This window comes from Acetobacter estunensis (genome assembly GCF_011516945.1).
Lineage (GTDB): Bacteria > Pseudomonadota > Alphaproteobacteria > Acetobacterales > Acetobacteraceae > Acetobacter > Acetobacter estunensis.
The window spans coordinates 1-57,315 of sequence record NZ_WOTH01000002.1 but is presented as its reverse complement, the minus strand read 5'-3'; the positions used below and the strand labels follow the sequence as shown (position 1 = coordinate 57,315).

Annotated in this window: 55 protein-coding genes and 2 tRNA genes (1 of these 57 only partly in view); 22 read left to right on the top strand and 35 right to left on the bottom strand. The window is 60.3% G+C overall.

What is annotated here, in order from left to right:
- From GOB87_RS01420 to GOB87_RS01380, 9 genes are all read right to left on the bottom strand, one after another.
- On the bottom strand, positions 1–452 hold the 5' portion of the coding sequence (locus GOB87_RS01420) for a YoaK family protein (RefSeq protein WP_166312763.1). It extends 259 nt beyond the left edge of the window; only the first 452 of its 711 coding nucleotides appear in the window; the start codon lies at positions 450–452; its stop codon lies beyond the left edge, outside the window.
- Between the two features lie 121 nt (positions 453–573).
- Complete coding sequence (locus GOB87_RS01415; RefSeq protein ID WP_242006092.1) at positions 574–1,929, bottom strand: AtzE family amidohydrolase; 1,356 nt, start codon at positions 1,927–1,929, stop codon at positions 574–576.
- Positions 1,929–2,117 carry a DUF4089 domain-containing protein gene (locus GOB87_RS01410; RefSeq protein ID WP_166312761.1) on the bottom strand — a complete coding sequence of 63 codons (189 nt, stop codon included), beginning with the start codon at positions 2,115–2,117 and terminating at the stop codon, positions 1,929–1,931. The genes GOB87_RS01415 and GOB87_RS01410 overlap by 1 nt, the downstream gene beginning before the upstream one ends.
- Before the next feature lie 28 nt (positions 2,118–2,145).
- Positions 2,146–2,931, bottom strand: coding sequence for a nucleotidyltransferase domain-containing protein (locus tag GOB87_RS01405; RefSeq protein WP_166312760.1), 786 nt, complete (start codon positions 2,929–2,931; stop codon positions 2,146–2,148).
- A gap of 139 nt (positions 2,932–3,070) precedes the next feature.
- Positions 3,071–4,084, bottom strand: a complete 1,014-nt coding sequence (gene moaA / locus GOB87_RS01400; RefSeq protein ID WP_166312759.1) for a GTP 3',8-cyclase MoaA — start codon at positions 4,082–4,084, stop codon at positions 3,071–3,073.
- Positions 4,085–4,130: 46 nt separating this feature from the next.
- Positions 4,131–4,310 (bottom strand): DUF3553 domain-containing protein, encoded by a 180-nt coding sequence (locus GOB87_RS01395; protein ID WP_166312758.1) that lies wholly within the window; start codon positions 4,308–4,310, stop codon positions 4,131–4,133.
- Positions 4,311–4,342: 32 nt separating this feature from the next.
- The gene (gene pgmG / locus GOB87_RS01390) at positions 4,343–5,752 is read right to left on the bottom strand and encodes a phosphoglucomutase/phosphomannomutase PgmG (RefSeq protein WP_166312757.1); all 1,410 of its coding nucleotides are present in this window, start codon (positions 5,750–5,752) and stop codon (positions 4,343–4,345) included.
- Positions 5,752–6,630, bottom strand: a complete 879-nt coding sequence (gene galU, locus GOB87_RS01385) for a UTP--glucose-1-phosphate uridylyltransferase GalU (protein ID WP_166312756.1) — start codon at positions 6,628–6,630, stop codon at positions 5,752–5,754. Before galU ends, pgmG begins: the two co-directional genes overlap by 1 nt.
- Before the next feature lie 252 nt (positions 6,631–6,882).
- Positions 6,883–6,968 (bottom strand) — tRNA-Leu (locus GOB87_RS01380).
- A gap of 75 nt (positions 6,969–7,043) precedes the next feature.
- On the opposite strand from GOB87_RS01380, the gene lipB reads away from it, so the two are divergent.
- Positions 7,044–7,763 carry a lipoyl(octanoyl) transferase LipB gene (lipB, locus tag GOB87_RS01375; protein WP_166312755.1) on the top strand — a complete coding sequence of 240 codons (720 nt, stop codon included), beginning with the start codon at positions 7,044–7,046 and terminating at the stop codon, positions 7,761–7,763.
- A gap of 9 nt (positions 7,764–7,772) precedes the next feature.
- Here the strand turns inward: lipB and GOB87_RS01370 are convergent, their stop codons facing one another.
- Entirely contained in the window at positions 7,773–9,041 is a 1,269-nt protein-coding gene (locus GOB87_RS01370) for an MFS transporter (RefSeq protein WP_166312754.1), read from the bottom strand.
- Positions 9,042–9,087: 46 nt separating this feature from the next.
- A complete protein-coding gene (locus GOB87_RS01365) occupies positions 9,088–9,780 on the bottom strand; it encodes a PRC-barrel domain-containing protein (protein WP_166312753.1) in 693 nt (230 codons plus the stop codon).
- Between the two features lie 153 nt (positions 9,781–9,933).
- Between GOB87_RS01365 and GOB87_RS01360 the strand changes: the two genes are divergently transcribed.
- Entirely contained in the window at positions 9,934–10,650 is a 717-nt protein-coding gene (locus GOB87_RS01360; protein ID WP_166312752.1) for a response regulator, read from the top strand.
- 87 nt (positions 10,651–10,737) lie between these two features.
- Positions 10,738–12,396: an ATP-binding protein gene (locus GOB87_RS01355; RefSeq protein ID WP_242006091.1), complete on the top strand. Its 1,659-nt coding sequence runs from the start codon at positions 10,738–10,740 to the stop codon at positions 12,394–12,396.
- A 3-nt stretch (positions 12,397–12,399) separates the two neighbouring features.
- Here the strand turns inward: GOB87_RS01355 and dnaQ are convergent, their stop codons facing one another.
- From dnaQ to GOB87_RS01335, 4 genes are read right to left on the bottom strand one after another with little or no spacing between them, the layout of a single operon-like run.
- Positions 12,400–13,095, bottom strand: coding sequence for a DNA polymerase III subunit epsilon (dnaQ, locus tag GOB87_RS01350; RefSeq protein ID WP_166312751.1), 696 nt, complete (start codon positions 13,093–13,095; stop codon positions 12,400–12,402).
- A complete protein-coding gene (gene coaE, locus GOB87_RS01345) occupies positions 13,092–13,691 on the bottom strand; it encodes a dephospho-CoA kinase (RefSeq protein WP_166312750.1) in 600 nt (199 codons plus the stop codon). Before coaE ends, dnaQ begins: the two co-directional genes overlap by 4 nt.
- A 5-nt stretch (positions 13,692–13,696) precedes the next feature.
- The gene (locus GOB87_RS01340; protein ID WP_166312749.1) at positions 13,697–14,596 is read right to left on the bottom strand and encodes a shikimate dehydrogenase; all 900 of its coding nucleotides are present in this window, start codon (positions 14,594–14,596) and stop codon (positions 13,697–13,699) included.
- Entirely contained in the window at positions 14,593–15,399 is an 807-nt protein-coding gene (locus tag GOB87_RS01335; protein ID WP_194303167.1) for an N-formylglutamate amidohydrolase, read from the bottom strand. The genes GOB87_RS01340 and GOB87_RS01335 overlap by 4 nt, the downstream gene beginning before the upstream one ends.
- 395 nt (positions 15,400–15,794) lie before the next feature.
- Between GOB87_RS01335 and GOB87_RS01330 the strand changes: the two genes are divergently transcribed.
- Complete coding sequence (locus GOB87_RS01330) at positions 15,795–16,127, top strand: hypothetical protein (RefSeq protein ID WP_166312747.1); 333 nt, start codon at positions 15,795–15,797, stop codon at positions 16,125–16,127.
- A gap of 4 nt (positions 16,128–16,131) precedes the next feature.
- Positions 16,132–17,586: a Hint domain-containing protein gene (locus GOB87_RS01325; RefSeq protein WP_166312746.1), complete on the top strand. Its 1,455-nt coding sequence runs from the start codon at positions 16,132–16,134 to the stop codon at positions 17,584–17,586.
- A 103-nt stretch (positions 17,587–17,689) separates the two neighbouring features.
- Here GOB87_RS01325 and GOB87_RS01320 read toward each other — a convergent pair whose 3' ends face one another.
- From GOB87_RS01320 to GOB87_RS16695, 12 genes are all read right to left on the bottom strand, one after another.
- A complete protein-coding gene (locus GOB87_RS01320) occupies positions 17,690–19,222 on the bottom strand; it encodes a SpoVR family protein (RefSeq protein ID WP_166312745.1) in 1,533 nt (510 codons plus the stop codon).
- Positions 19,219–20,589, bottom strand: a complete 1,371-nt coding sequence (locus tag GOB87_RS01315) for a YeaH/YhbH family protein (protein ID WP_456304275.1) — start codon at positions 20,587–20,589, stop codon at positions 19,219–19,221. Before GOB87_RS01315 ends, GOB87_RS01320 begins: the two co-directional genes overlap by 4 nt.
- Entirely contained in the window at positions 20,559–22,505 is a 1,947-nt protein-coding gene (locus GOB87_RS01310) for a PrkA family serine protein kinase (RefSeq protein ID WP_166312744.1), read from the bottom strand. Before GOB87_RS01310 ends, GOB87_RS01315 begins: the two co-directional genes overlap by 31 nt.
- A gap of 474 nt (positions 22,506–22,979) precedes the next feature.
- Complete coding sequence (locus tag GOB87_RS01305) at positions 22,980–23,798, bottom strand: MBL fold metallo-hydrolase (RefSeq protein ID WP_166312743.1); 819 nt, start codon at positions 23,796–23,798, stop codon at positions 22,980–22,982.
- 24 nt (positions 23,799–23,822) lie between these two features.
- Complete coding sequence (locus GOB87_RS01300) at positions 23,823–24,614, bottom strand: TatD family hydrolase (RefSeq protein WP_166312742.1); 792 nt, start codon at positions 24,612–24,614, stop codon at positions 23,823–23,825.
- Entirely contained in the window at positions 24,611–26,158 is a 1,548-nt protein-coding gene (gene metG, locus GOB87_RS01295) for a methionine--tRNA ligase (protein WP_166312741.1), read from the bottom strand. The genes GOB87_RS01300 and metG overlap by 4 nt, the downstream gene beginning before the upstream one ends.
- Positions 26,159–26,323: 165 nt before the next feature.
- The gene (locus GOB87_RS01290; protein ID WP_194303165.1) at positions 26,324–27,271 is read right to left on the bottom strand and encodes a DNA polymerase III subunit delta'; all 948 of its coding nucleotides are present in this window, start codon (positions 27,269–27,271) and stop codon (positions 26,324–26,326) included.
- Between the two features lie 63 nt (positions 27,272–27,334).
- Positions 27,335–28,012 (bottom strand): dTMP kinase, encoded by a 678-nt coding sequence (gene tmk / locus GOB87_RS01285; protein WP_166312739.1) that lies wholly within the window; start codon positions 28,010–28,012, stop codon positions 27,335–27,337.
- Between the two features lie 4 nt (positions 28,013–28,016).
- A complete protein-coding gene (locus GOB87_RS01280) occupies positions 28,017–29,330 on the bottom strand; it encodes a D-alanyl-D-alanine carboxypeptidase family protein (protein WP_264805543.1) in 1,314 nt (437 codons plus the stop codon).
- Between the two features lie 6 nt (positions 29,331–29,336).
- Positions 29,337–30,233 carry a septal ring lytic transglycosylase RlpA family protein gene (locus tag GOB87_RS01275; RefSeq protein WP_166312737.1) on the bottom strand — a complete coding sequence of 299 codons (897 nt, stop codon included), beginning with the start codon at positions 30,231–30,233 and terminating at the stop codon, positions 29,337–29,339.
- A complete protein-coding gene (locus GOB87_RS01270; RefSeq protein WP_166312874.1) occupies positions 30,230–31,240 on the bottom strand; it encodes a lytic murein transglycosylase in 1,011 nt (336 codons plus the stop codon). The genes GOB87_RS01275 and GOB87_RS01270 overlap by 4 nt, the downstream gene beginning before the upstream one ends.
- A gap of 145 nt (positions 31,241–31,385) precedes the next feature.
- Positions 31,386–31,868 (bottom strand): hypothetical protein, encoded by a 483-nt coding sequence (locus GOB87_RS16695; RefSeq protein WP_242006090.1) that lies wholly within the window; start codon positions 31,866–31,868, stop codon positions 31,386–31,388.
- A 164-nt stretch (positions 31,869–32,032) separates the two neighbouring features.
- On the opposite strand from GOB87_RS16695, the gene GOB87_RS01260 reads away from it, so the two are divergent.
- Together GOB87_RS01260 and GOB87_RS01255 are read left to right on the top strand one after the other, a co-directional pair.
- On the top strand, positions 32,033–32,647 hold the full coding sequence (locus tag GOB87_RS01260; RefSeq protein WP_166312736.1) for a DedA family protein: 615 nt from the start codon (positions 32,033–32,035) through the stop codon (positions 32,645–32,647).
- 183 nt (positions 32,648–32,830) lie between these two features.
- Entirely contained in the window at positions 32,831–33,895 is a 1,065-nt protein-coding gene (locus GOB87_RS01255; protein WP_166312872.1) for a D-alanine--D-alanine ligase, read from the top strand.
- Between the two features lie 4 nt (positions 33,896–33,899).
- Here the strand turns inward: GOB87_RS01255 and GOB87_RS01250 are convergent, their stop codons facing one another.
- Entirely contained in the window at positions 33,900–34,361 is a 462-nt protein-coding gene (locus GOB87_RS01250) for an MlaD family protein (protein ID WP_166312735.1), read from the bottom strand.
- Positions 34,362–34,569: 208 nt separating this feature from the next.
- Here GOB87_RS01250 and GOB87_RS01245 point away from each other — a divergent pair, with 208 nt between their 5' ends.
- From GOB87_RS01245 to GOB87_RS01235, 3 genes are all read left to right on the top strand, one after another.
- Positions 34,570–35,439, top strand: coding sequence for an undecaprenyl-diphosphate phosphatase (locus GOB87_RS01245; RefSeq protein WP_166312734.1), 870 nt, complete (start codon positions 34,570–34,572; stop codon positions 35,437–35,439).
- A gap of 164 nt (positions 35,440–35,603) precedes the next feature.
- Complete coding sequence (locus GOB87_RS01240; RefSeq protein ID WP_166312733.1) at positions 35,604–37,031, top strand: APC family permease; 1,428 nt, start codon at positions 35,604–35,606, stop codon at positions 37,029–37,031.
- 92 nt (positions 37,032–37,123) lie between these two features.
- Positions 37,124–37,198: transfer RNA gene (locus GOB87_RS01235), tRNA-Met, on the top strand.
- A gap of 20 nt (positions 37,199–37,218) precedes the next feature.
- Here GOB87_RS01235 and GOB87_RS01230 read toward each other — a convergent pair.
- From GOB87_RS01230 to fabI, 3 genes are all read right to left on the bottom strand, one after another.
- Complete coding sequence (locus tag GOB87_RS01230) at positions 37,219–38,451, bottom strand: acyl-CoA dehydrogenase family protein (RefSeq protein WP_166312732.1); 1,233 nt, start codon at positions 38,449–38,451, stop codon at positions 37,219–37,221.
- Positions 38,452–38,549: 98 nt separating this feature from the next.
- Positions 38,550–39,626, bottom strand: a complete 1,077-nt coding sequence (aroC, locus tag GOB87_RS01225) for a chorismate synthase (protein WP_166312731.1) — start codon at positions 39,624–39,626, stop codon at positions 38,550–38,552.
- A gap of 20 nt (positions 39,627–39,646) precedes the next feature.
- Complete coding sequence (fabI, locus tag GOB87_RS01220; protein WP_166312730.1) at positions 39,647–40,483, bottom strand: enoyl-ACP reductase FabI; 837 nt, start codon at positions 40,481–40,483, stop codon at positions 39,647–39,649.
- Positions 40,484–40,605: 122 nt separating this feature from the next.
- Here fabI and pdxH point away from each other — a divergent pair, with 122 nt between their 5' ends.
- A complete protein-coding gene (gene pdxH / locus GOB87_RS01215; protein ID WP_166312871.1) occupies positions 40,606–41,232 on the top strand; it encodes a pyridoxamine 5'-phosphate oxidase in 627 nt (208 codons plus the stop codon).
- Here the strand turns inward: pdxH and GOB87_RS01210 are convergent.
- On the bottom strand, positions 41,223–41,642 hold the full coding sequence (locus tag GOB87_RS01210) for an NUDIX hydrolase (protein ID WP_166312729.1): 420 nt from the start codon (positions 41,640–41,642) through the stop codon (positions 41,223–41,225). The two genes, pdxH and GOB87_RS01210, sit on opposite strands and share 10 nt — an antisense overlap.
- Positions 41,643–41,820: 178 nt before the next feature.
- Here GOB87_RS01210 and GOB87_RS01205 point away from each other — a divergent pair, with 178 nt between their 5' ends.
- Positions 41,821–42,699, top strand: a complete 879-nt coding sequence (locus tag GOB87_RS01205) for a universal stress protein (protein WP_166312728.1) — start codon at positions 41,821–41,823, stop codon at positions 42,697–42,699.
- A 10-nt stretch (positions 42,700–42,709) separates the two neighbouring features.
- Here GOB87_RS01205 and radC read toward each other — a convergent pair whose 3' ends face one another.
- A complete protein-coding gene (gene radC / locus GOB87_RS01200) occupies positions 42,710–43,324 on the bottom strand; it encodes a RadC family protein (RefSeq protein WP_166312727.1) in 615 nt (204 codons plus the stop codon).
- A 357-nt stretch (positions 43,325–43,681) separates the two neighbouring features.
- On the opposite strand from radC, the gene GOB87_RS01195 reads away from it, so the two are divergent.
- From GOB87_RS01195 to GOB87_RS01180, 4 genes are all read left to right on the top strand, one after another.
- A complete protein-coding gene (locus tag GOB87_RS01195) occupies positions 43,682–44,395 on the top strand; it encodes an HAD hydrolase-like protein (RefSeq protein ID WP_166312726.1) in 714 nt (237 codons plus the stop codon).
- A 129-nt stretch (positions 44,396–44,524) separates the two neighbouring features.
- On the top strand, positions 44,525–45,613 hold the full coding sequence (locus tag GOB87_RS01190; protein ID WP_166312725.1) for a branched-chain amino acid aminotransferase: 1,089 nt from the start codon (positions 44,525–44,527) through the stop codon (positions 45,611–45,613).
- Between the two features lie 100 nt (positions 45,614–45,713).
- On the top strand, positions 45,714–46,727 hold the full coding sequence (locus GOB87_RS01185) for an NAD(P)H-quinone oxidoreductase (RefSeq protein ID WP_242006089.1): 1,014 nt from the start codon (positions 45,714–45,716) through the stop codon (positions 46,725–46,727).
- A 27-nt stretch (positions 46,728–46,754) separates the two neighbouring features.
- Positions 46,755–47,546: an alpha/beta fold hydrolase gene (locus GOB87_RS01180; RefSeq protein WP_166312724.1), complete on the top strand. Its 792-nt coding sequence runs from the start codon at positions 46,755–46,757 to the stop codon at positions 47,544–47,546.
- 42 nt (positions 47,547–47,588) lie between these two features.
- Here GOB87_RS01180 and GOB87_RS01175 read toward each other — a convergent pair whose 3' ends face one another.
- Complete coding sequence (locus tag GOB87_RS01175) at positions 47,589–48,353, bottom strand: glucose 1-dehydrogenase (protein WP_166312723.1); 765 nt, start codon at positions 48,351–48,353, stop codon at positions 47,589–47,591.
- Positions 48,354–48,492: 139 nt separating this feature from the next.
- Positions 48,493–49,446, bottom strand: coding sequence for an SPFH domain-containing protein (locus GOB87_RS01170; protein WP_166312722.1), 954 nt, complete (start codon positions 49,444–49,446; stop codon positions 48,493–48,495).
- A gap of 71 nt (positions 49,447–49,517) precedes the next feature.
- Between GOB87_RS01170 and GOB87_RS01165 the strand changes: the two genes are divergently transcribed.
- The 6 genes from GOB87_RS01165 to GOB87_RS01140 all read left to right on the top strand — a co-directional run.
- Positions 49,518–50,768, top strand: a complete 1,251-nt coding sequence (locus GOB87_RS01165; protein WP_242006088.1) for a multidrug effflux MFS transporter — start codon at positions 49,518–49,520, stop codon at positions 50,766–50,768.
- Between the two features lie 104 nt (positions 50,769–50,872).
- Positions 50,873–52,114, top strand: coding sequence for an LL-diaminopimelate aminotransferase (locus GOB87_RS01160; protein ID WP_166312868.1), 1,242 nt, complete (start codon positions 50,873–50,875; stop codon positions 52,112–52,114).
- Complete coding sequence (locus tag GOB87_RS01155) at positions 52,111–53,433, top strand: homoserine dehydrogenase (protein ID WP_166312721.1); 1,323 nt, start codon at positions 52,111–52,113, stop codon at positions 53,431–53,433. Before GOB87_RS01160 ends, GOB87_RS01155 begins: the two co-directional genes overlap by 4 nt.
- Before the next feature lie 102 nt (positions 53,434–53,535).
- Entirely contained in the window at positions 53,536–54,534 is a 999-nt protein-coding gene (glpX, locus tag GOB87_RS01150) for a class II fructose-bisphosphatase (RefSeq protein ID WP_166312720.1), read from the top strand.
- A gap of 19 nt (positions 54,535–54,553) precedes the next feature.
- Positions 54,554–56,374: a single-stranded-DNA-specific exonuclease RecJ gene (recJ, locus tag GOB87_RS01145; RefSeq protein WP_166312719.1), complete on the top strand. Its 1,821-nt coding sequence runs from the start codon at positions 54,554–54,556 to the stop codon at positions 56,372–56,374.
- A 115-nt stretch (positions 56,375–56,489) separates the two neighbouring features.
- On the top strand, positions 56,490–57,315 hold an 826-nt coding region (locus GOB87_RS01140; RefSeq protein WP_242006087.1), incomplete at its 3' end, for a cation:proton antiporter domain-containing protein.

Sequence of the window (57,315 nt, the reverse complement as noted above, 5' to 3'; positions counted from 1 at the left end):
GTGGTCCGAACACGTGCATTGGATATTCGGGTGACCGTCGCATTCTGCAACCCCATAAGAAAGCTGAACCCATAAACCATGACCGGTTGAGTATTTTCTTGAGGATGGATGATGACGAAAACACCCAAAGCCGCAAGTAAGCCGGCTTCCAGCATGATGCTCCACGCATGGATGGAACGCAGCTCACGGCGGCGACCGGCATTCATCAGTACAGTGGCCAGAAAAGCTCCTAAGACAAACGTGCCAATGAGAGCCGCAACCAAGAGAACGTCTTCTATCTTTCCCTGCTCAAGCGCAGAAGCAATGATCGAGACATTCCCCGTCATGTTGGCAGAATAAAATCCTACTGCCAGAAAACCTGCGACATTGATGCTGCCAGCAACGGCCGACAAAGAGCAACCGAGCTTTAGATCGGCTGTCGAATCTCTTTCGTCTCCCTCATGCCAGAGCATTGGGCGCCCTTCTTTCCTCAATCAGAAGCGGCAAGGAGACCACCTCAACGCTGACTGATTCGTCATGACATGCCGAGCATCTAATTCCTGCGCTTAGAAACAGAACGACAAAAATCCGAAATCAGCTTGTCGCAAGCGTGAGATAGCCCAAAATACCAGCCTGTTCGAGTGCACGTGCTGCCGCGAAAAGCACATCTTCCCGGCCGGGAGCGGCAATAAGCTGCACGCCCACCGGAAGTCTGGGTTCTGCGTCATTGGGATGAGGCGCCAGCGGAGCCGCCAGAACCGGCATCCCTCCAAGACTGAGAGGCTGGGTCAGAATGCCCAGATTGGCGCGAGCCGGAACAGATTTGCCATCCACAAGAATGGTGGAGGCGTTGATACGTGGAGCAACACCCGCAACAGTCGGAGCGATGAGAATATCCGTTGTTTTGAAAAGCTCACGCAAACAGTTGCGAAAAGCATTGCGTAATCGCTGGGCCTGAATGAACGCTGCTGCGGGTAGAAGCGCTCCCGCCATCAGGCGATCACGGGTCGCGGGATCATAATCCATCGGACATTTACGCAGTCGCGGGAGATGAAGATTACCGCCTTCGGATGCAGAAATGACGAATGCCGCTGAACGGGCCCGCTCCACCCCGGACAGCTCGATCTCGTGGGAACTGCCGAAAAAAGCCATGATCCTGTCGAGCCCTTCCAGCAACGCAGGCGGCAAATCATGGGCGAACCATCCTCCCAGACGCGCGACGCGAAAGGACATGACATCGTCGATATCGGCGACGGGGGTTCCACTCATCGCCTCGAATACACAGCGGAGGTCCTCCGCGCGCGCAGCCAGCGGCCCTACGGTGTCAAGGCTAGAGGCAAAAGGATACACGCCTTCCAGCGGCAATACGCCCTGTGTCGGGCGAAGACCCCACACGCCGCACAGAGCCGCTGGCACACGGATCGAGCCATTGGTGTCAGAACCAAGTGCAAAAGGCAGAATCCCGGTTGCCACGACCGCCGCCGAACCACCGGAAGATCCACCCGCAAGCCGGGTTGGGTCATGAGGATTGAGCGTTGTGCCGTAATGCGCGTTTTCCGTCACGAATCCGTATGCGAACTCATCCATGTTGAGTGTGGCAACGGGAATGGCCCCGGCCGCGATCAGACGCTGGATAACTGCGGCGTCCCGACGGGCCGGGGGATTTCCCTTCAGCACAACGGAACCCGCCGTGGTCGTAATCCCCTCCAGATCGAAGAGAGCCTTTACCCCGAATGGCACGCCCGCAAGCGGTCCCACCTGATCGCCATCCTTGATGCGGGCATCCACCGTGTCCGCCATGCGAAGGGCACGCTCGGATAACAGCCGCGTCGTGCAATGCCACGCATGATCGCGCGTTTCCAGTTCATGCAGCGCTGTTTCAACGATCTCATGTGCTGACTGGATGCCGAACCGCACACGATTGGCTGTCGCCGTAAGCCCCCCGCCCATCATGGCGTAAACACATAAGCGGGCGTGCAATCATCGGGAAGAGATACACTCTCCACCAGATCCACATGCGTTCTCAAAAAGGCCAGATTGGCCTGAACACCCGGTAGACAGGCCACGGGAATCGGAAGATTGACCTGACGGGCGAGAAGCCGCACTTCGGTGATCTGGTCCTGTTCGGTCTCGCTCATCTTATTGTCCTTCCTATCCGCAATCCTATCAGCCGAAGCGACGAACCGTATCGGCAAACAGCCGGTCGAATGGTTTTGCGGATGTTGCAACACCAGATGGCAACACCAGATCTTTCAACCGTTTCTGCTCGGCCTCCATGAACACCTCGGAATGACGCGAAGGCGGCAATGGAATGCTCAACGGACTCTCAGCCTTCTTTTGCACAAGCTTCATAATCTCTTCGTGTAAGTCGGCATCCATATCGTAACAGAGTTCCTGGAAATCCCCTGGCAGTGGGCCACGTCCATCAGCAATCCAACGGGCGGACAGGGTCGCGCGCAGGGCGGTAAAATACTGATCCAGAAGAATGGTGTGACCAAACGGCCATCCCTTGACGGTACTCACACCTTCATCCAGTTGGCGTCGGAACTCCTGCCCCGGCTGCCAGCTCCGACGCTGCAAGGCTTCGAGACGGGAAAGAAGATCCTCGTCCGCGCGCCACGCAATGGCGCTACGCAACCACGCTGTTGCACCGGGATTTTCATTTTTCATGGCGCGAACAAGACGCCCGATATCCCAACCCGTGAGCGTAAAATCATCCGATACTGGCAGATCGACGCTGTCCGCGCCGGGAGTGAGGCGCAGATACCAGTCGAGCGAATGAACGAACACGAAATGAATGCGCCACGGGCTGTCCTGTGAAGGCGTGCCAGCGCCCCGCGCCCCTGACTCAAAGGCCAACACGATCCGTGCCTCAAGCGAGTCTTCGATTTCCTCCAGCGACCGCTCGACGATATCGCGGATGACTGGCGTAACTTTGGTGTTCCCGTTCATTCCTGCCTCTTGTCCCGAGTCTCCATCATTCAACACGGGACTCGTTTCCAAAAACCCAACATTCAGTGCCGAATGTGCTTCCACGCCAGTTTCCGGGGCGGAATGGATACCGTCAACCGCATGACCGACACATGCCGGATCAGCCTCCCGTCACATTCATCAAACGGGTGGGCCCGCGCACATCCTGCCCCTCTTGGGGAATGAAAAAATCATGACGGGCCGGCTTGAAAGCAAGCGCAAGATTGATGGCCGTCAGCAGATCGTCGTCCGTCCCGCCTTCTCGCAGGATCCGACGAAGATCGACCGCGCCATCGGACCCGAGGCATGTGTAAAGCTGTCCGGTGCAGGACACCCTTACCCGATTGCAGGTCGCACAGAAGTCGTGACTTAGCGGGGTTATAAACCCCAGACGACGACCGGTTTCTTCCACCCGCATATAACGCGCAGGTCCCGCACTCCGATCCGTCAGCGGAACAAGATGCCACTTCTGGGCAAGATCGCGGCGAACCTCTCCCAACGGAAGATAATGTTCGGTGCGATCATCTCCCGTCTCGCCCATGGGCATGGTCTCGATGAGACACAGATCTGCACCGACTTCCCCACACCATGCGATGAGGCGGTCCAGTTCATCGTCGTTCACACCGCGCATGACCACCGTGTTCACGCGCACTTCCAGCCCCGCTTCACGCGCAGCATGGATGCCCGCTATCGTTCTTTCCAGCGTGCCTCTTCGCGTAATGCTGGCGAAGCGCGCCGGATCGAGTGAATCCATGCTCACATTGATGCGGCGCACACCCGCCGCTCTCAATGCGGTGGCATGCACCGGAAGCTGCGTACCATTGGTAGTGAGAGTGAGTTCATCCAGCTTTGCCGGAGCGCTGCCTGTTGTCCAGCGCCCAAGTTCCCGCACAAACCCGTCGATCCCCCGCCGGACCAGAGGCTCACCTCCCGTCAGACGGATACGCCGCACGCCCCGGTGGATGAACACCGTGCAGATGCGATCAAGCTCAGCGAATGTAAGGACATCGTCGCGGGGAAGAAATTCCATCTCCTCCGCCATGCAATAAAGGCAGCGCATATCGCATCGGTCCGTAACCGAGACGCGGAGATAGGACACGTGTCTGCCCTGGGAGTCGATCAGACCGGACTGCATTGGTACTATATATGCCCGCAACCGACCCACGGCAAAGCCGGAAGTGTCAGATCACCTGCAACGTCACAACACGGGCATCGAGCACCACCTTGCCCATGTGCTCGAAATTGACGGTCACGCGGGATCCGATGGCGGACTGAACCTGCCCGTCACCCCATTGAGGGTGATCGGGATGCCGGACCCATTGGCCCGGCTCCAGAAAGGAGCGAAACGTATCATCACTCATGAAACGCCACTCCTTTTCTGGGAAAGCAGACCTCAATGGCCGGCGTTCTCACCTGAGAAGTCGGGCTTTTCCAGACCGGACAGTTCAAGCTGCCGTGCAAGCGCTGCCTTGAGATTGTCCAGCCCCTGCTCGCTCTTGCCCTCGCAGCGTGCAACGAGCACGGCCTGCGTGTTGGACGCACGAAGCAGCCACCAGCCATCCGGCGTGTTCACACGAACACCGTCGATCTCGGACACATCCGCGCCATCCTTGCGCAGGCGTTCCGCCACTTCCTCGATCACCTTGAACTTGCGCACGTCGTCGCAGTCAAAGCGGATCTCTGGCGTGGTGACGGTCTGCGGCAGGCTCTCGCGGAACGCCGACAGCGGCTCCTTCATGCGGGCAACGATGCCCAGCACACGGATGGCAGCGTAGATCGCGTCATCGAAACCATACCATTTGTCGGCAAAGAAGATGTGCCCCGACATCTCGCCAGCCAGCGGTGACTTTGTCTCAGCCATTTTCGTCTTGATGAGCGAATGCCCCGTGCGCCACATCAGCGGCTCGCCACCGGCTTTCTTCACTTCGTCGAAGAGAACCTGAGACGCCTTCACATCCGCGATGATCGTGCCGCCCGGATGGTTCTTCAGCACGTCACGCGCCAGCAGGACAAGGATCTGGTCACCCCAAAGGATGCCCCCCTTGTCGTCCACCACGCCCACGCGATCCGCGTCACCGTCGAAGGCGATGCCAAGATCGGCCTTCTGCGCCTTCACAGCCTCGATAAGCTGCTCAAGGTTCTTGGCCACGGTCGGGTCGGGATGATGGGCCGGGAACGTGCCATCCACCTCACCATTGAGGAGCGTGTGCTCGCCCGGCAGTTTGGCAAGCAGCGCGGGCAGAACATCGCCTGCAGCACTGTTGCCGCTGTCCCAGACAACCTTCAGTTTGCGATCACCGCCATCATAATCCTGAAGCAGACGCGCCACATACTCAGGCTTGATGTCGATGGTCTTCACCGTGCCCTTGGTCTCGGGCACGACGTCGCCCTTGTGGGACAGATGACCGAGATGACGGATCTGCTCGCCGAAAAACGGCTTGCCGGCCATCATCATCTTGAAGCCGTTGTAATTGGCCGGATTGTGACTGCCGGTGACCATGATCGCGCCGTCCGCCTTGAGCGTGACGGAAGCGAAATAGAGCATCGGCGTGGGACCGCGGCCGATGCGCGTCACATCCGCGCCAGAAGCCACCGCGCCGTTGACCAGCGCTTCTTCCAGCGACGGCGAGGAAACGCGGCCATCATAGCCGATCACCACGGTCTTGCCGCCGTTGCGGATCACCATGCTGGCGAAGGTACGTCCGATCGCGAACGCATCCTCAACACTCAGCGTCTTACCCACGATTCCGCGAATATCATACTCGCGGAGGCTCGTGGCTTCGAACGTATGCCGAAAGCTCATCAGAGTGACGCCGTATAGTTTTTCAGGAAGCCTTTGACGTCGTTTGCCAGATCGGGGCGCTCCAGCGCGAACGCGATCTGTGCCTCAAGGAAGCCGATCTTGTTGCCGCAATCGAAGCGCTTGCCCTCATAACGCAGGCCGTGGAACGGCGTCTTGCCGATCGTCTTGGCCATGGCGTCGGTAAGCTGCACTTCACCGCCCGCACCTTTCTCAAGAAGAGCAAGGAACGGCATGATTTCGGGCGTCAGGATGTAACGGCCGATGATGGACAGGTTGGACGGCGCATCTTCCGGCTTGGGCTTTTCGACCAGCCCTTCGATCTCCACCAGCTTGCCGTCATCCTTGCCCGGCTTGAGAATGCCGTACTGATTGGTGCGCTCACGAGGAACCTCTTCCACGGCCACAACGCTGCCGCCGGTCGCGTAATACGCATCGGCAAGCTGCTTGAGGCACGGCACACCGGACTGCACGATGTCGTCAGGCAACAGGATGGCGAACGGATCGTCACCGATGAAGCTGCGGGCGCACCAGATGGCGTGACCAAGCCCGAGCGGCTCCTGCTGACGGACGGCAACAAGCGAACCGGCTTCGATGCTGCTGGGTTCCAGCGCCTTGAGAGCTTCGACCTTGTTGCGCTCGCGCAGGGTGTACTCAAGCTCGAACGCGACATCGAAATAATCAATGAGGGAATCCTTGCCGCGACCGGTGATCAGGCAGATCTCCTTGATGCCGGCCGCGCGGGCTTCATCGACCGCGTACTGGATCAGCGGCCGGTCAACGACGGGCAGCATTTCCTTGGGCATGGCTTTGGTGGCCGGAAGAAAGCGGGTTCCAAGTCCGGCAACGGGGAGAACGGCTTTACGCAAAGGTTTTGTCACGAAGCGGCACCTTCTATGCTCATGTGCAGACACCAAGCATTACGCGCCGCACACTCCGAAGGATGCGCGGCGCGTAATGCTGCTGTAGCGCGACTGTAGATCGCACAGGCCGCATCGTTCTAGTGGTTAAGATTGTTAAAAACGTGACAAATGCGAGGAGATCGCAATTCCTGCGATCCAGCCCTGCCCGGAGGGCAGAACTCTTTGATCCAAATCAACTCACATTATGGGTATCCGGATGTCCGGAAACTTTGGTGCGGCCGAGAAGACTCGAACTTCCACAGGGTTTCCCCCACAAGCACCTCAAGCTTGCGCGTCTACCATTCCGCCACGGCCGCCCGTGACAACCGGCATCGTTTGAGTGATACCGGCTGAAGTTGGAGGGCGTATAACCGATGCTTGAGGATGCCGCAATGTCCGAATCTGCGATTCGGGTGAAAGATTCATCTCCCCCGCACTCCTGTGGAACCGTTCCCGGCGGCGAGCATGATATCCTGTGGGAGCGCTCGGATGAACTTGTCCCCTACCCGCTGGCATTGGCGCGTATGGAAGAGACGGCACGCGCCATTCGTGCGGACGGCGCACAGGAACGGATCTGGCTGCTCGAACACCCTTCGGTCTTCACGGCGGGCACGTCTGCAAAAGAAGCCGACCTGTTCAATCCGCGAGGGTATCCTACCTATCCTGCCGGTCGTGGAGGGCAATGGACCTATCATGGTCCCGGCCAGCGGGTGGCCTATCCCATGCTCGATCTCACCCGACAGCATGGCCCTCTGCCGCCCCGCGATCTGCGGGCCTATGTCGGGTTTCTGGAAAGTTGGGTGATCGCCACTCTTGCCCGGTGCGGTGTGACGGGGGAACGCCGGGAAGGCCGTGTGGGCGTGTGGGTGGTAGACGCGGCGACCGGCGCGGAATCCAAGATTGCCGCCCTCGGTGTGCGCGTGACCCGCTGGGTGAGCTGGCACGGCATTTCCATCAACGTGGACCCGGACCTGTCCGCGTTCGAAGGCATCGTTCCCTGCGGCATCCGTGAACACGGCGTGACAAGTCTACGCAATCTGGGACTGGATATAACGATCGCGCAGTTGGACACCATCCTGCGTGAGGAATGGTGTCGTCTCATTACGGGCTGAACGACGGTCTCATGTTTTCACATCGGGCCGTTTGCTGGAATCAGGGCCCGTCTCCTTCATCATGAAGGCGACCACCAGAACACATACGAAACCGCAAACCGCCAGCAGTCCGAAGGCTTCCGGCAGCGAATGATCGGCCACGGAACCCGCCAGCGTAGTGCTGAAACTCGCCCCCAGCCCCATCGCCAGTCCCAGCATCCCCATACAGAGATTGAAGTGCCCGGTCTGGCGGGTCAGATCCGCTGTCACCAGCGGCAGCATGACCCCAAATGCCGCTGAACTGACGCCATCGAGCATCTGTACGGCCACGATCGGTATGGGATCGGAGACGTAACCGAGAAGCGCGCCTCGCAAGGGAAGCGTAAGAAAAGCGCCGAGCATCACCGGACGACGTCCGATTCTCTCGGCCCATCGGCCAAAAAACGGAGACAGCAAAGCACCGAGAAGCTGCGGCCCTAAAATACAGGCTGCAATAACGATTTCCGCCGACCGACCGGCTTCTTTCGTGATCTGTCCGGCAGCAAGCGGCAGCATGGCGGCATTGGAGAGATGAAAGAACACGATACATAGAGCAAACGAAAACAGTCCCCGCTCCCGTAGCAACGCTAAAACCGAACGCACCCGTGCGCGCTCGGGTCGCTCACCCTCCGCAAGACCTGCTGCACTTTCGTCTAATGGCGTGCCCGCCGGCTCAATCATCCGCAGAGCAAGCAGTCCCGGCACAGCCATGAGCGCACCCAGAACAAAGGTTGCCCGAGCGGACACCAGATAACCTGCGGCTCCCATCAGTCCGGCCGACAGAGCGTTGCCGATCGCGGCCAGACTGGCGTTGCGCCCGAAGCGTACTCCCAGCGCCCCTCCTGCCCCCACAGGATCACGCGCGAGACGTGCTGCCACGACACCCAGCGTCAGGGCGCTGATAGCGGGATTGAGGGTGCAGCTTGCCAGACCATGCAGGATTTCGGCCAAGGCAACAGGCAGGCGCTGCGGCATGATGGCCATGAGAAGACAGGATAGGATGATCGCGATGATCGAAACTTCCGCCACTCGCCGCTTGTTGACCAATGCGTCCACCAGCGCTCCCGCTGGCACCTGACTGACCATGGCCGTAACCGAACCGATACTCAGCGCAATGCCGATCTCGCCCTGAGTCCAATGCTCCTCGGTCAGATAGACGGAAATGAAAGGTCCGAAAGCCGCCTGAAGATTGGCCACAAAGAAACTGACACCATCCAGCCCCAGTCCGCTATTGTGTGGCAGTCCTTTCAGCACGGTCATTCTCCGCCTTATCTCTCCTGCAAACGCGTGAAAAAGCTTTGTGAAGTCATGGAGAGGGCCGATCACTTTGCTGAGAAGCGCCCGAAGGCGTGATTTCCTTCGCGGGATATGCTGACGCTGGCGCAACCCGTGGCCCTGTCAGGACAGAAACATCCTGAGCATCCGGGTCATATTGAGGAGCGGAACGGATCGCCTGATCGGGAACATACAGAGTGATTGTGCGATTCTTGCCGCTATCGCGATTAATCGTCAGAAGGACGCTCGATACGGCAACACGGCGGCTGCCAACGCCAAGAAACCCGCCGATATCGAGCACTACGGCCCGCATTTCCCCATCCGATCCGATCAGAACATTCACGACATGACCGAGGACGTGACCGTCTGCGCCCAGAACCTCCCGGTCAATCAACCCGTCAAGCCGTTCGTGACCGATCTCTCCCTCAATGGAAGACGCATCTTTCTGTGTGGGAGCGATGGGTCCGACAGGCAACGTGATACGCAGGTCGGGGTTATCGCCGCTCGTCCCGTCTGGCGTCGGAGATGGAGACACCGCTTCGCGGGACGTATCTGTTGGAACGGGATTGAAAAGGGGAAAGCCGGGCGGATCGGCAGATGTGCCCGTGCCCTGCGAAGAAGGTGCAATGTCCTGAGCAAATGCACATCCGCATGACGCGATGATCCAGCCCGTCAGGAAAGACGAGATGAACCATCCATGAAAACGCGCATTGGCTGAACGCATTTTTACTTCCCGCTTCGGTATTCAGGCTATCATCATGATCCAGCTTTTCGCATCCTCAAAGGCTCATCGGGCTATGTCGCATTTTCGTGCTCAAGTGCAACGGAGTGCAACATGGCCTGCACAGGCCCCTTCATCTGTCCTATAAGGTCTGACATGGACCCAATACCGCATATTCTGGTCATTGATGACGACCGGGAAATTCGCGATCTGCTTTCGTGCTTTCTTGAGCGCAACCAGATGCGTGTCACCAGTGCTCGCGACGGGCGGGAAGCCCGCAAACTGTGGGCGCAGGGGCATTATCATCTGGTCGTGGTGGATCTGATGCTGCCGGGTGAAACCGGGCTGGACATCGCGCGCTGGCTGCGCTCGCAGGCCAATGTCCCGATTATCATGCTCACCGCTATGGGAGATGAGACAGACCGCATCATCGGTCTGGAGCTCGGAGCGGATGACTACGTCTCCAAGCCTTTCAATCCACGCGAACTTCTGGCCCGCATACGTGCCGTCATGCGCCGCGCCGACAGTTCATCCGACGCTGGATCGGGTGATGTGCGCGAAATCGTATTTTCAGGCTGGACGCTGGAACTCGCCCGTCGGCGGCTTCTTAATCCCCAAGGGACAGAAGTGGCGCTGACAGGTGGTGAATACGATCTGCTGCTGGCTCTCCTGGAGCGTGCCAACCGTGTGTTGACCCGTGACATGCTGCTTGACCTCCTCCGGGGGCGTCAGGCTGGGCCGTTTGACCGCGCCATTGACGTTGCTGTCAGCCGCCTGCGGCGAAAGCTTGAGGATGATGGCCGTAACGCCCAGCTCATCAAGACTGTTCGCGGAGGTGGATACGTGCTGGCTGCCGATGTCGAGCGGCGCTGAAAGCGGTTCTCTCGGAGCTATTTTCATTCCTGAAAACTCCTGAGACTCTGGATGCTTCGCAGCACATCGACCAGATTCGCACGCTTCATGCCGCGCACACTGGCGGCACGGATGAGCCTTCTTCTGATCGTCGGCTTCGCCGTTCTTGAAGTGCTCGGACTGACCATCGAGACTCTCGACCGCATGAGCTTCGATGAACGGCTTGCCGCGCATCGCGCGACGGTTCGTGCCATGATGATCTATCGGAGTGTGGCGGAAAACCCACCCTCCGAACGGACCGATGAAGTCGAACATCTTTCGCTTCCCGATGATTTCACGGTTCATCTGGCATCGAAACCCGATGAAGACCTGACAGTTGAGGTTCCTCGGCACCTTGTAAGAACCATGCTCTTTCTGCCGCCCGCAGGACCGGGTGGCGGGCCGGGCGGAGGTGGCGGCCCCGAGGGCGGGGGTGGACCCGGCGGAGGTGGTGGGCCGGGTGGCTTCGATGGAATGCCACCATTTGCTGAAAGAGAAGGACATTTTCCATTCCCTCCAAGGGACAATGGAGGGCCGCGACCGGAAGACGATCATCTCGGTATGCCTCTCATCCCGCCTTTCTCAGCCCCCGAATGTCACGATCCCGCCGATATCCCCCCTTTTCTTCGGAACCAGCACCCATCCGCCGAAGCCTGTTCCGCGATGCCTCCGCCGGATATTTTCGGCTTTCCTTCCGGTCCCTCACAGTTCCGTTTCCGGCGGATGGGGCCGCCATGGTTCCCCCGGAAGGTGATGATGCTGCCCGAAGGCTCAGGACGTGGACGCGGCATTGCGTTGCAACTTCCAGACGAAGATCGCTGGCTCGTCATCCGGTACTGGCTGCCCGTTCCCAATCCTTTTGACTCGCCCACTTTTCCCATAGCCCTTGGCCTCATGACAGCCGGCGGCGGGTTTCTGATCGTATGGGGCGTGAGACGCCTGCTCGTTCCCGTGCGTACTCTGGCTGCAGCGGCCGAAAACTTCGTGCCCGATGATACCGCGCCACCGCTCTCTGAGGACGGCCCCGTGGAAGTTGCCCGCGCTGCGGCGGCTTTCAATACGATGGCGCGACGCATTCGGCGTTTTGTTGCCGAACGCACACAAATTCTCTCGGCCATCGGCCACGATCTGCGTACGCCCATAACGCGCCTGAAACTGCGCACGGAATTCATCGACGACGATGTCATGCGCGGAAAATTCCTCAACGATCTCAATGAACTTTCGGCCATGGTGGAGTCCACTCTGGCGTTTGGACGAGACAGTTCATCCCGTGAGGCAATCTCTGCCCTCGATCTGACAGCGCTCCTTCAGACAGTCGTGGACGATGTGGCCGAAAGTCATCCCGATCACACAGACAACATCGAACTTGTGGGAAATCCACCGCAAATCGTTATTCGCGGACGTCCCCTCAGTCTGAAACGCGCTTTCACCAATCTGGTCAACAATGCGGTTCTCTATGGTGGTGAAGCACGGGTAACGGTCGCCCCCCCTGAAGACGGACGCGTCATTGTGACGATTGAAGATGATGGTCCCGGTCTGGATGAGGCCGATCTGGAACGAATGTTCGAGCCGTTCGTCCGGGGTGAGGAAAGCCGTAATCGTGAAACGGGAGGCACAGGTTTGGGACTGGCCATCGTCCGAACCATCATCCGTGGTCTGGGGGGAAATGTCGTACTCCGCAACCGCTCTCCGCAGGGGCTGGCCGCTATTGTCACACTTGTGGCGTGAGGATCAGTCCGCGGCAGTCGGCTCATCCCTGAGCCACATCGGGTCCGGCATGGCTTCCACAAATAGTCGATGTGCCGCGAGAGTTTTTTCATCGGGACGGATCAAAACGGGCGTACGCCCCATCGGGCCGCTATAGCGAACGGCGGGAGAATCGCCCTCTTCCACGCCCAGTCCAAGACCGTGCTGACGGCCGCCCATGAGTTCGAGATAGACCTCGGCCAGCAGCTTGCAGTCGAGCAACGCGTTATGGGTCGTACGTTCGGAGAGATCGATCCCATACCGGCGACACAAGGCGTCGAGGCTGTTGGGCATGCCCGGAAATCGTTCCCGCGCAAGTTCCAGCGTGTCCACTTTCCGCGCCGGATCGAGAGGCGCTTTTCCAACACGTGCCAGTTCGGCGTTGATGAAGCCGAAATCGAAGGTCGCGTTGTGGGCAATCAGATCGTCTTCACCGATGAAATCGAGAAACCCCTGTGCCACCTCGACGAATTTCGGCTTTCCTTCGAGATCCGCAAGTGTGAACCCATGAACGCGTGAGGCTTCCTCAGGAATGTCACGTTCAGGGTCGATCAGAACATGAAAAGTCTTTCCCGTTGGAAGATCTCCCATCATTTCGAGAGCCGCAATCTCGATGATCCGGTCGCCGCCCGTAGCTTCCAGTCCTGTGGTTTCGGTATCGAACAGCACCGCACGTTTCATGACCGCAACTCCCGGATCAATGCTTTCACTTGTTTGCGCGTGTCGGCAAACGAAAGCCCTGTACGGATGACCACATCCGCACGCCGACGTTTCTCCCGATCGGACATCTGCCGGGCAATCAGACGCTGGGTTTCCACAGCGTTCAGACTACGCCGACGGGCTATCCGTTTTATCTGTGTGCGACGCGGCGCCGACACAACGACCACCTTATCGCAGCGTTTATCTCCTCCTGTCTCGAACAGAAGGGGCACATCCAGCACGACCCAATCACATCCACGACGTCGGCAACGCTTGAGGAAACGGTCGCGTGCCGCAAACACGAGAGGATGAACGATCTTTTCCAGTTCCCGCATCAAAGCCGGGTCCGCCACAACGGCCTTCCTCAATGCCCCACGATCCAACGTGCTCTGCCCTCCAGAGAGATGCAGCGCATCGGGCACCAGCTTTCCTATCGATTCAACCGCAGCCCCGCCCGGACCTTGAAGACGATGCACGGTTGCGTCGGAATCAAACACCGGCAAACCGGCCTCACGGAACATCCGCGCGACCGTGCTTTTGCCCATGCCCATTCCACCTGTCAGTCCCAGAATCTTCATAAGACTCAGCGATGCAAAGCGGCCAGCACGTGCCTGACTGTCGCCTCATCCACTTCGACATCCGCCCCGAACCACGCACGAAAGCCCGGTCGCGCCTGATGCAGCAACATGCCAAGGCCGCCCACAGTCCTGAGACCATGCGCCGCAGCGCTTCGCAGTAGCGGCGTCTCACGTGGGACATAGACTATGTCCGACACGACAAGATCGGAACCGGCGCGTGACAAATCTGGCTTCCACGCAGGATTGGGGCCGCCCTCCATGCCGAGGGAGGTCGTGTTTACAAGGAGCGAGATGCCTCCAAGCTCTTCCTCCCAACTGTCCCACGAGCAAACGGTCACGTCAGCGCCCGACTGCCCGGCATGTTTTGTCCACGCAGCGGTGATGCTCGCGGCAAGCTCCGCTGCCCGCGCGGCTGTTCGATTTGCAAGGCGAACCGCAATCCCCTGCTCCAGAAGACTGACCGCGATGGACCGCGCGGCCCCGCCCGCCCCGAGAAGGAGCGCGGGCCCCCGCGCTGCCAGAGCTGGAGGCGCAACACCTTCGACTTGCAAGCTTGCGATATAACCGAACCCGTCGGTGGACGCCCCATGGATCGTTCCGTCCTCACGAAACACGAGCGTGTTCACAGAACCTGCGATGCGGGCCATGGGATCGACCTCATCCGCAATGGCAAAAGCAGCTTCCTTGTGAGGGATAGTGACATTCGCGCCACGAAACCCAGCTGCCTGTAAGCCCCGAATGGCTGTCTCGAACGCTTCCGGAGCCACACAAAGTGGCACGTAAGCACCATCGATCCCGTGCCGCGCCAGCCAATAATTGTGCAGAACGGGCGAAAGCGAGTGGCTGACCGGCTGACCGATCACACCCGCCAATCGTGCTTTTCCGGTGATACACGGGCCGCTCATTGGCTGGTTTCCTCATCGGGGTGACGTCCATAACGCGCATGATAATGCGCCACAGCCTGAGGCAGCAGGCGGGCAAGCCGGTCGCCCCATTCTTCCTGCCCTTCCCAACCGGGGATCAGATCCTGACGGATCTCAATCTCCACATGGGGGATCTTTCGCCGCTCACCATGAACCGGAATGGTGTAGTCGCTGGTATCCGTCAGCTCATACGGCTCGTTGTCGCCAACGGTGAAGCCCTCCTCACGCAGCAGTTCCATTAGCAGATGACCGAATTGCGGATCGTGATTGTGAAGAATACCGCAATGCCATGGCCGCTTTATTCCACGCATAATGGGCGTGAAGCTGTGCAGCGCTATCAGAAACGTCTCGCGCCCATCTGCTTCGCGACGGTCGAGTTCCTGCCCGATCCGGACATGATACGGCTCGAAAATCGCGCAGGTACGGGCAGCCGCGTCTTGCGCTGAAATATCCGCATTCGCAGGAACGGGCGTGCCATCGCTAGCGGTGACGATGGCCGTCGGGTGCCCGGGCGCGCGGTTACAGTCGATGACAAGGCGGGAATACGCCTGCTCGATCAGTAAAGCTCCGGTTTTCTCCGCCAACCGACGCCCCACGCCATCGATGCCGATATCCCAGCCGATATGTCGAGCCCGCTCCTCGGCCGACACACCAAGATCCCCCAAAGCCTGTGGAATGGTCCGCCCAGCATGATCGCTCACCAGCAAAAAAGGAGACGTTGGGTCCGTGCCGCCCACTACGTTTACAGCTTCAGGGTCAACCCCTGCCGCAAGCAGCGGTGGCATCTCTGAATATGCGACAGACGGCATGGGCGCTCCCTCTCCTGCAACCTGAACTTATCCTGCGAAGTCTCATGGACGACGCCGGGCTGCAAGGGCAACTGTCCGTTCGAGCCATGTCACAGAAGGCGGTTATCCGGTATAAAATAGTCTTTTTGTTTGGAAATCAGTTCAGTGAATGAGACGGACACATTCATCTCGGATTCTGTCCAATATTTATATTTTCGACAGAATTATGACCGGTGAGAAATCTGTATTTTACATTTAATTAACGACCAATCGATATGACGCCTTAAAAAATTTATGTTAAGATTATGTTTACGAAATTGGCTCCGCACGCGTTTCGCAAAGCGCTAAGTGGCGGTGGCCAAGTCAATAATTTATTGAGACAGGCAACCAAAATGGCCACTTACATCTGGTCTGGCGACGGACAAAGCGGACGTTTCGATGATCCGGCAAACTGGAGCGTAGGCGGGTCCGCAGCCTCCACCGCGCCCACATCGACCGATGACGTTGTCATTCCCAAGGGCGCCACGGTTGCTCTTGCCTATGCCGATGGATCGGGCACGGCATCCCTGAACTATGCCTCTCTCACGGTGCAGGCGGGAGCGAATCTCGACCTTCCGTATTGGGGTAATGTGACCATCAATACGCCTGTCGTCGACAACGGCCAGATTGCCGCAGGAACGGCTCATGTGACGTTCAGTCAGGACGTGACCGGCAAAGGCACCTAGTGCCGTGACAGGCGGTGGCACAACGACCTTTGCGTCCTCCGTGTCACTGGGGACACTTACGGCAACAGGCAGTGGCAAGATCGTTGGCGACAAGGACGTCACCGCTAGTGTCGCCAGTATCCAGGGAAATGGCTCTCTCGCCGTGAACGGCTCGCTGAATGTGGCCGACAGCCTGTCTCTTTCCAGTGGCAACGTGAACGTGAACGGAATGACCTCGCTCGGCACGGCCTATCCGACAGGCTCTTCGGAGGTCTCCTTTACACTGGGTGAGGGCGGCGGCACGCTTTCTACATTGGGAGGACTCAGCGTCAATGGCGTTCCAGCATCTTCCGCAGATACTGTCGCAACGATGAACGGTGTCCACCGCCCGGGGGACTGGTTTCATTCCGGCGCACCCGGTACCGGCCAGAATCTCAACGTCACCCTGTGCTTCCTGACCGGGACGCTGATCGAAACACCGACCGGACCGCAGGCTGTGGAAACCATCCGTAGTGGCGACAGCGTAATGACGCTGGTTGCGGACGAGATGGTGGCGCGCGAAGTAGTATGGGCCGGTCATGCCCACACCGTCGTGCGTGAAGGTCTTCCCGACGATGAAGCGGGGTATCCCGTGCGCGTTCTCAAGAATGCGATTTCCGACGGTATGCCATCCCGCGATCTGCTCGTGACCCCAGAGCACGCCCTTTTCCTGAACGGCAAGCTCGTCCCCGTACGGATGCTGGTGAACGGCTCCTCCATTTTTTACGACCGCACGATCACCTCCTACGATTACTTCCACATCGAAACGGCTGAACACGCCATTCTCGTGGCGGAAGGTGCGTTCACGGAAAGCTATCTGGATACAGGCAATCGCGCAGCTTTCCGTGAGCAGGGTGTAGTTGTTCGGCTGCGCGGCTCTTCTTCCGCGTCCATCTTGGCCGCACCTCTGGACACGGATCGGGCCTTTGTAGAACCCATTTTCCGTGCCATTGCCGAGCGTGCCAGCGGGGTCGAAGGTCATCGCGAAGCCTCGTCGGCCGTTGCAACAGTGGCAGAATCTGGTCTTCACCTTGTCATGGACGATGGCGAGATTCTGGAGCCTGTGCGGCGGTTGGCCGATCGTGTCTCCTTCAACCTGCCAAGTGGCACACAGCGCATCCGGCTTGTCTCGCGCGCCAGCCGTCCGAGCGATGTCGTTGGACCGTTTGTCGATGATCGCCGCGAACTTGGCGTGCTCATTGGTGAGGTCGTGGTGACCCAAGGCGGTACGACCCGCGAAGTGTCGGGGCATCTGGTCCGCACGCCGCTTCCGGGCTGGCATGGTGTGGAAAGCAACGGAGCCTGTCGCTGGACGAATGGCAACGCCGTGCTAGTGCTCGAGGCCCCCACGAAAGGCGACGCTGCTTTTCTCGATGTGCAGGTGCTGGCTGGCGGCCCTTATCTGGCTCCGATCGAATCCTCAGTACGTCTCAGCGCGTAACGGTTGCTTCGTTCCTGAATATTGAGGATTTAGAAGCTTCTTCTCAAAGGGAGCGCGGTCAGTTGGCCGCGCTCCCTTTGTGTATTCATATAACCCGACTACCCTACCGGGGCGGTGTCGACTCATGGGTCGCCAGTACGGAGCCGCTCGGTACATCGATCTCATCGAGCACAACGCGGTATCCCCACAGATCGGCCAATCCCCGCAGCGTCAGTTTCATGTCATTTTCGGAGAGAATCTGTCCGTTCTGTGTTCGATGCTCCAATCTCAGTGTGCGGTCTCCGAACATATCCACATCCACGATTTCGATTTCCGCATACCATGCGGAGGGATCGTGTGTTGCGGCTACCGTACGGCGGATATCGCGATATCCCGCCTCATCGTGAATGGCGTCCACCAGAAGATAGGGATCGCGAGTATCGTCAAGCAGCCGGAACATGCGGAAGTCCCGCATGACACGCGGCGAGAGAAACTGAAGAATGAAACTCTCATCGCGATATTCAGCCCAAGCATGGCGTAGAGTGCCGTAAGGGTCTCCATTCCCCGCAATGTCAGGGAACCAGTGTCGATCCTCTGCCTGCGGCGCGGTGCAGATACGCTCAATGTCCTTCATCATCGCGAAACCGAGGGCATACGGGTTGAAACTCGTCGCTCCCTGCTCATAGCCGAACTGCATGATGACATTGGATGTGGAATGAATGGCCTCCATGAAGGCCGCATCATCGATACGCCCCTGCTCATGCAAGCTGGTCATGATCCGGTCATGCACCCATGTGGCGCATCCCTCGTTCATCAGTTTGAGCTGTGGTTGAGGGTAGAAATACTGCGCGATCAACCGGACGATGCGGATGATCTCGCGCTCCCATGGCGCCAGACGCGGAGCATTTTTTTCCAGAAAATAAAGCAAGTTCTCTTCGGGCAGCCCAAAGCGATGGCGCAGCGCTTCCCGCTCACTTTCTCCCTGTGCCGCCGCCGCCGCCCCTTGAGGCAGGGTACGCCACAGATCGTTATAAGACTCATCCTCGTGCAACCGACGTGCCCGCGCGCGCTCCTGCTCGCCCCGCAGATCCACCCGCCGCGAACCACTGTGTCGGTTTACCCCCTGCCCCTGCAACGCATGCGCGGCGTCAAGAACGCGCTCCACCGCCTGCTGTCCGTGCCGCTCCTCGCACCGGGAGATGTAACCACGTGCGAATTCGAGATAATTCAGGATCTGTGACGGATCGGTCCATTCCTGAAACAGGCGGTTATTCTTGAAGAAATGGTTGTGACCGAACGCCGCATGCGCGATGACCAGCGCCTGCATCGTGGCGCTGTTTTCCTCCATCAGATAGCTGATGCAGGGATTGGAATTGATGACAACTTCATACGCCAGCCCCATCAATCCACGGCGATAAGCGTTTTCATGGCTGGCAAAACGCTTGCCATAAGACCAGTGGTGATAACTGATCGGCATGCCATTCGCGGTGTAGACATCCAGCATCTGTTCGGACGTGATGACTTCGATGCGGTTGGGAAAAGTGTCCAGGCCCAGTTCGTCATGCGCCACACGCTCGATCGCGTCGTAGCAATCGCGGATAATGGAGAAGTTCCAGTCCGCGCCCTGATAGAGCAGTCCTTTTCCAGTCGTGGTCATGTGCGGGCAACCTCCGTGCCGGCCTTGCGCGAGAACAGTTCGCGAAAGACCGGAAAGATGTCCTTGCGATCCGTCACCTGCCGGATGGCCAGATGCGCGTTGCGTTCGGCCACCGTGCGCCACGCCTGCCACAGATCCGTCTCACCCCGGATAACGGCACCCGATCCCGCCACTTCGATATAGGCATAGTATTGAACGACGGGCAGGATATCCTCTTCCAGAAGTTTGACGGCATGAGGCGTGTCGGACGTCGTGTTGTCGCCATCGGAGGCCTGCGCCACGTAGATGTTCCACTGTTGCGCGGGATAACGTGCGCGCTGGACATGGATCATTTCTTCCAGCGCAGTGGACACTACCGTGCCACCCGTGCGCGGATCGTGGAAGAACGTCTCCTCATCCACCTCCTCGGCTGTCTCCGCATGTCGAATGAAGACGATATCGAGCGTCTTGTAGCGCTTCTCCAAAAAGACATGCAGGAGAAGGAAGAACTGCTTGGCGAGTTCTTTCATGCGTTCCGTCATGGAGCCGGAAACATCCATCAGACAGAACATCACAGCCCGCGTGGAAGGTTTGGGTGTGGGTGCGAACCGTCGATAACGCAGATCCACTGGATCGACCCAAGGAATGCGGTTGAGCCGCTGCCGCAAGGCGCCGCGTCGTTCACGCAGCTCTTCAAGTTCGAGCAAAGCCGTGTCCGAAAGCGGACGTTCCTCTTCCAGTTGCTCGATGCGCGCTTCCACCTCTTTCAGTTCCGCCGGTTTGGGCCGCCCAAGACCGATACGGCGCGCCATGGAGTGCCGCATGGTGCGACCAAGATCGAGTTGGGAGGGAGATCCCTCGCTGCTTAGGCCTGCACGGCTGGGTGTCGTGGTTTCCGTCGCCGCCAACTCGCGTTTTACAAGATCTGGCAACTCCAGATCGCCGAAGAAGAGATCGAGGAATTCGTCACGTGACAGCAGGAAACGATAGGAATCCTCCCCACCACCATCCGTCCCAGCTTGTCCCGCACCACCACCACCGGCACCGCCGCCTGAAGGAGGACGCCGCAGACGATCGCCGCGCGAAAACTCGTGATTGCCAGAAAGGACAATATGCCGCTGTCCTTCCGTAAACACCCGATGGAAACCGGGTTCATGCAGGGCATCCGCCGGGATGGTGACAGCATTGCCCTGCCCCGTGTCACGAATGCGCCCATTGGCCACGGCTTCACGCACCGCTTCCTGCACCGCCCCACGCGCCCTTTCCAGCGCACGTCGGCGGTTTTCCAGATTTTTACCGTGTGGATTAGACCGTCTGTCGATAATTTCCAAAGCGCCACTCCCGAGCTTTCGCTGTGTCAGGCGGACTGCTTCACGCGCATGTACCATTCAACGAGCCGGCGCACCTGCCGTTCCGTGTATCCGCGCTCCATCATGCGTTCCACGAACTCGTCATGCTTGCGCTCCGTATCTCCATCCTTTTTGGACCCAAAACTGATGACCGGCAGCAGGTCTTCCACCTGGCTGAACATCCGCTTCTCAATGACATCGCGGATTTTCTCATAGGCGTTCCACGAAGGGTTGTGGCCGCCGTTGGAGGCCCGCGCGCGCAGCGAGAATTTCACCACTTCGTTGCGGAAGTCCTTGGGATTGGCGATACCCGCAGGTTTCTCAATCTTGGTCAGTTCCGCATTGAGCAGGTCACGATTGAGCATCTGCCCGGTGTCGGGATCCTTGAAGTCCTGATCCTCAATCCAAGCGTCGGCATAATCCAGATAGCGGTCGAACAGGTTCTGTCCATAATCGTTGTAGCTCTCCAGATAAGCTTTCTGGATTTCATTGCCGAGGAATTCGGCATAACGCCCCGCCAGTTCGGATTTCAGAACTGCAAGATAGTTCGCCTCCACTTCCGGGGGGAACTGCTCACGCCGCACGGTCTGCTCCAGCACATACATCAGATGCACAGGATCGGCCGAAATCTCGGTGGAGTCATGGTTGAAGGTGGCCGACAGCACCTTGTAGGCAAAGCGCGTGGAGACACCGTCCATACCTTCATCCACACCCGCCGCATCGCGATATTCCTGCATGGTGCGGGCCTTTGGATCCGTCTCGCGGATATTTTCTCCGTCATAAACCCGCAGCTTCGCATACTGCGTGGAGTTCGGATGCGGCTTGAGGCGTGAAAGCACGGCAAAACGGGCCAGCATGTCGAGCGTGTTCGGTGCCAGAGGCGCGTCTTTCAGAGCCGAACTGTCCACCAGCTTTTCATAGATCTTCGCCTCCTCCGTCACTCGTAGGCAGTAAGGCACCTTGATGACGGACACACGATCGAGAAACGCCTCATTCGTGCGGTTGTTGCGAAAGCTCTGCCACTCAGCTTCGTTCGAGTGAGCGAGGATCACACCCGTGAAGGGAATGGAGCCGATATTCTCCGTACCGACATAATTGCCTTCCTGCGTAGCCGTCAGCAGCGGGTGCAGCATTTTGATCGGTGCCTTGAACATCTCGACGAACTCAAGGATGCCCTGATTGGCGCGATTCAAACCGCCCGAGAAGCTGTAGGCATCCGGATCGTTCTGGCTGAAATGTTCAAGCTGGCGGATGTCCACCTTACCCACCAACGCAGAGACGTCCTGATTGTTATCATCTCCCGGTTCGGTCTTGGCGATGGCGATCTGGCGCAAGCGTGACGGATGCAGCTTCACCACCGTAAAGCGCGAAATATCGCCGTCGAACTCTTCCAACCGTTTGAGCGCCCACGGGCTTGCGATCCCGGTCAGCACGCGACGAGGGATGGCGTAATCACGCTCCAGCGCATCTCCCATCGTGAAAGGATCGAACAGACCGAGCGGACTTTCGAAAATCGGACTGAGATGACGACCGGCCTTGAGCACATAGATCGGTTCATGCTCCATCAGGCTCTTCAGCCGCTCACCCAGAGAGGATTTGCCGCCGCCCACCGGACCCAGCAGGTAGATGATCTGCTTGCGTTCTTCCAACCCTTGGGCGGCATGACGGAAGAAGCCCACGATCTGTTCGATCGTCTCCTCCATTCCGTAGAAATCCTTGAAGGCAGGATAGGTTCGCACCGTACGGTTCATGAAGATGCGCGAAAGGCGGGGATCGCGGGAGGTGTCCACAAGCACCGGCTCACCGATCGCTTTGAGCATACGCTCGGCGGCGCTGGCGTAGCAGGACGGGTCTGTTCGGCACAAATCCAGATAGTCGGCAAGGCTCATTTCGGTCTCGCGATGCCGGTCACGCATCGCGGTAGCGAGAGAAAAGACGTCAGAGACAGAAGCCATATGTCACGCTCTCCGAGAGATGTCAGCGATACTGCTGTGGTGCCGGGAAAACCCTTTCAGATGGGATGGGAGGAGGGTCGGAACTGTCGCCCGGACATCAGTCTGACCGTTCCAACCGCGAACCGACAGAACATATTTGCCGGAATGCTCTTCGTCCCCGTCTGCGACTCGTAAAACAGGGGTTGTCTTGCAGACAGAAAGCGGGCAAAAGGCGCGGTTCGTGTGGTGCTCATACGATCACGCTATCGAACACACCACGACATTTTCAAGAGAAATCGCGAGCAGCTTTCGGAATCGCGAAGAACGCCACTCTTGTCTTTGACGATTTATGCCAATGATCCGAACGGGTTGTGCAAAACGTCACCCGGTCTCGGTGTTAAATTGTCGTCTGCGATGTGATGAACATGCCTCACACAGAGTCGCGCCCGACATGCGGACAATCCCAAACTCTGTGCGGCAAATGCCGTGATCCTCTCAGATCACTGCGGAAACCGGCGCGTTGAAGACCATTCCGTCAAACGCCGCTTCTATCCCTTCGGGCAAAGTCCGCTCCAACGTGGCCCAGTCCATGAAGGGGCCAAGATGCGTGAGAATAGTGCGACGTGGCGCGATACGGTCACGCCATTCCAGCACCTGCCCCAGCCACGCATGCGCTGAATGAGGCTTCATCTGAAGGCAATCGACCATCCACGTGTCCACGCCTTCGAGACAGGTCAGCACGTCTTCCGAGAGTTCCACCACGTCCGTGCAGTAAGCAAAACCACCGCAACGGAACCCGAGTGACTCGATCCGTCCATGTCGCTGCGTGAAAACATCGAGTTCCAGCCCCACAATTTCCACCTTGCCACGGGGAGGAATGACACGGGCCTCCACTCCGGGACGAAAGGCATCCTGCGGAGTCCATGGGCGAAAAGCGTAGTCGAACCGTGTTCGAATGTCCGAGAGCGTAGGCTCGGTCCCGAACGCCTCGATCGGTCGCCCAAGCTTCCAGTTGAATGGCCGCACATCATCCAGCCCCGCGATATGATCAGCATGGGCGTGGGTGTAAAAAATAGCATCGGCATGGGAGATGCCGCAGGCCAGAAGCTGGTTGCGCATGTCCGGTCCCGTGTCCACCAGCAGACGACGGCCATCGGGAGCCGTGAGCAGGATGGACGCGCGCGTGCGACGGTTGCGTGGCTCTGTCGGGTCGCAATCGCCCCAGTCGCCCTTCCCGTCCACGCCGCCAATCAACGGCACACCGGAAGAACCGCCGCAACCTAGAACGGTGACGGTCAGGAGCTTATCGGACACGTACGTATCTCCCGACACACAACGTCAGTGCGCCTTGGTGAAGAGGCGATGAAAATTGGTCGTCGTCGTCTCGGCAAAGGCTTCATCGTCCAGACCATGAAGCTGCGCCACCACATTGGCCGTAAGCGCTGTGTAACCCGGCTCGTTCCGTTTGCCGCGCTTGGGAACGGGCGCAAGAAAGGGTGAATCCGTCTCCACCAATATCCGATCCAGCGGCACCTGCCCCGCGATGTCACGCAGATCCTGCGTTTTAGGGAAGGTCACAAGACCGGAAAAGCTGACATACCCGCCCAGATCGAGCGTTGTGCGCGCCAGTTCCGGGCCTGAAGCAAAGCAATGCAGCAGAAACGGAAATGCGCCTCGCGTCTCGGTCTCGTCCCGCAGGATCGCGGCCACATCCTCATCTGCCTGACGTGCGTGAATGACCAGAGGCAGGCCGCTCAGGCGTGCAGCGTGAATATGGGCGCGAAAGCTCGCGTGCTGGGTGGGACGAACCTCGGGCGCACCGTGAAAATAATCCAGCCCGCTCTCTCCGATCGCCACGACTTCTGGCGCATCTGCCAGCGCCACGATCTCTTCCGCCTGCGGCACACCTTCTTCCATAATGTGGTCTGGGTGCGTGCCGATCGCACACCAGATGGAAAGATCCGGCCGCGCGTGACGGGTCAGCGCTTTCTGCACATGCTGCTGCGAGAGGCGCGTGCCTATGGTGACCATACCGTCCAGACCGGCTTCACGCGCACGGTCAAGAAGGCCCGGCATTTCCTCATCCGAAAAATGATCGAGGTGACAGTGACTGTCGATCAGACCGGTCATTTCGCACCCTCACCTTCCGGTTCGACATAGCGCGGGAAGATACCTTCGGGTTTCGGCAACGGACGACCCGCAGGCAATGGCACGTCGAGCGCATCGAAATTACGCTCGTCCGTCTCTACTCCGAGCTGAGTGAGCATCCGGTCCATGCTGCCAGGCATGTAAGGCTGAAGCACCGTGGCAATGGCGCGCAAGGCATCCGCCAGAACACGCAGGACATCGGCCATGCGCTCGGGATCGGTTTTCTTGAGCGCCCACGGAGCCTGATGGTCGATATAGGCATTGCAGGCGCGGATCAGCCTCCACACCTCTTCCAGTGCGTCTGTCAGTGCCACACGCGCGATCTGCGCTTTCATCACATCCGGCAGCACAGCGGTCTGCCCAAGCAGATGCGCGTCCTCTTCCGTGTGCTTGCCCTGTGCGGGTAGCAGCCCCCCACAGTTGCGTGCGATCAGAGAGAGCGTCCGCTGGGCCAGATTGCCCAGATCGTTCGCCAGCTCGACATTCATGCGGTTGATGAGCGAGCGACGCGACAGATCGCTGTCCCCACCGAACGGCACTTCACGCATCAGGAAAAAGCGCACGGCGTCCAGTCCAAATTCGGCCACCAGATCGCGCGGGTCGATGACATTGCCGAGCGACTTGCTCATCTTCTCACCTTCGACCGTCCACCAGCCGTTGGAGAAGACCATCTTCGGCAATTCGATGCCCGCAGCCATCAGGAAGGCAGGCCAGTACACCGTGTGGAAACGGGCAATGTCCTTGCCCACAAGATGCAGGTTGGCGGGCCAGAACGCCATGCGCGGGCTGTTGGTGTCTGGGTAGCCAAGTGCCGTGAGATAGTTGGTCAGCGCATCGAACCACACATACATGACGTGATCCGCATCGCCCGGTACCGGCACGCCCCACTTGAAGCTCGTGCGGCTGATGGACAGATCGCGTAGGCCCTGCTTGACGAAGCTGACAATCTCATTGCGACGGCCTACCGGTCCGATGAAATCGGGATGCGTCTCATAGAGTTCGAGCAGTTTGTCCTGATAGGCCGAAAGCTTGAAGAAATAGGACGGCTCGCGCATCCACTCGACCGGCGCACCTGTGGGCGCGACTTTGGTGCCGTCCGGGCGTGTGGTGATTTCGTCCTCATTGTAGAACGCCTCGTCACGCAGAGCGTACCAGCCCTCATACGCACCGAGATAAATGTCGCCGTTGGCCGCGACCTTTTCCCAGATGGCCTGAGCACCCTTGATATGGCGCGGTTCGGTGGTGCGGATGAAATCGTCGTAGGAAATGTTCATTGCATCCGCTACGGCACGGAAATCGTTGGAAATCCGATCCGTGAACGCCTGCGGAGCTTCACCGGCGGCCTGCGCGGCCTGTTCCACTTTCTGCCCGTGCTCATCCGTGCCGGTCAGAAAGAACACGTCATCCCCACACAGACGATGGAAACGGGCAACGATGTCGGCAGCGATCGAGGTGTAGGCATGGCCGATATGAGGCGCGCCGTTCACATAATAGATCGGTGTCGTGACGTAGAAACGGCCGGTCATGTCCTGCTCTTCTCAATCCTGCTGTCCGCATGGGTCGCGACAGGACGAAGGCGAGAGGCTTCGCAATGTCGGCCTGCGGTGTTGCGCCACACATAGATGTTGCGCCACACATATCGGAACACGCCCGCTCTCGCGACCCCTGCGGGACAAAAACACGTAGCCGCCTCAGCTTCGGCCCGCTGTTGCCGCGAGCGTCAAGGCCTCAATGACCGCTTCCTGTTTGTCGAGGTTGAACCGTTCGGTCTGCTCCCGCAAGCTGGCAATCTGACGCCAGACATCGGCAAGATGCGCCCCGCGCGCAAGCGGTGCACTCCGCGCGGCATTGGCCAGAGCGTTTCCCAGCAGACCAAAGAATAACGCAAAAGCCGTATCGCCACTCCGGCCCAGCGTCTCGGCCACATCCAGAGTGCGTCCAGCGGGCATTCCGGATAGGGCTTCGTGCGCCAGCTTTTCAAGAGCGCCGCCCTTGTCAGCCAGCAGAGTCAACGCCCGCCCCGGCGAGCCTTGCGCCAATGGCAACACCCGCTCGATTTCCTGTGGCTCGGCCTCCGGCGCGACACGGTCCAGCACGCGACGCATTTCGGTTTCACTCAACGGCAGGACCGAAAGTTTGCGGACACGACTGCGGATGGTGGGCAGCAAGGCTCCGGGCGTGGCGCTGGTGAGGATCAGGATCGCCCGCGCGGGCGGCTCTTCAAGAATCTTGAGCAGCGCATTCGCGGCATTGCGGTTCATGGCTTCGGCCGTGTCGATGATGACCACTCGCCAGCCACCTTCCGCCGCCGTGCGGTGCATGAAAGCGTTGATGGGCCGGATTTCATCCGCCACGATTTCTCCACGGAACCGTTGACGCTTTTCATCGAAACTGCGGCCCACGGCCAGCAAGTCAGGATGCGAACCTGCCGTTACGAGATGCCCGGCCTGCGAGGCGCCGTCCTGAGCGTTGAGCAGTATTCGCGCCATGCGAAAGGCAAGCGCCGTCTTGCCGATACCTTCCGGCCCCGTCAGCAGCCATGCATGATGCAGGCGCCCCGAGGCGAAGGCTTTGGCAAACACCTCAAGCTCCGCCTCATGCCCGACCAGCGCGAGCGATGCCTGCCGGGCCGCGTCCAGAGGCGAGACAACCGCATTGGGATCGGCCTCGGCAGCCGAAGTGGCACGACGCGCGGCCAATGGTCAGCGCCCTTTCAGGAAGGTCTCGATAATCTCCACGACACGTGCCGTCACGCTTTCCACGCTCGCGGATTCAGACGACACACGCGCAAAACGGACGGGTTCGTGCGCGGCAATCGCCTGGAAGCCCTGTGCCACGCGCGCATGAAACTCCTGATCGGCCCGCTCATAACGATCCAGAGTCGCCGCTGCCCCCGCAGGTGTATTTGCGGCAGCTCGCGCGGCAATGCGCCTGCGCCCTGTCTCAAGACCGACTTCGAACAGCACAGTCAGATCAGGATCGAGATCGATCAGGCCACGCAGGGAGGCGATCAGGCCGATCAAGCCAGCATCGCCCTGCCCCCGCCCATATCCTTGATAAGCCATGGTTGAATCGAAGAACCGATCGCACAGCACGATCTGCCCCGCCGCGATGGCAGGACGGATCACACGGTCCACATGGTCGCACCGTGCCGCGAAATGCGTCATGATTTCAGCCCGCGCCGACAAATCGTGCTTGCCGAACAGCAGCAGTTCACGCAGCGCCTCGGCCCCCGGCGAACCACCGGGTTCCCGGGTGGCCACGACCGCATGCCCCATCTCCCTCAAACGGGCAGCAACGAGGCGGAGCTGCGTGGATTTACCCGCGCCTTCTCCGCCCTCGAAGGTGATGAATGCGCCGCGTGCCGCTGTACCGCTCATCGGATCAGTGATGTCTCAAGCCAAGTCGCGCGGCGATCCGACCGCCAAAGCCCAGCCTCGCGACGCTCGCTCCGGCGACGACCGGCACGGTAATGACCGTATCGCCGGAAGGCGCAGGGGCCGCTGACGGAGCCATCGTTCCACCCGAGACGGACGGCGCTGATGCAGGAACCGGCGCCGGTGTGGCATTGGCACGCACGATGAGCGTCATCTGCCCGACAGGCTGCCCCTGCGTAACGGGAGCAGGAATCGGCCCCGAGTAATCAAGAGAAGCCTGCACGCGGTTCTGCCAGCCATGCGGCAGCACCAGCGATACATCCCGCAGCGCCACCACCGGCACGGTCGCGCTTTCACCCAGCCAGACTGGTGCCTGTTCAATGGGCTGGCCCTGATGAACGACCGTCACCAGTTCGAAATTGGCAAACGCCCACGCCATCAGCCGCTCGCCCTCATGTGCGCGGGCGTTGGTGGTGGGCGTGCCGTTGATGGTCATGATGACCCGGCGACCTTCGCGCTTGGAAGAAGCGCACAGGCCAAACCCACCCGCATCCGTGTGACCGGTCTTCAGCCCATCGGCCAAACCCTTGTCGACCAGCACATTGCGGTTGCCCTGATTGATCTTGTTGAAGCTGAACGAGGTTTCCGAGAAGAAATGATAATATTGCGGGAAATCGCGGATCAGATGTGCGGCGATGGTGCAGGTGTCACGCGCCGACATGTAATGGCCTTCCGCGGGCCATCCGGTCGTGTTCATGTAGTGCGTGTTGGTCATGCCCAGCTTGGCGGCCGTCTCGTTCATCACGGCGACAAACTGCTCTTCCGAGCCGGAAATGCCTTCCGCCAGCACAATGCACGCATCGTTGCCGGACTGGATCAGCATCCCCTGAATCAGTTCCTGCACGGCAATGCTCGCGCCCAGCGGCACGAACATCTTCGACCCCTGCATCCGCCATGCCTTCTCGCTGACCGGCAGTTGCTGGTCCAGCCGCAGACGACCGGACTGAAGCATGGTGAAGACGACATACGCTGTCATCATCTTCGTCATGGATGATGGCGGCATATGTTCGTCCGCCGCTTTTTCCAGCAGGGTCTGCCCGCTGTCGAAATCAATGATGCACGCCCAGCGCGCAATCGTGTCCACCGGTCCGATGGGCGTCGTCGCCGGTGTGGAAGGAACGGCAGGCGTTTCGCTCGCAGCGGCAGACGCCTTGTGACCCCCGCCATGATGCGAGCGCGCCGACGCGGTGCGGCTGAGAAGGCTTGCGCTTCCGGCGAGAGCCGCAGTGCCAGCAAGAAGAATCCGTCGAGTCTGCACGATCCAATCCTATTCGACGACTATGTGCGCACCCGTTAACCCGGCAGCCAGTGCCCGGTCCAGAGCCGCATCGGCTTCATCCACCCGTGTGAACGGCCCCACACGCACGCGCCACAGTGGCCCACGGTCATCGTCAGACGCGCTGACGGTGCCGCCGGCCCGCATGGCGGCGAGCGCTGCATAGGAGCGCTGGGTAAAGCGCCCGATTTCAATCCACAAGCTGGTCGGCACGGCCCATCCCTGTCGTGCCGTCACCGGAAGATCGGCAAGTGCTGTCACAGGCACACGGTTCGCTCCGACCGCAGCGGGGCTGGCAGGAGTCTGGGCAATACCATTCTTCCCGTCCAGTGCGTTGACCGTCACCTGCTCCACCGGAGCCGCCTGCATATTCAGCAAAGGACCACCGGGCAGCGTTTCGGCGAACATGCGGCTCGGCAGCTCATCCTCAATGATCTCAACACGCGCAGGCGCTGTGCCCATGGCCAGCATACGTGCCACCTGCGGCGTAAGTGAGAGCAGCCGTCCACGCTGCGCCGGACCGCGATCATTGATGCGGATTGTGATCTCACGCCCATTATCGAGATTATGCACAGTGGCCTGCGCTGGAAGCTGGAGCGTGGGGTGGGCGCCCGCCATGGCCTGCGGATCGTAGACCTCACCATCGGCTGTCAGGCGTGGAGCATCGGTCGATGGGTCGATGACCGCCAGACCCGTCGCGCGATAGGACAGATCCTGCTGGGGATAATGCCACACCCCATCGGCCTGATAGGCTGCTCCAACTTCGTAATGAACATGCGGTGTCAGTGTCGGGCGCGGTGGCTGGCAGCCGCTGACGCCCAAAGCCAGTACCAACGGCCAGCCGTGGCCAGCGACACGCGTACCCGCCTTCACGGCACGGCAGATCATGTGGTGGCGGCACCCATCAGGCCGACGCCCAGTGCGTAATAATCGGAAGGGTTATAGCGCCGGATGACGTTGAAATTGTGATAGACCATGAACGCTTCCGTGCCGGGTCCATCGGGGCGCACGATCGCGCCTTCCACATCGGAACGGGAGAACTTCGAGCCGTCCTTGCGGCGCACGCCCGCCTGCGTCCACGCCTCAAGCGTGCGCGTATGCTCCCGTCCGATTTCGGCCTGCGCAAGCGTTTCGGGAACAGTAACCTCCTGCCCCCAGGGCTCACCGGTGCGCCAGCCGCATTTCGCCAGATAATTGGCGATCGACATCATTACATCCGGCACGTTGGTCCAGATATCGGCATGGCCCGAGCCATCCATGCTGCGGGCGTAGCGCAGATAGGCGCTGGGCATGAACTGCGGCTGCCCCATGGCCCCTGCGTAACTGCCCGTCATGTGAGACGGCGCGATACGTCCTTCGCCCAGAATCTGGAGCGCCTTGAGAAGTTCGGAGCGAAAGAAGGAGGAGCGACGGCCATCATACGCCAACGTCGCCAACGCATCGATGACGTTGAACCCGCCCGTCAGCTTGCCGTACCACGACTCCATGCCCCAGATGCCCATGACAGGCTGACGATCCACACCCGTGCGGGCTTCCACGGCTTCAAGCGTGCCATTGTAATTCGCCAGCGCCTTGCGGCCCGCATCGATCTTGGTCTGAGTGATGACGCGCTGGCGGTACTGCGCCCAGGTCAGTGTGAACTCGGGCTGATGACGGTCGAGCTTGAGCACCTTGGCGTTTGGCGCATGGGTCAGGGCCAGAGCTTCGGTCACGATGGAGGCCGGCACGCCCTGCTGCACCGCCTGCTCCCGCACGCCAGCCAGAAAGGCGCTGTAGGACGACGTGGCATGGGATTTAGTGCCCGATGCAGCCGCAGCGAGAGCCGGAGGTGCCTTGAGCGCCGTCGCCACGCCCGAGGCCATAAGACCACCAACTGCGGCACGCCGACCGATCATGCGCCTTGCCCGGACAAACTCGACCACACTGCTCTCCCGTTTCAGATTCTGCTTGTGCCCGACCGGCGGGACGGTCTTCCTTAATACCTTGGAAGCACAGGCTCCATAGTCGTGAAATGACGTGGCGTCTTGTGTGGCGCGTCCATCACGGTTTCAGGCGACGACGTTCGGCAATTCCGTACATGATGAAATGGCGGAAGGCCTCCAGACCTTTTTCCACGACATCCGGATTTGCAGCCAGATAATCAGCCGAATCGAAATAAGGATTGGGATTGCGGCCCTCTTTCGCTCCTGTTTGGCGGTAATGCTGCACCGGGTTCATCCCGGCCCGCCGCACATCGGGGTTGGTTTTCAGATACCACTGTGGGTCGAAATAGCGTGCTTCGGTCGGAATGGCCCGCGCCTCCTCCTCACTCAGACAGACAATGGTGACTGTCGGACGAATCTGGGCTTTCGCCACCACTGCGGACTCGGCTGCGTGAACAGGTCGCCGCCGGACACCAAGCGCTGCGGGCGCCTTTCGCCCGGTAACGGCCCGCCGCAATGCGGTGAGGCGCTTCGCCCCTTGCGGCGGCAGATCGGGAATTTCACGGGCAATCGCGCTGATAGAACAGAAAGTATCGGGCAAACCGTTGGTCCTGCGGCAATGACGAACAACCGGGGCTGACTAACGCAACCCGAGAAAAGGAATAATGATTCATTAACACAAAGAGTCGGCCACAGGCAGGCATGATCCCTCTCGATCATGCGATGCGAGTTGGAGATTGTCGCCGGACATGCAAAGAGCAGGGCATGTCCCTTGCTTCCTCCGGCAATCTGGGCGCATGGCTGGAAGCGGCCTCCCACGAGCCGCTCGCTCAGGCGCTGGCGATCCTGCTTGGCACCTTTATCCTCGAAGATGGCGCAACCATCCTGACCGCCATTGCCGTGGGCGATGGTGTGGTGGCGCTCCCGCTTGCGCTTGCTTCCCTGTATGTCGGCATCGTCACTGGAGACGCGGGCCTGTACGGACTGGGGCGACTGGCCGCTTTCTGGCCGCCTGCCCGCAGATGGGCACCATCCGGACAGGAAACCGTACGCATGGGCGACAAACCAGCGACGGGCTGGTGGCGGGGCGCCGCCCTGTTCCGCGTGATTTTTGTCTGCCGCTTCATTCCCGGTACGCGCCTGCCGATCTACACCGCATCGGGATTTTTCGCGGCCGGTTTCCGTGTGTTTCTGCTCGCTACAATCGCGGCGACCTTCATCTGGACCAGCACGCTGTTTGCCTTATCGCTGAAAATCGGTCAGGTGCTGCTGGATGCGCTGGGAGCTTGGCGCTGGGTCGGGGTGGCCGGGTTTGTGGTCGCCATCTTTCTGGTCGGGCGACATATCGCCCGCATGCAGTCTCCAACGTCACGGGTTTGAGCCACGATGGACCAGTTACACGAAATCGAGCTTACGCCCGACAGCACTCTCTCCATACCGGACATCACGCCCTCGGACGCTCCTTCTCCCCTTTCCAGTCTCGCCAGCGCAAAGGCACCCGCTCCGCCCATGGAAACACCACGCCGCCGGACGTCGCGCGCCCGCAAGCTGTTCGATTCTGTCATGGGGCGCGGAAAAGACGAACACGAACCGCTCAGCTTCTTCGAGTTCTGGCCCGGTTGGCTCTTCTACACTCCCATTGTCGCATACTGGATTGCCATGGGTGTGCGGTATCGCGACTTCGGGATGCCCACAGCCGCGAATCCGCTGATTTCCACCGGCGGCCTCTGCGGTGAAAGCAAGAGTTCCATCCTCGATATGGCCGGTCCCATCGCCCGGCAGTTCATCGCTCCATGGGTCGTGCTGGACACCGACACCAACGATCTGGCGCGGGCCCAAGCCGCTCTTGCTGCGGCTGGGATTTCCCTTCCCGTGGTGGTGAAACCCGACATCGGGTGCAACGGTACGGGTGTGAAGCTGGCGCGGACCACAGACGCGCTGGCGCTCACACTAGCGGAATTTCCCAGAGGCGTGCGGCTTGTGCTTCAGCGTCTCATCCCATGGGAGCATGAGGCCGGACTGTTCTATATCCGCCACCCTCAGGAAGACTGCGGTCAGATCACATCCCTCACTTACAAGGATGTGCCAGCGTTAACGGGCGATGGGCGTTCGACTGTCGCGGAACTGCTCGATGCCGATCCCCGCACACGCCTCCTGCCGCACATTTATCGCCCCCGATTGGCGGACCGGCTCAATGATGTGCTGCCCAAAGGACAGACTCTGCCACTCGTATTCACGGGCAATCACTGCAAAGGCGCGATCTTCCGCAATGGAGCAGCGGACATCACACCAGCCCTGACAGATGTGCTCAACCGCATCCTGCGCGATATCCCCGAGTTCCATTTCGGACGCATCGACGTAAAATTCCGATCGGAAAGCGCCCTGCGCGAAGGCAAGGATTTCGAAATCATCGAGATCAACGGTGTTGGGTCGGAGGCCACCCATATCTGGGACGCTCATACGACGCTGCGCGAGGCCTACGCGGCGCAGTTTCATCATTATGGCGAGGCGTTCCGGATCGGCGCGAAAAACCGGGCGCGGGGCTGGAAATCGACATCCCTGCCCGCAGGCATCCGGCAGTGGCGCGAGCAGAAGCGGCTCCTGCGTTCCTACCCCCAGAACGACTGAAACATCACTCCGTCGGCAGACCACCATTACCAAATATGTAGTTGCTCACCTGCTGCTCCAGACTCAGCGGCTCGCGCGTGTGCGTCAGCACGTCACCCGCCTTGACAAGCTGCGTCGATTTTCCCGGCTCGATCATCAGCGCATTGTCACGTGACAGCGTGGGCGCACCGACCGTCAGCACGCTGTCCACCGGGAAATGCAACGTATCGTTCACCTCGAACGCCACCACAGCCATGTCTGTCTGTGGATCGAGGTGAATGGAGGACACGCGACCGACCGTCACCCCTGACAGGGCGACATCAGCGCCGCGCGCAAGCCCGTTGGCGGAGACAAATCGCGCCGACAGCGGATAGCGCGGCACGCCATGCCCCGTCTGCATGCTGCGGGCATAGATCCCAAAACCGGCGGCAATTCCCAGCACAAGCAGGCTGAACACGGCGGTACCGGTCTGACGATTATGACCCATGCGATATGTCTCCCTCCAGGAAGCGCGTTTCTCCACGCACTAATGGCGGAGGGCGACAGAACGTCAAGCCGAGGAAATGCGTGGGGGCTGGTATCGTTTTTTCGCAGCCCACGTTAATACACTCTTTAAGTCGTTCGACTCCCTCTCGTCATTACCGTGCCTGCAACGATCATCGTCACGCATGCACGCAACAAACAGGTTTTTGCACATGACGCTGTTGCAGGCTTTGGTCATCGCCATCCTTCAGGGGGCGACGGAACTCTTTCCTGTCAGCAGTCTCGGCCATGCCGTACTTCTTCCGGCCCTGCTCCACTGGCCTTTCAATGAAAGCGACGAGACGTTTCTGCCGTTTCTCGTCATGCTGCATCTGGGCACATCCGTTGCCCTCTTCGTGTTCTTCTGGCGTGACTGGGCGGCCATTTTCAGTGGACTGTTCGGACGCCATGGCAGTCGCTACCGGCTGGAAAGTCTGCGCATCCTGTTCCTGCTCGTCATCGCCACCATTCCCGCCATTATCGTGGGCGGACTGTTCGAGCATCTTCTGCGTCACCTCTTTGGTTCTCCGCTGCCTGTTGCCGGCCTGCTGGTGGTCAACGGTCTGATGCTGCTGACGGTGGAGCGCCTGCGCTCACGCCTCCCGACCAAAGCAGCCTCCATAAACGAAGCGGCTGATCGTCCCATTGCCAGTCTCTCGGCACAGGACGCCTTGGTAATCGGCTCTTTCCAGTGTCTGGCCCTCTTTCCGGGCATCTCGCGCTCGGGTGCGACCATCGCCGGTGGCCTGCTGCGTGGATTGCATCATGATGTGGCGGCCCGCTTCTCGTTCCTGATGGCCGAACCGGTCATTCTGGCGGCCACCGCCCACCAGCTTTTCAAAATGCGGCATATGACCGTCACGTCCGAACAGATTCATATCGGACTGATTGCAGCCGTCGTCTCCGGAATCACGGCCCTGATCTGCACGGCTGTCCTGATGCGTTACTTCCGCAATCACGATAATTGGGCGCTCGCGCCTTTCGCGGTTTACTGCATCCTGATGGGTATTGGCTCGTTCGCGGTGCTGCACGGCGTTCACTGACGCCCGACTCTGCAACGGTCATCCGTCCTGTCTGTCGGACAAAAGACGCGATCGCGCCTTTTGCGAATGAAACAGACACGGACAGTCGCCCGGAGGATGTAAGAATTATCCACATTCCACCCGCCGCTCCCGCCAATAGCGAGATTGGGGAAGCCTCCGGTGACATGACGCTGCGACGCACGCTTGGACCGGTGCAACTGACCATGCTGGGCGTCGGCTCCACGATTGGGGCAGGTATCTACGTGATGACCGGCACGGCAGCGGCCAATTACGCCGGTCCGGCCATTGTGCTGTCCTTCATGCTCGCGGGGCTTGCCTGTCTGTTCACAGCCTTTTCCTATGGCGAACTGGCAGCCGCCATGCCCGTTTCCGGCTCGGCCTATGGTTACGCGCGCCTCTCCTTCGGGCGGGCAGGCGCATGGTGGGTCGGCTGGCTCCTGCTCCTTGAATACGGAATCTCATGCTCGGGCGTCGCTGCGGGTTTCTCCGGCTATGCCACGAGCCTGCTGGCGGACTTCGGCGTGATGGTGCCGGACTGGCTGCACACCACCATGCTCCAGACAGTGACATCCGCCAGCACGATGCACGTCACGTTCTCACCGCGTCTCGATCTGATCGGTGCCGCCTGTGTGCTGCTCGTGACGTTCCTTCTCATGCTGGGCGTGCAGGAATCCGCGCGGATCAACACAGCCATCGTCCTGCTCAAAGTGGGCGTCCTGTTCGTGTTCGTGGCAGTGGGTATTCCCGCCATCCATCCGGCCCTCTGGCACCCCTTCATCCCACCCTATGAAGGGGGATTCCGTTACGGCGTGCCCGGAATCTTCCGGGCCGCTTCCGTCATTTTCTTTGCTTATGTCGGTTTCGAGGTCGTCTCGACCGCGTCGCCCGAAGCCCGTAATCCCAAGCGCGACGTACCGATCGGCATCATCGTCTCCCTCATCCTGTCCACCGTGATCTATCTGTGTGTGGCTCTGGTGCTGATGGGCGTCGTGCCATGGCGTACGCTCGACGTGGCCGATCCTCTGGCGCTGGCGGTCGATGCCATCGGTTGGCCGTCGCTGGTGCTTCTGGTCAAGCTTGGAGCCGTGATCGGCCTGTGTTCCGTGGTGTTCGGACTGCTTTATGGGCAAAGCCGGATTTTCTTCACCATGGCGCGTGACCGGCTCCTACCGGCCTTCTTTTGCACGCTCCATCCGCGCTACCGCACCCCCACGCACGGTACGCTCGTTCTCGGTACGATCGTGGCGCTCGCGACAGCTCTTCTGCCCATCGACATCATCAGCGATCTGGTCAGTCTCGGCACGGCAACAGCGTTCGCTGCCGTCAATCTGACCGCCATCATAGATCGCAACCGTCGTCCGGACGCGCCCCGGCCTTTCCGCATGCCGTCCGCCAGCGTCCAGATCAAAGGCATGACCATCGGCATCATACCCACGCTGGGCATCTTCTTCTCGATGGTCATGGTTTTTCCACTCGTCTCGGATATGCTCCTCGGTCTGTTCACCGGAAACCCGACCTCTGCGATTCTGCTCCTCGTTTACTTGAGCTGTGGGGCCGGAATCTTCCGGTTTTTTGGACGCCGCCATGCCTAGAGAGCTGTTTTCTCACGTCTTCCACGGCAAAATGCGCCCACCCGCTTGACGCGCCTGCGCCGGAAAGCTATTTCCCCGCTCACCGGCGCGATGGCGGTGTAGCTCAGCGGTAGAGCAGGGGAATCATAATCCCTTGGTCGGCGGTTCAAATCCGTCCACCGCTACCATCCGCCGGTTCTTTCCAACATTACTGATACAGCCCCGGTGGCGGCTCCCATCCCGTGAGCAGATGTCGGCCGATTTCCTCGTGCTTCCATTCCACCGGATCATGCAGAGACAACGTGCGAGCATCGCGCCAATACCGGTCGAATCCCACCCGTGCATCCGTCACCCGCGCCCCCAGAACGGACATGAGGTCGGACGTCGCACGCAGTGCAGACCATGTGGCACTGGACCGTGCTGCATAGGCAGACATTGCGACATCGGTGCGCGACACCTCCGCTCGTTCGAAAGCGTCCAGAAGCTCTGCCGCATTTCGCCCCAGAGCACAGGCCGCCGCCAACTCAGCACCGATTTCTCCAAACAGCCGCCGAACCAGAAGATCGTCACCTGCCCGCTCTACTTGGGCAGAGGGCCATGGCCGGCTTGTAGTCACTACAAAATCAGCCGCAGCATTCAGCGCACCCGCGCCGATGCCCAGAAGGATCATGGAAAACCCATTCTGGTAGCGCAGAGAACCATGAACGGGCGGCATTCGCCCCGGCGTCAGCGCGCTCCAGTCCGCACATGTGCGCAGGTTCTCAAACGTCACGCTGCCGGAATCCGTGGCGCGCTGCCCGAGGCGATCCCAGTCCTGCCCAATCGTCATACCCGGCGTTCCGGCCGGCACCAGATCCAACCGCATGGCCTGCTGTCCAAGATCGAAAGACGCCACGAGAATCAGATCCGCCCCAGCGGCTCCAGTTGCGTAAATCTTGCGGCCGTTGAGGACATACCCCCCCTTCCCATCCGGCGCGGCCGTCACCTGCCCGAACTGATCGACACTGCGCCCATTCTCGGCAATAGCAGCCCCTATGATGGCCCGGTCTTCACAAATGGCCTTCACCAATGTGGCGCAAAAGCGCTCCGACCCCACATCGAGCAGTTCGCGTGTCAGGTCGTCATGCACTTTGTATATCTGCGCGACAGCGGGATCGGCCCTGCCCAGTTCAAACATCAGATGTTGGGAAAGAGCCTGTGAAAATCCCAGGCCACCACGCGCCACAGGCACAGGAACCCGAAGAAAACCCGCAGCTTTCAGAGCGGCAATGGACTGTCGTGGATAACGCCCCTGCCGATCGTTCTCGGCGGCCATGGGCGCAATATCCTCACGGATGACGCGCCTGAATGTCTCCATTACGGATTTGTGCTGTTCAGGAACAGGAAAAGACGGAAGCAGACACCCCAACCGATCCGGCAGGTCATTGTCGTGCTGTTTCATCCTTTTCGCTCCCCTCGCGCCACAATGAGCGCCAATGATGGGGGCACATCGCCGCAGGACACAAGGCGGGTGGAGCGCTTAACGGCAGGGGGCGGCTTTCAGAAGTCTCCAACCTGTCCGCGGTGCCGCAGCAGATGATCGGCCAGCACACAGGCCATCATCGCCTCTCCCACCGGTACGGCACGAATGCCCACACAGGGGTCGTGACGACCTTTGGTGACGACCTGTACATCCTCACCCGCAAGGCTGACAGATGGTACGGGAATGAGCATGGAACTGGTCGGCTTAACGGCAAATCGCGCCACAATCGGCTGCCCGGTGGATATGCCTCCAAGAATACCGCCCGCGTGATTACTCTCGAACATGACCTGTCCATCATGCATATGCATGGCGTCTGCGTTTTCCGGACCGGTATAGGCGGCCGTCGCGAAGCCGTCCCCAATCTCCACGGCCTTGACAGCATTGATGCTCATCAACGCGCCAGCAAGGTCAGCATCCAGTTTACCGTAAATCGGCGCCCCCAATCCGGAGGGCACGCCTTCGGCCACCACTTCGATCACAGCGCCCACGGACGAACCCGCCTTGCGAATGGCGCCGAGATACTCTTCCCACACAGGAACGATTTCCGGATCGGGGGCGAAAAAAGGGTTCTGCCCCACCTCGTCCCAATTCCAGCGGTTGCGGCCGATTTCATGCTGACCGATCTGCACAAGAGCGCCCCGGATGCGCACGCCATCGCCCAGCACCCGGCGGGCCACAGCACCCGCCGCCACACGCATGGCGGTTTCACGCGCGGACGAACGACCCCCACCACGATAGTCGCGAATGCCATATTTGCTCTGATACGCCAGATCGGCGTGACCGGGACGGAACGTCTGGGCGATCTCGCCGTAATCACGCGAACGCTGGTCGGTGTTCTCGATAATGAGCGAGATAGGCGTGCCCGTCGTCATCCCCTCGAACACACCCGAACAGATGCGCACCATGTCCGGCTCGCGCCGCTGCGTGGTGAAAGAGGACTGGCCGGGACGACGGCGGTCGAGAAACGGCTGAATGTCCTGTTCGCTCAATGCGAGCCGTGGCGGGCAGCCATCCACCACGCAGCCGATGGCCGGACCGTGGCTCTCGCCCCAGGTCGTCACGCGGAACATGTGCCCGAAGGTGTTGTAGGACATCCCCGACCGCTCCCCGCTGCTTACTCGCCCGCGACCGAAATGTCGGGGGCGAGCGGATTTTTCATGCCCACGATGTGATAACCGCTGTCCACATGATGCACCTCACCCGTCACGCCACGCGACAGGTCAGACACCATGTAAAGCCCGGCGCCACCGACTTCTTCAAGCGCCACATTGCGCTCCAGCGGTGAATTGTACTGGTTCCACTTGAGGATATAGCGGAAGTCACCGATACCGCTGGCCGCCAGCGTCTTGATGGGGCCAGCCGAAATGGCGTTCACACGGATGCCGTCACGGCCCAGATCGGCCGCCATGTACCGCACAGAAGCCTCCAAGGCCGCCTTGGCCACACCCATGACATTGTAATGCGGCATGACACGCTCGGCCCCGAGATAAGACAGGGTCAGAAGCGAACCGTCATCTTTCATCATGGCGGCTGCGCGCCGGGCGACGGCCGTGAAGGAATAGCAGGAGATATCCATCGCAGTGAGGAACGCCTCGCGCGGCGTATCCACGTAGCGTCCGCGTAGATACTTCTTGTCGGCCCAGCCAATGGCATGCACCACGAAATCGAGCGTGCCCCATTCCTTTTCCAGCACGGAAAAGGTCTCATCGATGGCAGCATCATCCGCCACATCGCACGGCAGAACCAGTTTGGAGCCAATGCTCTCGGCCAGCGGCAGAACCCGCTTGCCAAGTGCCTCACCCTGATAGGTGAAAGCCAGTTCACCACCCTGCGCCGCAACCGCCTGCGCGATGGACCATGCGATGGAGCGGTCATTGGCGACCCCCATCACGAGCCCCCTTTTCCCGCGCATCAGGTTACCGGTTGCGGGAGCGGTGGTATGCTCGGTCATCGAAAAACCTCGACTGGCTGGAATGGTGACAAGATGGCACGGGTCGTTGCACAACCAGCGCGCGGGAACAAGTCCGCGTGACCGAGAATCCCCTCACGCATCATGTCGAACGGAGACACGCCATGGCCGCCACTGAGCCGAATGTGGACACCCTGCCCCTGATCGACCTTTCTTCCGATCCGTTCGATCTCTTCACGAAATGGATGAAAGACGCCGAAGCCTCGGAACCGTCCGATCCCAATGCCATGACCCTCGCCACCGTCTCCCCGGAAGGACGGCCTTCGGCACGCATCATCCTGCTCAAGGGTTTCGATCGTGAAGGCTTCCGATTCTACACCAACCTTGAAAGTCGCAAGGGACGTGAACTGGAAACAACACCGGTCGCGGCTCTACTGTTTCACTGGAAAAGCCTGCGGCGGCAGATCCGCATCGAAGGAACAGTGACTTCCGTGACGACAGCCGAAGCGGATGCCTATTTCGCCACACGCCGCCGCCTCTCCCAGATCGGCGCCATCGCCTCCGATCAGTCCCGCCCCCTGCCCGACCGTGAGACGTTCGAGCGCCGCATCCATGAGGTGGAGGAGCGCTACGAAGGCAAGCCCGTGCCACGTCCGGCCGACTGGTCAGGTTTCTGTCTGCGTCCCGAGCGCTTCGAGTTCTGGCAGGAACGCCCCTATCGCCTGCATGACAGGGCCATCTGGGTAAACCACGGCAAGGCCGCGTGGGAGGTCACGCGTCTTTACCCCTGAGCATGTCCCCGGGCTTCCAGCGCACGGATGGCGACGCGCGTCGCCTCCGTAAGTGGCTGAGGCAGTGCGTCCAGCGGGAACCAGTCAAACGCCGCATGTTTGTGAGGCTCCATCAGGCGCGGCTCTCCCTCAAAAGCCGTGACAAGATAGACCGGCGCAACCCAATGCGTCCCCTGCTCACGATCGATCTGGTCCACCACGCACAGCAGATCGCGGGGTGAAATGTCGAGGCCGAGTTCCTCGGCAACCTCACGGCGCACGGCGGCAGGCAATGTCTCGAATGGATCGACCTTGCCGCCCGGCAACCCCCAGCATCCTTCTTCCGGTGGCCGCTTGCGTCTGAGCAAAAGAACGCGGCCCCTCTCAATGATGGCAGCGCCACATCCCACCCGCGCTTCACTCACTGTCATGCACTCCCTCTCGATGCGGCTCGCAGCAAGCGATCACGCATGACTTCGATCATGCGACGATTTCGCACAAGATGCGGACTGGGCATGTAACTAATGCCCCTTTCCGGCGTTGAAGTTCCATCGGGGAAAAGTCCGTCCCCCACCTGCCCTCACACTGACTGCTCAGGAGAATAAAAAAATGAAACAGGTGAGCAAAATTCTTCTCCCCATCAGTGGCCTTCGCAATATTGAGGCTGCCTTTGTGCTGGGGGCAAACTTTGCACGGCGTTTTCAGGCTCATCTCGCGGTTCTGCATGTCCGCTCCGACGGGCGCGACATCGCCCCGCTTGCAGGAGAAGGCCTGACCGGCGGCATGGTGGAAGAGCTGATCGCTTCCGCCGAGCGCGAGGGCAATCGACTGTCTCGTGAGATACAGCAGGCTTTTGAATCTTTCGGTGCCAGAACACCCGATATCGAAGTGGTTCCGCCACGCATTCCATTCCCTCAGGGTCGCCCGAGCATGAGCTTCAACATGTTTCAGGGACCGGAGCACGAGATCGTCCCGTGGCACGCCCGTCTTTCGGATTTCACGCTCGTCCCTCACCCCGACACAGGCGATGACGTGTCCTCGTCGGAAGCCCTGCATGCCGTTCTGTTCGACAGCGGACGCCCGGCCGTCATCGCGCCACGAGAACCCTTACGGCATATGGTCAAACGCGTGTGCATCGGCTGGAATGGAACGGCGGAAGCCGCGTCCGCCTTGCGGGGTGTGTTGGCATGGGCCAGCACTGCGGAACGGGTGCGCGTGCTGCACTGCAACGACTATCAGCGGCGTGGACCCGATGCCCGCGAAGTCGTGGACTATCTTTCGATGCACGGCATCGCTGCGGATCGCGTCGAGTTTTCCGCAATCGATCGCGATATTGGACGCGGGTTGCTCGCCGCCTGTCAGGATTTTGGCGCGGATATGCTCGCGATGGGCGCTTACTCCCATTCCCGTCTGCGGCAGCTCATTCTCGGCGGTGTCACGCGCCATATTCTCGAGAACAGCACTCTGCCTGTGCTGATGAGTCGCTGACGGTCTGTCTTCACATCCGGTTGGTATCGGCAAAGCTCAGCCACTTGCCGTTACCGACAATGATATGATCGCGCACCACGATCCCGAACACAGTTGCGGCGGCGGCCACCTGCTTCGTCATTTCCACATCGTCGCGTGACGGGGTGGGATCGCCGCTTGGGTGGTTGTGGACGAGGATGAGTGCTGCCGCCTCCAGTTCCAGCGCCCTGCGCACCACTTCACGCGGATAAACCGGCGTGTGATTGACCGTTCCGCGCGCCTGCGATTCATCGGCAATCAGACGCCCTTCACCATCCAGAAAGAGAATGTGGAACTGTTCGATCACTTCCCGCGCCAGCACAGCCGCGAGATAGATGTGCAGTTGGTCGCGGTGGAGAAGAACCTCACAATCCTCAAGAGAAGCCCGCTGCAAACGCACCGCCGCCTCCCGAAACACTTTCAGCGCTGAAAGCATATGCGGCCCCACGCCCATGACGGACCGCAATGCCTGAGTGGGAGCCGCCAGAACGGATGGGAACGAGCCAAAGCGTTCCAGAAGGTTTTCGGCAAGGATGGCCGGTTGTTCATTCCGCGGCATGGCAAGGCGGATCAACCGGATCAACGACTCCCGGTCATCCTGCGACATCGCCTCCCGGGACTCGCTGCGATCGTTCAATGCCCGCGTTGGTTGGGGCCGGGGAATCTGGATTGCAGATGTGGTCTGGGATGCGGAACGGGTCACGTACTACGTCACATGATGGGGATCGTTACGTTGCCCAATATCATCATTTCTTTGCTCACATAGTCCAATGAACGTCAAAATGGTTTATAAAAAGCCCATATTATCAATATTAATACCGTAAATTATTTTTATTACTTGTCAGCACATTTTGCTTTCGGGTGAAGCGCTTTCCTCTTCAGCCATGAAAAACCCCGTCATCGGCAAACTGCGCTGTCGTCCCTCACATTGACGGATTTTCGCAAAGCCGGGCAACATGCCGCCATGACACTTCCCGCAAGTCCGCTTGGCGGCGCTTCCGTGCTTTTCGATCTCGATGGCACGATCATCAACTCCCGCACCGGCATCATCGCCACGATCCATCGGGTTCTGCGCGATATGGGGCATGACCCCGACCCTGAGCATGACCTCAACTGGGTGGTTGGGCCGCCATTGCGTGACCTGATCGGGGAAATTCTCCGTCATTACGATGACACGCGCTGCGATGAGGCGATGGAGCGGTATCGTCGGCTCTATGAAACGACGGGCAAGCTGCAAACGCCTGTGTTCGAAGGCATGCGCGATGTGCTCGACACATTACGCGCTGCCGGCGCCACACTCTATATCGCCACATCCAAACCGAAAGAGCTGGCCCGTAGCATTTTGGAACGCCACGGACTGGTGGAGCGTTTCCGCGAGATCTATGGCGCACGGCCCGATGATAGCGGCGCGGAAAAGCCCGAACTGATCGCCTCCGCCCTGCGCGATCATAAGATTGAGACGCATCATGCCGTGATGATCGGAGACCGGCGCTTCGATATCTCCGGTGCGCACGCAAACAACATCCGCGCCATCGGTGTGGCATGGGGCTACAGCGGCGCAGGTGAAATGCTTGAGGCCGCTCCCGAAGCCATTGCCGCAACACCCGACCAGTTGCCCATGCTGGTGACAGCCCAGTTCCATGCGGCGATGCGCCATGTGCACGCGACGCAGGCCTAAAAGAACGACCACGAGCAGGATTGCACAGCTTCCGGATTGCCCACGCGGGCGATTTCCGGTCAAGTGCGCAACATAAGGCCGCAAGGCCCACACCCTATCAAAGCCGGACAGAGGCAGGAGACACAGGCCGTGAGCAGCGCCGAAGACCTCGAATTCAAGATCCTTGCGCATCCCAACCCGACATCCCCCGAGCGACGCGCGGAACTCATCGCTAATCCGGCGTTCGGTCGTGTGTCCACAGACCACATGGTCATGATCCGCTACAAGGAAGGTCTGGGCTGGCACGACGCGCAGGTGATGCCGCGCGGCCCACTCACGCTCGATCCTTCGGCCGCCGTCCTGCACTACGCGCAGGAAATCTTCGAGGGCATGAAGGCGTTCCGCACGTCCGACGGTGGCATTGCCATCTTCCGCCCGGACGCCAACGCCCGGCGCTTCCGCTCCTCCGCAGAGCGCATGGCCATGCCGCCGCTGCCGGAAAAGCTGTTCATCCGCGCCGTGGACGAACTGGTGAAAGCCGACCGCGACTGGGTGCCCGAAGGCGAGAACGCGAGCCTCTACATCCGGCCCTTCATGTTCGCCAATGACGCCTTTCTCGGCGTGAAGCCCGCCTCGGAATACCTGTTCCTTGTGATCGCAGCACCTGTCGGCGCCTATTTCAGTTCCGGCGCCGTCACGGTCTGGGTCTCGGAGACCTATACGCGCGCAGCCCCCGGCGGCACGGGCGCTGCCAAATGTGGTGGCAACTACGCCGCCTCCCTGCTGGCGCAGGCCGAAGCCAAGGAAAATGGCTGCGATCAGGTCGTGTTCCTCGATGCGGTCAATCACCGCTACATCGAAGAAATGGGCGGCATGAACATCTTCTTCGTGTTCGATGACGGGTCCATCAGCACCCCCGCCCTGACCGGCACCATTCTGCCCGGTATCACGCGCGATTCCATTCTCACCATCGCCCGCGAGAAGGGCATGACGGTGCGTGAGGAGCCCTATACCGTTGATCAGTGGCTAGCAGATGCAAAATCCGGTCGTCTGACCGAAACCTTTGCCTGTGGCACGGCAGCCGCCATCTCGCCCATCGGAGCGGTCCGCACCAAGGCCGGTGAAGTCAAAATCCCGCAAGCGCCGGGACCGGTGGCCATGAGCCTGCGCGAGACGTTGATCGGTGTGCAGCGCGGGCGCGTGAAAGACACGCACGGATGGGAACATCGCGTCGTCTGAGATCATCCTCCCGTAAAGGAGCTGTTATTGGCCTTGGGGATCGGACCGGCCTAGCCTGCGTTGAACACGATATCGCAGGCAACCGGACAGGTCCGACCCCATGAGCATCACCCTGCCAGACACAATGACAGCCATCCTCGTGGACGAGCCCGGTTCTCCCGAGGTTATGAAACTCGGCAAAGTCTCTCTGCCAGTCCCGACCGCAGGAGAAGTGCTGGTCCGAGTTCAGGCCAGCGGCGTCAACCGGCCCGACATCATGCAACGCAAGGGGCTTTATCCGCCTCCACCGGATGCCAGTCCGTTGCTCGGTCTTGAAATCGCGGGCGAAGTCGTCGCACACGGTCCGGCTCTAGATGGCGTGACGCTGCCACCCATCGGCACCAAGGTCTGCGCGCTGGCCAATGGTGGCGGTTATGCCGATTACTGCGCGGCCCCAGCCGTGCAATGCCTTCCGTGGCCCAAAGGCTATGACGCCATACGGGCGGCCGCCCTGCCGGAAACCTTCTTCACCGTCTGGTCGAACCTGTTCACGACCGCGCATCTGAAAAAGGGCGAGAGCGTCCTCATCCACGGTGGCGCGGGCGGCATCGGCACGACAGCCATCCAGATTGCCCGTGCCATGGGCGCTGTCCCGCTGGCGACAGCGGGCGATGCCGAGAAATGCGCCCTGTGCGAAAAGCTGGGGGCCGTTGCCATCAACTACCGCACGGACGATTTCGTGGAAAAAGTGCGCGAGCACACGGATGGTAAAGGCGTGAATGTCATTCTCGACATCATGGGCGGCCCCTATTTCGAGCGAAACCTCAAGACGCTAGCCGTGGACGGACGGCTCGTCATCATTGCGCTGCAAGGTGGTGCGAAAGCCACCGAAGTCGGACTGGCCCGCATCATGACACGCCGTCTGCACATCACGGGCACTACGTTGCGACCGCGCAGCACAGCCTACAAAGCGGACGTCGCACGGGAATTGCACGAATATGTCTGGCCGCTTCTCGATGAAGGCCGCCTTACTCCGGTCATTCACGCCACCTTCCCGCTGGAAGAGGTAATGGAGGCTCACAGGATGATGGAAGACGGGACACACAGCGGAAAAATCATTCTCGTCCATTCCTGATCGAACAGAACGGAACTCTTCCAGACCATGCTTCTCAATGTCATAGACCGTGGGCCGGATGCACCGGACACGGACGCGTCCTCCCTTCCTCCCGTCGTGTTCCTCCACGGTCTGTTTGGACGGGCACGTAATTTCGGCTTCTTCCAGCGTCGGCTCGCGCAATCACGTCGCACACTGGCAATGGATCTGCGAAATCATGGTGACAGTCCGCATGGGCCGATGAGCTACCCCATAATGGCCGAGGACGTCTTTGAGACGCTGACCCATCTCAATGTGGAAAACGCCATCGTTGTCGGCCACTCGATGGGTGGCAAGACCGCCATGATGCTGGCGCTGCATCATCCCGACCGGGTGGCGAAACTTCTGGTGGCCGACATCGCACCCGGCGAGGGCGGCTTTTCGCAAGGACACGATCTAGCCGCACGTCTGGCCGCCCTGCCCTTTCCCGACCATCTGACACGCGCCAGCGCGGATGCCCTTCTGGCAGAAGTGATTTCAGAGCCCGAAGTGCGCAATCTGATGATGCAGAACATCGAACTCGGCGATCACCCGCACTGGACCATCGGCATTCACGAGATTGCCGCCGCCATGCCGGACATCGTGGGCTGGCCATCCATCCCCACCGGCATGACCTATGACGGCCCCACGCTGTTCGTAGCCGGGGAACGCTCGCACTATATCCAGCCTGAAAACTATCCCGAGATGAAGCGGCTTTTCCCCCATTACCGGCTGACGACCATCAAGAATGCAGGGCACTGGGTTCACGCCGAGCAGCCGGCACAGTTTCAGGCCGTGCTGTCCGGGTTCATTGAGTCGTAAAGACAGGGTGGAGCGGGAAGAGGCAGCTTCCCACTCCATTTTTCACTGCGCGGTATAGCCACCGTCAATGACCAGTTCGCTGCCGGTCATGAATTTCGACTCATCGGACGCCAGATAGAGAATGCCATAAGCAATGTCGTCTGGCTCGCCCAGATGTCCGATCGGGTGCAGATCCACCAGCTTCTGACGAGCGGCGACATCTTCCGCCGTCAGCCCCTGAACCATCGGTGTCCAGATATAGCCCGGATGCACCGAGTTCACGCGAATGCCGTAGCCGGATTTTGCGCAATGCAGCGCCGCTGATTTCGTGAAAATACGCACGCCGCCCTTGCTGGCGTTATACGCGGCAAGCGTCGGATCACCGATCAGACCTTCAATGGACGAAAGATTGACGATCGACCCTTTCGTGCCGTTTTTCTTCATGCCCTCAATAGCATGCTTCGTGCCGAGAAAGACGCCGTCCAGATTGATGGATTGCACGAGATGCCAATCCTCAAGTGTAGCACTTTCCACCGTGCCCGGATGAGCGATGCCCGCATTGTTCACAGCAATATCGAGCTTGCCGAACGCCTTGAGTGTCGCGTCGATGGCCGCTACCCAAGCCTCTTCCTTGCGTACATCCAGAGGCACGAACAGGGCTTTTCCGCCCGCTGCCTCGATTTCCGCAACCGTTTTGCGCCCCTCTTCCTCGTTCACGTCCCCAATGACGACGGATGCGCCTTCCTTCGCCAGAAGCACGGCCGTTGCCTTGCCGATGCCTCCTGCCGAGCCGCTTACGATCGCAACCTTACCTGCTACTCGTGCCATGGTCGTTCTCCTGATCCAGATACCCGCGCAACAAACGCGCGCGCCACACAGGCTTCCATGATATCGGTCAAGCGAACGACATCCTTTTTATGAAATTATTCTTTTTCTCCGGTCATGTTTTCTCAATCTCCGGTGTAGGTCATGGCTGTCGCACCCCCGTGTTGATCACCGGCGTCACCTCCCGGTCTCCCACAAGCACAACAAGAAGATTGGACACCATCGCTGCCTTGCGGTCAGCGTCCAGCACACTCCCCAGCCGTCCTTCAAGCTCCGTCAATGCCTGCTCCACGATATCCACCGCGCCCGATGTAATGGTCCGCCGCGCGGCGATCACGGCACTGGCCGCCTGCTTGCGCAGCATCGCTCCCGCGATTTCAGGGGAATAGGCCAGATGCGACAGGCGGGCGTCTGCCACGATCAGCCCCGCCAGTCCCATCCGATCCCGCAGATCCGCCAGCAGCGCCGCCGTCAGACGATCACCACCATCGCGCAAGGAAAGCATGTCCTGTGCAATCCGAGTGTCACCGCCCTGCCTAACGGCCAGAGCCTGACGATACTCCTCTTCATCGTAAGGATGACTGTTGGCCAGACCGCGCAGCGCCGTCTCGCCCTGGGCCGAGACATAAACAGGATAACTTTCCACATCGAACACGGCGCGCGAGGCTTCCGCCACACGCCATGTCAGCACCATACCGATCTCGACCGGATTACCCGCCGCATCGTTGACTTTCAGCGGCCCGATTTCCTGCGACACAAGACGCCGTGAGACGCGCCTGCGCACTGAAAAAGGATTGACCAGCCAGAAACCGTCCCGTGTCAGCGTGCCTGAATAACGGCCAAAGAACGTAAGAACCGCCGATTCATTGGGCTGGAGCGTGAGAAAGCCGCGCAGCAGAAAAAAAGCAACCAGACCGCATACGCCCCCTGTCACCAGAAAAAGACTCTGTTGCGGCACATCACCCAATCGACTGGAAGCGCCAATGCACCCAACGGCCAGGACGGCAAGGAACAGCACCAACGGGATACCGACAAAACCCGACACGACGCGCGCCGGCTTTTCCGCCGTTCCCATTCTGGGAGTCTCTTTTTCCATTGTTCTTTCCTTTTCCAGCGCACCACTCATGAAACAGTCGGGCGACACCGCAAGTTGCCTACCGCGGAACAATGCCCGATCCTGTAACCCATGATTTTCTTTCCACTACCGGCGCGTCGGGCTCGCGCCGCATGAAAACGCCACCTCTGTGGTTGCTCGCTCTCATCACACTGAGCGGCACTCTGGCCATGCATATCTTTGTGCCCGCACTCCCCGCCGCAGCACAGGAAATGGACACATCTCCCGCGACAATGCAGGCCGCAATCAGTCTCTACATCACGGGTCTTGCCGTCGGGCAACTGATTTACGGCCCCTTTTCCGACCGCTTCGGGCGCAAGCCTGTGCTGACGGTTGGCCTGAGCCTCTACACGCTGGCAGGCTTTCTGGCCGCCTTCGCGCCCACGGTGCCACTTCTTCTGACCGCCCGCCTGCTGCAGGCATTGGGGGGATGTGCCGGGCTTGTGCTGGCCCGCGCCATTGTGCGCGACACGTCCACCACCAATGAAGTCGCGCGCAAGCTGGCCCTGATGAACCTGATGGTGGTCATCGGCCCCGGCCTCGCCCCGCTCGTGGGCACCTTCATGACCCATATCTTCGGCTGGCGTTCCGTTCTGTTGGCCATGGCGCTGATGGGGGCGTTCAATCTTTTTCTCACCCGCACGCACCTGCCCGAAACGGATGGTCCGAGCCGCCGAGGCTCAGGCGCGTCGGTTCTGCACGATTACGTCGCCCTGCTGCGTTCGCCCACGTTTTTTCTCTGCGCGTTGGGCGGTGGCTGCGCCACGACATCCATGTATGCGTTCGTGGCCGCCGCTCCGTTCATCTTCGCCAATGAACTGCATCAACCGCCCTCCGCTACAGGCTGGGCACTGGTGGCGCTTCTTGCCGGCATATGGCTGGGCAACATGCTGCTCAGCCGCATTGCCGCGCGGGTGGCGGGCACCACGATCATGGTACGCGCCAATCTCCTCAGCCTGCTTGGAGCCTCAGGATTCCTCGCACTGGCGATGAGCGGCCATCTCTCCGCATTGCCTATTATGTTCTGCATGATGATCTTCACCATCGGCGCGGGCCTGACCTCTCCTGCCGCCATGACGGAAGCCATCAGCATCAATCCCCATGTGGCGGGTTCGGCTTCCGGATTGTATGGCAGTGCCCAGATGGGGATCGGCGCGCTGTGCACGACACTGGCCGCTGGGCCGGGTCACTCGACAGCATTGGGCGTAGCCATTGTTCTGGTGACGGCCACCCTCATCTCGCAGTTTGCGCTGCGGCGCGCGGCCGTCCTGTGCAGGCGTCGGAGAGGGTCAATCCCGGCCTGAGCATCGGCTTGCACGACCTTGCCACTCCTGCCCCCGCTTCCTATACGTTTGAACCCCGCCATTCCGGCAAGAAGCTCCACAAGAGCCAGCAGGACAGTCCGGCCATGACCGAAGAGTTCCATCGCATCCGTCGCCTCCCGCCCTATGTCTTCGCGGAGGTCAACAAGGCCAAGGCAGCGGCCCGAGCCCGGGGTGAGGACATCATCGATCTCGGCATGGGCAATCCGGACACGCCCACGCCGCCGCACATCGTGAAAAAGCTGGTGGAAACCGTGGCCGATCCACGCAGCCACCGCTATTCCGTCAGCCGTGGTATTCCCGGTCTGCGCCGCGCGCTGGCGGGCTATTACGAGCGCCGTTTCGACGTGAAGCTCGATCCCGAAACGGAAGTGATCGCCACTCTTGGCTCCAAGGAAGGCCTCGCCAATCTGGCCTCCGCCATCACCAGCCCCGGCGACACCATTCTTGTCCCGAACCCGTCCTATCCCATTCATCAGTTCGGCTTCATCATCGCGGGTGCGTCCGTGCGCTCCATTCCGGCCTATCCGGATGACGAGATGCTGCGCGCGCTGGAGCGCGCCGTACGCCATTCCGTGCCCAAGCCCACGGCGCTGATCGTCAATTTCCCTTCCAACCCCACGGCCTATCTGGCGGACCTCGATTTCTACAAGGAACTGGTCGCCTTCTGCCGTCGGGAAGAGATTTTCATTCTCTCCGATCTTGCCTACGCCGAGATCTATTTTGGCGATCTGGTGCCCCCCTCCATCCTCGCTGTCGAGGGGGCGAAGGATATCGCCGTTGAGTTCACCTCGCTCTCCAAGACCTATTCCATGGCGGGCTGGCGCATGGGGTTCGCTGCTGGCAATCCGCGCCTGATTTCCGCTCTTACGCGCATCAAGTCCTATCTGGACTATGGCGCGTTCACGCCGATTCAGGTTGCCGCCGTCGCAGCGCTGAGTGGACCGCAGGATTGCGTGGCTGAAATCCGCGCCATGTACAAGGACCGCCGCGACGTGCTGCTGCGTGGTCTGCACGCCGCAGGATGGGATGTGCCCACGCCCGAAGGCTCCATGTTCGCCTGGGCGCCCATTCCGGAAAAGTTCCGCGACATGGGCAGCGTCGCCTTTTCCAAGCTTCTGCTTCAGGAAGCAGGCGTCGCCGTAGCGCCGGGTCTTGGGTTCGGCGAACATGGTGAAGGTTTTGTGCGCATCGGTCTGGTTGAGAACACCCAGCGCCTGCGTCAGGCGACACGCGCCATCAAAGGCTTCCTGTCCGCTCACGGCGTCACAGCGCCTACCCCTGCAACAGCAGGCAAACCGTCAGTTCTGGAGGATACCGCGTCGTGACTTCGTCCAAGGAAGAAGCCGCATCCAAACATCCGTTGCGCCTTGGTGTCGCGGGGCTCGGCACCGTTGGGGCCGGGCTTGCCATCCTTCTGCGTGACAACGCGGACCTGATTACGGCACGGGCCGGACGCCCGATCCAGATTACAGCCGTTGCCGCGCGTGACCGCACGCGCGATCGCGGCATCGACCTGAGCGCCCTGCGCTGGCACGCCGACGCCATTGACCTCGCCAGTGATCCGAATGTCGATGTCGTAGTGGAACTGATCGGCGGCGCGGAAGGCAAGGCTCGCGAACTGGTCGAAGCCGCGCTGACCGCAGGTAAGCCCGTGGTCACGGCAAACAAGGCGCTCCTCGCGCTGCATGGCGAACGCCTCAGCCGCCTAAGCGCCGCCCATAACGCGCCGCTGCTCTTCGAAGCCGCCGTGGCCGGGGGGATTCCCGCCATTAAGACCGTGCGTGAGGGGCTGGCGGCGGACCGCATCCTCTCCATCGGCGGCATTCTCAACGGAACCTGCAACTACATCCTCACCGCCATGCGCGAGACGGGCCGCGATTTCGCGGACGTGCTCAAGGAAGCACAGGATCTGGGCTATGCCGAAGCCGACCCGACCACCGATGTGGATGGCTTCGACGCGGCCCATAAGCTGGCAATCCTCGCCGCGCTGGCGTTCGGCAAACCTGTCGAATTCGACAGCGTGCATGTCGAGGGCATCCGTAGCATTGGCGCTCTCGACCTCGGCTTTGCCCGCACGTTGGGCTACCGGATCAAGCTGCTTGGCCTTGCCCGTCAGTCCGAGCGTGGCATCGATGCCCGCGTGGCCCCCTGCCTCGTCCCGGAGACGGCCCCGATCGCGCAGGTGGATGGTGTGTTCAATGCCGTCATTGCGGAAGGCGCGTTCGTTGGACGCCTGATGATCGAGGGACGTGGCGCAGGTGCTGGGCCGACCGCCACGGCGGTTGCCGCCGATATCATCGACATCGCGCGCGGCAAGACCATTCCGGTCTGGGGCACCTATGCGACGGACGTGACCGCTGTTCGCAGCCGTCCCGCCGATGAATGGCACGGTGCGTTCTATCTGCGCCTGAGCGTGACAGACCGCGCGGGCGTGATTGCCGACATCACCGCCATCCTGCGCGATTGCGGCGTGTCGCTGAGCCGCATGATCCAGCATCCGTCCGCCCGCAGCGGAGATGACGTGCCGCTCGTGCTGGTCACGCACCCGACGGAAGAACGGGCCATGCAGGCCGCCCGTCAGCGCATTGCGGCACTCGATGTCGTCTCGGCCGAACCGGTGCTGATCCGTATCGAGACGTTCTGATCTGCGTGCCCGCCCTCTCGACCTGATCGAAAGGGCAGTGCATCGTTAACTTTTCGCGGCCCGCAGGAAGCGTGCCGCGTCACCCTGCCGGAGACGTTGCTCATGCCGACCGCTTCCAACGAAGAACTGTTCTACTCCGATCGCAATCTGGCGCTTGAACTGGTGCGCGTGACGGAAGCAGCCGCTCTCGCTTCCGCTCACTGGACGGGTCGCGGCAAGAAGAACGATGCGGACGGCGCCGCCGTCGAAGCGATGCGCAAGGCGTTCGACACGGTGGCTATCGACGGCACGGTCGTCATCGGCGAAGGCGAGATGGACGAAGCGCCGATGCTCTATATCGGTGAGAAGGTCGGTGCAGGCGGCCCCGCCATGGACATCGCCGTCGATCCGTTGGAAGGCACCAATCTGTGCGCCAAGGACATGCCCAACGCCATCACCGTCGTGGCGCTGGCCGAGCGCGGCAATTTCCTGCACGCACCGGACGTGTACATGGACAAGATCATTGTCGGCTCGGGTCTGCCCGAGGGCGTGGTGGACATTGACGCTGCCATTGACGCCAACATTCGCAACCTCGCCAAAGCCCGCAAATGCGACATTGGCGACATCACGCTGTGTGCGCTCGATCGTGAGCGTCACGCGGAACTCATCGCCAAGACGCGCGAAGCCGGTGCCCGTGTGCGCCTGATCTCGGACGGCGATGTGGCCGCAGGCATTGCCGCCTGTCTGGAAAGCTCGTCAGTGGATATCTATGCCGGTTCAGGCGGTGCGCCGGAAGGCGTTCTGGCCGCTGCTGCCATTCGCTGCATGGGCGGTCAGATGCAGGCGCGTCTGATGTTTGAGGACGACGCCCAGCGCGAGCGCGCCCAGAAGATGAACCCCGGCAAGAAGCCGGATCGCAAGCTCGGCCTGACCGATCTGGCCGCTGGTGATGTGCTGTTCTCCGCAACCGGTGTGACCTCGGGCTTCCTGCTCGAAGGCATCAAGCGTCTGCCACCCCAGCGTGCCGTGACACACTCGCTGGTCATGCGCTCCAAGTCCGGAACACTCCGCTTCATTGAGGGGTATCACAACTTCAACCGCAAAACCTGGAGCCCCAACTGAGCCTCAGTTGACCGCATCGATGTCCGAGACACTCCCGATGGATGACGCCACCACGTCAGATGAAGCCGTTCTTGGCGTGGAATGCAGCCTGTTCGGGCATCGATGGGTCTGGCGCGACGGGGCGGACAGCCCCGCCACGCTGCGTCTGGGAAGCGCTATCGCCCAGATCTGCGATGTGCCCGAGATTGTGGGCCGTATCATGGCCATGCGGGGTCTCCGTCCCGACACGGCACAGGCTTTCGTTGAACCACGCCTGCGTAACTTCCTGCCCGATCCCTCCACGCTGCATGGTATGGACAATGCCGCCGCCCGGCTGGCGCTGGCTGTGGAAAACGGTGAGACAGTCGGCGTCTTCGGTGATTACGACGTCGATGGCGCGTGCTCGTCAGCCCTTCTCACCACGTGGCTGCGCGATCTCGGCTGCACTGTTCACACCCATATCCCCGACCGCATCCGCGAAGGCTATGGCCCGAACGAGACCGCTCTGTGCGGATTGGCAGAGCGTGGAGCCTCCCTCGTAACCTGCCTTGATTGCGGCACGGCGGCAGCCACCATCCTCGCCTGCCTCAAGGACCGCGCGGATGTGATCGTCATCGATCACCACAAGGCCGAACTGATGCTTCCCGACGTGCTGGCCGTGGTCAATCCAAACCAGCCAGATTGCGCGTCCGGGATGGGGCATCTCTGCGCCGCCGCCCTCACCTTCCTCACGCTCGTCGCCGCCACCCGCGCCCTCCGTCAGAAGGGATGGTTCAACGAGCGCCCCGAACCAGACCTGATGGCCTGCCTCGACCTCGTAGCTCTTGCCACGATCTGTGACGTCATGCCCCTGCGCGACCTCAACCGTGCCTTCGTGCATCAGGGATTGCGGGTGATGAACAAGCGCGCACGACTGGGGCTGCGCACGCTAATGGAAGTGGCCAGCGTGGGTGAGACGCCCAACGCCTTCACCTGCGGTTTCGCGCTCGGTCCACGTATCAATGCCGGTGGCCGCATCGCGGAGGCCCATCTGGGCCTGCGTCTACTTACGGCACAGGAAGATCTGGAGGCGCGGCAGATGGCCGAACGCCTCAATGACGTCAACCGCAAGCGGCAGGACGTGGAGGCCGATATTCTCGATGCCGCCATGGAACAGGCCCGCAGGCAGTTCGATGACGGCAATCCGGCGCTGCTCGTATCCAGCCGCGACTGGCATCCGGGCGTCGTGGGCATTGTCGCAAGCCGTATCAAGGAAGAGTTCAATCGCCCCGCTTTTGTGGCGAGCGAGGACGAAAACGGCACGCTCAAGGGGTCGGGGCGCTCCGTTCCCGGTCTCGATGTCGGATCTGCCGTCATCGCCGCCAAGGAACACGGTCTGCTCATAGCGTCCGGCGGTCATATGGCGGCCTGCGGGTTCACGCTGACAAAAGACAATCTTTCAGCGTTTCACAGCTTTCTCAATGAGAGGCTTGCGCTGGCGGCCGAGCGTCCGCGTAAGCCAGAACTGCCCATTGACGCCGTGCTGCCACCAAGCGCCTGCACGCCCGAACTGGCTACTGCGCTGGCCATTCTCGCCCCGTTCGGTCAGCATAACGAAGAGCCGTTGCTCGCCATCGAGCGAGTGAAAGTGGACCGGTTTTTTCGTATTGGCGCGAACAAGCGCTCCATTCGACTTACGCTTTCGGGTGAAGGCAACCGCAAGATCGGCGCAATCATGTTCAACATCAAGGACGATGCCATTCTTGACGTGCTGGAAGATCTCTCACGCCCGACGCTGCATATCGCAGGCTGGCTGCGCACCGACACATGGCAGGGCCGTGAGACGACGACATTCTTTATCCGTGATCTCGCAACACTCTGAACGATCCCTTCTCCAAGACGCTATTTCCTGACGGGGACATTTTTTGTCATGCCCGAACAGCGACGATCGGCCCATGCTGTCTGATAGACAGCGGCCTGATTCTGGAGCGTAAATCATGCCAACCATGCTCGGGCTTGTCGGTGTCCTTCTCACCCTTGCCACTCTTTTTGCCGTCATCAACCAGAAAACGCTGAAACTGCCGCTGACCATTGGCGTGCTGCTGTTCACCCTTGTCACCTCTGGACTGGTGATGGGACTCAATGCACTGACTCCGCATCAGGCATTTCTGAGCATTCCACGCGAGATTCTCGACACCATCAACCTGCCGTCGTGGCTTCTCGACGGTGCTCTGGCGATCCTGCTGTTTGCAGGTGCGATGCAGGTGGATCTGGATCATCTGATACGGCGCAAGTTTTCCATCGTGGCCCTCGCTATCCTGGGCACCGTGCTGGCCGTTCTCCTTCTCGCTCTCGCCGCATGGCTGATTTTTCCTGTTCTGGGCGTCCATGTGCCGATTTCATGGTGCATCCTTCTCGGCGCGATACTGGCCCCCACCGATCCCGTCTCAGTGGTGGGCATGCTGCGCAGGCTGGGACTACCGCCGCATCTTCAGGCGATCTTCGCGGGTGAAAGTCTGTTCAATGATGGTGTGGGGATCGTCATCTTTACGCTGGCGATCGGCGTCGCGACAGGCGAAACGGCCACGGTCACACCCGGTGACGTGTTCATGGGGTTTCTGCACGAAGCGGGCGGCGGCATCGTGCTGGGGGTCATGACCGGCTGGTTGATGCTCCAGATCGTGCGCACCGTCGATGACGCCCATATTCACCAGAGGTGGTCCCCATTTTTCGGACAGGGCGATAAGCTATCATCTGGCCTGAACGAGGACGGGTTTTATGGGCAAGGTTACGCGGAAACGGTATGCGGCAGAGTTCAAGTCA

Bases quoted from the DNA above. Each gene is read 5' to 3' on its own strand.
- GOB87_RS01415 (WP_242006092.1), bottom strand. From the start codon at position 1,929: ATGGGCGGGGGGCTTACGGCGACAGCCAATCGTGTGCGGTTCGGCATC.
- GOB87_RS01410 (WP_166312761.1), bottom strand. From the start codon at position 2,117: ATGAGCGAGACCGAACAGGACCAGATCACCGAAGTGCGGCTTCTCGCC.
- GOB87_RS01405 (WP_166312760.1), bottom strand. From the start codon at position 2,931: ATGAACGGGAACACCAAAGTTACGCCAGTCATCCGCGATATCGTCGAG.
- moaA (WP_166312759.1), bottom strand. From the start codon at position 4,084: ATGCAGTCCGGTCTGATCGACTCCCAGGGCAGACACGTGTCCTATCTC.
- GOB87_RS01395 (WP_166312758.1), bottom strand. From the start codon at position 4,310: ATGAGTGATGATACGTTTCGCTCCTTTCTGGAGCCGGGCCAATGGGTC.
- pgmG (WP_166312757.1), bottom strand. From the start codon at position 5,752: ATGAGCTTTCGGCATACGTTCGAAGCCACGAGCCTCCGCGAGTATGAT.
- lipB (WP_166312755.1), top strand. From the start codon at position 7,044: ATGTCCGAATCTGCGATTCGGGTGAAAGATTCATCTCCCCCGCACTCC.
- GOB87_RS01370 (WP_166312754.1), bottom strand. From the start codon at position 9,041: ATGACCGTGCTGAAAGGACTGCCACACAATAGCGGACTGGGGCTGGAT.
- GOB87_RS01365 (WP_166312753.1), bottom strand. From the start codon at position 9,780: ATGCGTTCAGCCAATGCGCGTTTTCATGGATGGTTCATCTCGTCTTTC.
- GOB87_RS01360 (WP_166312752.1), top strand. From the start codon at position 9,934: ATGGACCCAATACCGCATATTCTGGTCATTGATGACGACCGGGAAATT.
- GOB87_RS01355 (WP_242006091.1), top strand. From the start codon at position 10,738: ATGCCGCGCACACTGGCGGCACGGATGAGCCTTCTTCTGATCGTCGGC.
- dnaQ (WP_166312751.1), bottom strand. From the start codon at position 13,095: ATGAAACGTGCGGTGCTGTTCGATACCGAAACCACAGGACTGGAAGCT.
- coaE (WP_166312750.1), bottom strand. From the start codon at position 13,691: ATGAAGATTCTGGGACTGACAGGTGGAATGGGCATGGGCAAAAGCACG.
- GOB87_RS01340 (WP_166312749.1), bottom strand. From the start codon at position 14,596: ATGAGCGGCCCGTGTATCACCGGAAAAGCACGATTGGCGGGTGTGATC.
- GOB87_RS01335 (WP_194303167.1), bottom strand. From the start codon at position 15,399: ATGCCACCGCTGCTTGCGGCAGGGGTTGACCCTGAAGCTGTAAACGTA.
- GOB87_RS01330 (WP_166312747.1), top strand. From the start codon at position 15,795: ATGGCCACTTACATCTGGTCTGGCGACGGACAAAGCGGACGTTTCGAT.
- GOB87_RS01320 (WP_166312745.1), bottom strand. From the start codon at position 19,222: ATGACCACGACTGGAAAAGGACTGCTCTATCAGGGCGCGGACTGGAAC.
- GOB87_RS01315 (WP_456304275.1), bottom strand. From the start codon at position 20,589: ATGGTACATGCGCGTGAAGCAGTCCGCCTGACACAGCGAAAGCTCGGG.
- GOB87_RS01310 (WP_166312744.1), bottom strand. From the start codon at position 22,505: ATGGCTTCTGTCTCTGACGTCTTTTCTCTCGCTACCGCGATGCGTGAC.
- GOB87_RS01300 (WP_166312742.1), bottom strand. From the start codon at position 24,614: ATGACCGGTCTGATCGACAGTCACTGTCACCTCGATCATTTTTCGGAT.
- metG (WP_166312741.1), bottom strand. From the start codon at position 26,158: ATGACCGGCCGTTTCTACGTCACGACACCGATCTATTATGTGAACGGC.
- tmk (WP_166312739.1), bottom strand. From the start codon at position 28,012: ATGAGCGGTACAGCGGCACGCGGCGCATTCATCACCTTCGAGGGCGGA.
- GOB87_RS01275 (WP_166312737.1), bottom strand. From the start codon at position 30,233: ATGATCTGCCGTGCCGTGAAGGCGGGTACGCGTGTCGCTGGCCACGGC.
- GOB87_RS01270 (WP_166312874.1), bottom strand. From the start codon at position 31,240: ATGATCGGTCGGCGTGCCGCAGTTGGTGGTCTTATGGCCTCGGGCGTG.
- GOB87_RS01260 (WP_166312736.1), top strand. From the start codon at position 32,033: ATGTCCCTTGCTTCCTCCGGCAATCTGGGCGCATGGCTGGAAGCGGCC.
- GOB87_RS01255 (WP_166312872.1), top strand. From the start codon at position 32,831: ATGGGGCGCGGAAAAGACGAACACGAACCGCTCAGCTTCTTCGAGTTC.
- GOB87_RS01250 (WP_166312735.1), bottom strand. From the start codon at position 34,361: ATGGGTCATAATCGTCAGACCGGTACCGCCGTGTTCAGCCTGCTTGTG.
- GOB87_RS01245 (WP_166312734.1), top strand. From the start codon at position 34,570: ATGACGCTGTTGCAGGCTTTGGTCATCGCCATCCTTCAGGGGGCGACG.
- GOB87_RS01240 (WP_166312733.1), top strand. From the start codon at position 35,604: ATGACGCTGCGACGCACGCTTGGACCGGTGCAACTGACCATGCTGGGC.
- GOB87_RS01230 (WP_166312732.1), bottom strand. From the start codon at position 38,451: ATGAAACAGCACGACAATGACCTGCCGGATCGGTTGGGGTGTCTGCTT.
- aroC (WP_166312731.1), bottom strand. From the start codon at position 39,626: ATGTCCTACAACACCTTCGGGCACATGTTCCGCGTGACGACCTGGGGC.
- fabI (WP_166312730.1), bottom strand. From the start codon at position 40,483: ATGACCGAGCATACCACCGCTCCCGCAACCGGTAACCTGATGCGCGGG.
- pdxH (WP_166312871.1), top strand. From the start codon at position 40,606: ATGGCCGCCACTGAGCCGAATGTGGACACCCTGCCCCTGATCGACCTT.
- GOB87_RS01210 (WP_166312729.1), bottom strand. From the start codon at position 41,642: ATGACAGTGAGTGAAGCGCGGGTGGGATGTGGCGCTGCCATCATTGAG.
- GOB87_RS01205 (WP_166312728.1), top strand. From the start codon at position 41,821: ATGAAACAGGTGAGCAAAATTCTTCTCCCCATCAGTGGCCTTCGCAAT.
- radC (WP_166312727.1), bottom strand. From the start codon at position 43,324: ATGTCGCAGGATGACCGGGAGTCGTTGATCCGGTTGATCCGCCTTGCC.
- GOB87_RS01195 (WP_166312726.1), top strand. From the start codon at position 43,682: ATGACACTTCCCGCAAGTCCGCTTGGCGGCGCTTCCGTGCTTTTCGAT.
- GOB87_RS01185 (WP_242006089.1), top strand. From the start codon at position 45,714: ATGAGCATCACCCTGCCAGACACAATGACAGCCATCCTCGTGGACGAG.
- GOB87_RS01180 (WP_166312724.1), top strand. From the start codon at position 46,755: ATGCTTCTCAATGTCATAGACCGTGGGCCGGATGCACCGGACACGGAC.
- GOB87_RS01175 (WP_166312723.1), bottom strand. From the start codon at position 48,353: ATGGCACGAGTAGCAGGTAAGGTTGCGATCGTAAGCGGCTCGGCAGGA.
- GOB87_RS01170 (WP_166312722.1), bottom strand. From the start codon at position 49,446: ATGGAAAAAGAGACTCCCAGAATGGGAACGGCGGAAAAGCCGGCGCGC.
- GOB87_RS01165 (WP_242006088.1), top strand. From the start codon at position 49,518: ATGCCCGATCCTGTAACCCATGATTTTCTTTCCACTACCGGCGCGTCG.
- GOB87_RS01160 (WP_166312868.1), top strand. From the start codon at position 50,873: ATGACCGAAGAGTTCCATCGCATCCGTCGCCTCCCGCCCTATGTCTTC.
- glpX (WP_166312720.1), top strand. From the start codon at position 53,536: ATGCCGACCGCTTCCAACGAAGAACTGTTCTACTCCGATCGCAATCTG.
- recJ (WP_166312719.1), top strand. From the start codon at position 54,554: ATGTCCGAGACACTCCCGATGGATGACGCCACCACGTCAGATGAAGCC.